The sequence below is a fragment of the Streptomyces sp. 35G-GA-8 genome (assembly GCF_023534745.1).
Taxonomy (GTDB): domain Bacteria; phylum Actinomycetota; class Actinomycetes; order Streptomycetales; family Streptomycetaceae; genus Streptomyces.
Genome location: NZ_JAMHJQ010000015.1, coordinates 57672 through 115342, shown reverse-complemented (window position 1 = coordinate 115342; position 57671 = coordinate 57672). Strand labels below are relative to the sequence as shown.

The following is a 57671-nucleotide window of genomic DNA, read 5'->3' as shown; positions in this document are numbered from 1 at the left end:
GCGAGTGGCTGGACCGGCTCGGTACGGTCGCCGGCCGCGCCGACGAGCTGTGCAGGTTCGCCGTGCTCTTCGGCGACCCGCAGCTGGCGCTGACCGCGGTGACCCGCGTGCTGGACGTCACCGCCGAAGAGGTACGCGCCGTCGCCGCGGCGCGACTGCGCCCCGACAACCGCGCGGTGCTGGTCTACGAGCCGGTCACCGCCGAGGGCGACGACGCCTCCGCCGATGAAGACGAGACCGACGAGCACGAGGGGGCGGACCAGTGACCGACGCTGCCGTGACCATGGACTTCCACCCGCGCCCGACGGCGGGCGAGGCTCGCCCCTGGGCCTTCCCCGCCCCCGGGCGCGGCACTCTCGACAATGGCCTGACGGTGCTGCGCTGCGACCGCCCAGGGCAGCAGGTGGTGGCGGTCGAGATCAATCTCGACGCCCCGCTGGACGCCGAGCCCGATGGGCTCGACGGCATCGCCACGATCATGGCGCGGGCGTTCTCCGAGGGCACCGACAAGCACAGCGCCGAGGAGTTCGCCGCCGAGCTGGAGCGCTGCGGCGCCACGCTCGACGCGCACGCCGACCACCCGGGCGTCCGGCTCTCCCTGGAGGTCCCGGTCTCCCGGCTGCCCAAGGCGCTCGGCCTGCTCGCCGAGGCGCTTCGCGCCCCCGCCTTCGCGGACAGCGAGATCGAGCGGCTTGTGCGCAACCGCCTCGACGAGATCCCGCACGAGACCGCCAACCCGGCCCGCCGCGCCGCCAAGCAGCTCGCCAAGGAGCTGTTCCCGGCCTCCTCGCGCATGTCACGGCCGCGCCAGGGCACCGAGGAGACGGTGGAGCGCATCGACTCCGCGGGCGTGCGCGCCTTCTACGAGGCGCATGTACGCCCCGCCACCGCCACCGCCGTGATCGTCGGTGATCTCACCGGAGTCGATCTGGACGAGGTGCTCGCCGACACCCTGGGCACCTGGACGGGCGACACCGTCGCACCCCGTCCCGTACCGCCCGTGACCGCCGACGACACGGGCCGCGTGGTGATCGTGGACCGGCCGGGCGCCGTGCAGACCCAGCTGCTGATCGGCCGCATCGGCGCCGACCGGCACGACCGGGTCTGGCCCGCCCAGGTCCTCGGCACGTACTGCCTGGGCGGCACGCTCACCTCCCGGCTCGACCGCGTGCTGCGCGAGGAGAAGGGCTACACCTACGGTGTCCGGGCCTTCGGCCAGGTGCTGCGCTCCTCGGCACCCGACGCGCCGGGCGGTGCGACCGGCGCGGCGATGCTCGCCATCAGCGGCTCCGTCGACACCGCCTCCACCGGCCCCGCGCTGGACGACCTCTGGACGGTGCTGCGCACCCTCGCGGCCGAGGGGCTGACCGACGCCGAGCGCGATGTGGCCGTCCAGAACCTGGTGGGGGTGGCCCCGCTGAAGTACGAGACGGCGGCCTCCGTGGCGGGCACGCTGGCCGACCAGGTCGAGCAGTTCCTCCCGGACGACTTCCAGGCGCGGCTGTACGCGCGGCTGGCCGAGACCGGCACGGTCGAGGCGACGGCCGCGGCCGTCAACGCCTTCCCGGTGGACCGGCTCGTCACCGTGCTCGTCGGTGACGCCGCCCAGATCAAGGAGCCGGTGACGGCTCTCGGGATCGGTGAGGTGACGGTCGTCACCGGCTGATCCGGCCCCTCCATGGAACCCCGGCGGCTTCGGCCGCCGGGGTTTCCCTTTATGTCCGTCTTTGTTGGTGAGAATGACTGTCTGCCCTGTGGTGTGTGCAACAAAGGGGCCTGTCTGTTTGGTGATTGAAAGACGACCCGCTTAACGTCGGTCCGGCTGTTCGCCAGTTACGCCGCGTCCGCGGCATCGGACAGTCATCGCCGAGTCCCCGTCAGGCGCGAGCCCGGGGAGCCGGGGACCCATGAAGTCCCTGGGGTGAATCGGACGGCCTTCGCGGCTCGGTCGCGCGGAGGGGTCCGTAGGAGACCTTCCTGCTCCGAACCCGTCAGCTAACCCGGTAGGCGAGAAGGAAGGAAAGGACCAGCCACTCCATGGCGTTCACCCGTGCCACCGGGAAGCATCGTGCCCGCGGCCGTACGATCCGCAGGAGCGCGCATGTCGCGGGCGCCGCGACTCTCACCGCCACCGGCGTCATCAGCACCCTCGCCGCTTCCCCGGCGCTCGCCGCCGACACCGACGTGGCCGCCGCCCGGCAGATCGGTCTGACCCAGGCCCTGGTCATCAACGACTCCCTCGCCGGCGCCATCGACGCCCAGGCCGACGCGCAGGCCCGGGCCGCCGCCGAGGCCGAGGCGGAAGCCGCGGCGAAGGCGAAGGCGGCGCGCGAGGCGGAGGCCCGCGCCGAGGAGATCCGTGCCGAGAAGGAGCGCGCGGCGCGGGCCGCGGAGCGCGAACGCCTCAACGCCTTCCAGCTCCCCATCGCCGGCTCGTATGTCACCACCGGATACCGGGCGGGCGGCTCGCTCTGGTCCTCCGGCAGCCACTCGGGCGTCGACTTCCGCGCGGCCTCCGGCACGTCCGTCGTCGCCGTGGGGACGGGCACCGTGGTCGAGGCGGGCTGGGGCGGCTCCTACGGCAACAACATCGTGCTGCGGATGAGCGACGGCACGTACACCCAGTACGGCCACCTCTCGTCGATCGCTGTCGCCGTCGGCCAGAGCGTCACCCCGGGCCAGCGGATCGGCCTCTCCGGCGCGACCGGCAACGCCACCGGGCCGCACCTCCACTTCGAGGCAAGGACGGGCCCCGACTACGGCTCGGACATCGACCCCGTCGCGTATCTGCGCGCGCACGGCGTGAACGTCTGACCACTTCGCCACCCGAAGGCCCCGGCGCACGCCGGGGCCTTCGGTGTTCCACCCCCCGTCCGCCGCGGTCCGCTGGCCAAAAGATATCCATGGATTACGGGCACCCATCGGAAATTCTCGATGATTGCAATAGAGTCACGGAACAGGCGTCGATCGGCTGCGTTTCGCGCGTATTAAGGCGGAGGTTCGGACATGCGCATTCCCGCGCACTCGGTATGCACGGCGATTCGCGACGACATCGTCTCCGGCGTATTCGAACGTGGCGGCCGGCTCACGGAGGAGCAGCTGGCGCGACGCTACGGCGTCTCCCGCGTCCCCGTGCGCGAGGCCCTGCGCACGCTGGAGTCCGAGGGCTTCGTGACCACCCGCCGCCATGTCGGCGCCTGTGTGGCCGAGCCCACGGAGCAGGAGGCGGCGGACCTTCTTGAGGTGCGGCTTCTGCTGGAGCCGCTGGGCGCCGCGCGCGCCGCCCAGCGCCGTACGGAGGCCCATCTCAAGGTGCTGCGCGGCCTGGTCAGACTGGGGCAGGAGCGGGCCCGCAGAGGCCAGGGCGAGGATCTGCGCTCGCTCGGCGGCTGGTTCCACGAGACGCTCGCCCAGGCGTCGGGCAGTCCGGCGCTCACCGCCCCGCTCACCCAGCTCCGGCACAAGATCGCCTGGATGTATGTGGTCGACCGGCCCGCCAGCCCCGTGGAGTCCTGGGCGGAGCACGGCGCGATCGTGGACGCGGTGGCGCGCGGCGACGCGGAGCGGGCGCGGGCACTGACGGCGCTGCACGCGGAGCGCACCGCGGCGGTCCACCGCTTGAAGCGGCCGGAGCGCGGCCGGGAAAAGGTGAGGGCTTCGCAACATACCGTAAACACCGCGGGTGTCCGCGATTAACATTCACGCCGTATACAAAGAAGAGAAAAGGCGGGGCGCCTTTCCGGTGCCCGCACGGAAAACGGAGCCGCGGTCCGCTGAATTCAGCGAACCGCGGCTCCGTCGTGGAAATAGGCTCCGGCGTCCGGGACGTCGGGGACCGTCCCTGGAAGTGCTCGGACCGTCCGGGGAAGTGCTCAGACCGTCTCGGGCAGCTCGTCGAGACCTTCGGCGACCAGCTTCGCCAGCCGGTCCAGCGCGGCGTCGGCGCCCTCCGCCTCGGAAGCGAGCACGACCTCCTCGCCACCCTGCGCGCCCAGACCGAGCACGGCGAGCATCGACGCGGCGTTGACGGGGTTGCCGTCGGCCTTCGCGATCGTCAGCGGGACGCCGGCGGCCGTGGCGGCGCGGACGAAGATGGAGGCGGGACGGGCGTGCAGGCCCTCGGCCCAGCCGACATTGACGCGGCGCTCAGCCATGGTGTTGCCCTTCAAGTCTCAAAAACGATGTCTAGACCAGCGTCTCATGTGCCACGAATTGCTCCGGTGCCGACCCCGGACGGACCCCGCGCGGACCGCGGATCCGCCCCCGTCACCGCCCCGGGACCCCGGGCCGTGGAGCGGCCCGCACCGTAGGCTTTGCCCATGGAGACGCCGTCGGACCACGCGTACCCCGATCACTGGGAAGCGGATGTGGTGCTGCGCGACGGAGGCACCGCGCGGATCAGGCCCATCACCACCGCGGACGCGGAACGGCTGGTCAGCTTCTACGAACAGGTCTCCGACGAGTCGAAGTACTACCGGTTCTTCGCCCCCTACCCACGCCTCTCCGACCGGGACGTGCACCGCTTCACCCACCACGACTACGTGGACCGGGTGGGGCTCGCCGTGACGGTGGGCGGCGAGTTCATCGCGACCGTACGGTACGACCGCATCGACGAGCGGGGGCTCCCGGCCACCGCGCCCGCCGACGAGGCCGAGGTCGCCTTCCTCGTCCAGGACGCGCATCAGGGGCGCGGTGTCGCCTCGGCCCTGCTGGAACACATCGCGGCGGTCGCCCGCGAACGGGGCATCCGGCGCTTCGCCGCGGAGGTGCTGCCCGCCAACAACAAGATGATCAAGGTGTTCCGGGACGCCGGATACACGCAGAAGCGCAGCTTCGAGGACGGCTCCGTACGCCTCACCCTGGACCTCGAACCCACCGCCGAATCCCTCGCCGTGCAGCGCGGCCGCGAGCAGCGCGCCGAGGCGCGCTCGGTGCAGCGCCTGCTCACCCCGGGCTCGGTCGCCGTCGTCGGCACGGGGCGCGCGCCCGGCGGTGTCGGCCGTACCGTCCTGCGCAATCTGCTCGCAGCGGGCTTCACCGGACGCGCCTACGCGGTGAACCACGCCTTCGCCGAGGACCTGCGCGAGCTGGACGGCGCCCCCGCCTTCCGGTCCGTCGCGGCGATCGGCGACCCGGTCGACCTCGCGGTCCTCGCCGTACCGGCGGAGCGGGTGCCGGAAGCGGTCGCCGACTGCGGCCGGCACGGCGTCCGGGGCCTGGTGGTCCTCTCCGCCGGTTACGCGGAGAGCGGCGCCGAGGGCCTGGAGCGCCAGCGCGAACTGGTGCGGCACGCCCGCTCGTACGGGATGCGCATCATCGGCCCCAACGCGTTCGGGATCATCAACACCGCCGGTGCCGTCCGGCTGAACGCCTCACTCGCGCCCGAGCCGCCCCAGCGGGGCCGAATCGGACTGTTCACCCAGTCGGGAGCCATCGGCATCGCCCTGCTCTCCGGGCTCCACCGGCGCGGCGCGGGCCTGTCGTCCTTCATCTCCGCGGGCAATCGCGCGGATGTCTCCGGCAACGACATCCTCCAGTACTGGTACGAGGACCCGGACACCGATGTCGCCCTCCTCTACCTCGAATCGATCGGCAATCCGCGGAAGTTCACCCGGCTCGCCCGGCGTACGGCGGCGCTGAAGCCGGTCGTGGTCGTCAAGGGCGCGCGCCACAGCGGCAGCGCGCCCCCCGGACACGCGGTCCCGGTCACCCGTATCCCGGACGCGACGGTCTCGGCGCTGCTGAGGCAGGCCGGGGTGATCCGGGTCGACACGGTCACCGAACTGGTCGACGCCGGACTCCTGCTCGCCTCCCAGCCCCTGCCGGCCGGACCGCGCGTCGCGATCCTCGGCAACTCCGAATCCCTCGGCCTGCTCACGTACGACGCCTGTCTGACGGAGGGCCTGCGCCCCTCGCCGCCACGCGACCTCACCACCGCCGCGACCCCGGAGGACTTCCGCACCGCCCTCACGACGGCCCTGTCGGACCCGGCCTTCGACGCGGTCGTGGTGACCGCGATCCCGCACGTGGGGGAGACCGGCACGGCGGATCCCGCCAACGGCGGCGCCCTGGGCACCGCGCTGCGCGAGGCCGTGGCGAGCGCGCCGGGGAAGCCCGTCGCGGTGGTCCATGTGGAGATCGGCGGCCTGGCGGAGGCGCTGGCGGCGGTGGAGGGCAGCGCGCGAGGCCCGGCCGCCGACACCCCCGGGACGGCGATCCCCACCGCGCGACCGGCGGACGAAGCCGGCGAAGCCGCCGCACCCGCGGGACCACCCGCCCCGACACCCGCGGGACCACCCGCCCCCACGCCCGCTGCCGCCGCACCCGCCGGGCCGTCCGCCCCCGCACCCACCGCCTCCGGTCGGATCCCCGCCTACCCCGCCGCGGAACGCGCCGTCCGCGCGCTCGCCGAAGCCGTCCGCTACGCGCAATGGCGACGGCAGAGCGCCGAGCCAGGCAAGGTGCCGGAATCCCTCGACGACACCATCGACCAGAGCGCGGCCGCCCTGCTCATCGAGCGGCTGCTCGGTGAGACCCCCGACCGCCACGGCGTATCGCTCGACGCCGCCGGCACACGGGAACTGCTCGGGCTGTACGGCATCCCCGTACGCCCCACCCTCCCCGCGCCCGGCCCCGACGACGCCGTCGCCGCGGCGAACAGGCTCGGCTACCCCGTCGCGCTGAAGACCACCGCACCCCATCTGCGCCACCGCTCCGACCTCGGGGGCGTACGGCTCGACCTCGCCGACGAGGCACAACTGCGCCTCGCCCACCGCGAGCTGACCGAGACGCTGGGCGGCCCCGCCGAGCTGCGGCCCGTCGTCCAGGCCATGGCCCCGCGCGGCGTGGACACCGTCGTACGGGCCGCCATCGACGCCGCCGCCGGAGCCGTGCTCTCCTTCGGACTCGCCGGAGCGCCCTCCGAACTGCTCGGCGATCTCGCCCACCGGCTCGTACCGGCCACCGACCGCGATGTCGCCGAACAGATCAGATCCATCCGCTCGGCGCCCCTCCTGTTCGGCTGGCGCGGCTCCACACCGGTCGACACCCCGGCCCTGGAAGAGCTGCTTCTGAGGGTCTCCCGGCTGGTCGACGACCACCCCGAGATCGTCTCCGTCACCCTGGAGCCCGTGGTCGTCGCCACCCGAGGACTCACCGTCCTCGGCGCGAACGTCCGGCTCGCACCCCCGCCCGCCCGCGACGACCTCGGCCCGCGCCGGCTTCCCAGCTACTGATCGGCCGCGCATCGAAACCCGGAGGTTCCGGCCGGATGAGGCCGGTACGGAGCGTCTCCGGCAGCCATCCGGCCACCGTAGGATGGAGCCCATGGCGAAGACCGGTACGACGACCCAGGGGCTGCGCACGGCGATCGAGCGCAGCGGCTACTACCCGGCTCTCGTGGCCGAGGCGGTGGAGGCCGCCGTCGGTGGCGAGCCGATCGCGTCGTACGTGGTCCATCAGGAGACCACCTTCGACGCCAATGAGGTACGCAGGCATGTCACCGTCCTCGTCCTGACCGCCCACCGCTTCATCGTGAGCCACACCGACGAGCAGACCGCCGACGCCGGCTCCCCGACCCCGTACGCCACCACCTCCACCGAGTCGGTCAAGCTCGACCGCATCTCGTCGGTCGTGGTCAGCCGCGTCGTCGCCAACCCGGAGTCGTACACCCCCGGCACCCCGCCGCGTGAAGTGGTCCTCACCATCGGCTGGGGCGCCGTCTCCCGGATCGATCTGGAGCCCGCCGCCTGCGGCGACCCCAACTGCGAGGCGGACCACGGCTACACGGGCAGCTCCACCGCCGACGATCTGAGCCTGCGCGTCAGCGAGGCCGGTGACGGCCCGGACACCGTCCGCCAGACGCTCGCGTTCGCCCAGGCCCTCTCCGAAGCCACCGCCGCCGGCACGGCGCCCGGCCGCTGATGGCCGCCGAAGCCCTCTGGCAGGACCCCGTTCCGCTCGCGCTCGACTCCGCGCCGCTGCCCGAGTACGGCAGCGGCTCGCTCGCCGATCTGCTGCCCACGCTCGCGGCCGGCCAGGGCGTCCCGAACCTGACCGCGGCCATCTCCGAACTGACCCCCGCCGACCGGAACTGCGTCTTTCTGATCGACGGCCTCGGCTGGGAACAGATCACGGCACACCCGGACGAAGCGCCCTATCTGACCTCGCTGCTCGGCAGCTCGCGCGGCAACACGGGACGCCCGCTCACCGCGGGCTTCCCGGCCACCACCGCGACCTCTCTCGCCTCCGTCGGTACGGGACTGCCGCCCGCCGTCCACGGCCTGCCCGGCTACACGGTCCGCGACCCCGCGACCGGCGCGCTGATGAACCAGCTCCGCTGGAAGCCCTGGACCGATCCGTACGTCTGGCAGCCGTACCCCACCGTCTTCCAGCTCGCCGACGCCGCCGGCGTCCACACCGCCCAGGTCTCGTCGCCCACCTTCGCCCACACCCCGCTCACCAAGGTCGCGCTCAGCGGCGGGACCTTCCTCGGCCGGCTCTCCGCCGAGGAGCGGATGGATCTGGCCGCCGAGCAACTCGGCGCGGGGGACCGGTCGCTGGTCTACACGTACTACAGCGAGGTCGACGGCAAGGGGCATCGCTTCGGCGTCGACTCCGACGCCTGGCGCGGCCAGTTGATGTATGTCGACCGGCTCGTCCAGCGCCTCGCCGAGCAGTTGCCGCCCCGGGCCGCCCTCTATGTGACCGCCGACCACGGCATGATCGACATCCCCTTCGACGAGGAGTCGCGCATCGACTTCGACGAGGACTGGGAGCTGCGCGCCGGGGTCGCGCTGCTCGGCGGCGAGGGCCGGGCCCGCCATGTCTACGCCGTACCGGGCGCCGAGACCGATGTGCTCACCGTCTGGCGCGAAGTGCTCGGCGAGCGCTTCTGGGTGGCGAGCCGGGACGAGGCGATCGCGGCGGGCTGGTTCGGACCGCCCGGCGCGATGGATGAGCGGGTGTACGGCCGGATCGGCGATGTCGTCGCGGCGGCCCACGACGATGTGGTGATCACCGCCTCCGTACAGGAGCCGCACGAGTCGGCGATGGTCGGGATGCACGGTTCCATGACCCCCGTCGAGCAGCTCGTCCCGCTGCTGGAAGTACGCTCTTAGGACAGGCCCAAGCGCCTGAAGGACCGCTCCTCGTCGCTTCCGGGCCCTCCTCCTGTCACCGAAAGGCCGTCAACCCCTCATGCCAGAGCTGGTGTTCTTCTCCGGAACGATGGACTGCGGAAAGAGCACCCTCGCTCTTCAGATCGAGCACAACCGTTCCGCGCGCGGGCTCCAGGGCATGATCTTCACCCGCGACGACCGCGCGGGCGAGGGCAAGCTCTCCTCCCGGCTGGGCCTGGTGACCGACGCCGTCGAGGCCGCCGAGGGCTTCGACTTCTACGCGTATCTGGTGGACCGGCTCTCCAGGGGCGGCCGGTGCGACTATGTCATCGCCGACGAGGCCCAGTTCCTCGCCCCCGAGCAGGTCGACCAGCTCGCGCGCGTGGTGGACGATCTGGAACTGGACGTCTTCGCCTTCGGCATCACCACCGACTTCCGCTCCAAGCTCTTCCCCGGATCGCAGCGGCTGGTGGAGCTGGCCGACCGGGTCGAAGTCCTTCAGGTCGAGGCGCTCTGCTGGTGCGGCGCGCGGGCCACGCACAACGCGCGGACGGTCGGTGGCGCCATGGTCGTCGAGGGAGCGCAGGTGGTGGTCGGGGATGTCCACCAGAACGGGAACGAGGTGGGGTACGAGGTGCTGTGCCGGCGCCATCACCGCCGCCGGATGACCGCGGCCACCGCGCGGGCGGCCACCCTCTCCCCGGACGTACTCCCGGTCTGACCCCGGACGTACTCCGGTCTGCGCCGCCGCTTCCCGGCCCGGCCGCTCACATCATCGGGAGCCGCCGGTACGCCATGGATCAGCGCGTGGCCGACCGTACGATCGTGAACACCGCGCCCTCCGGGTCCGCGACCGTCGCGAGCCGGCCGTACTCGCTCTCGTGCGGTGGCGTGATCACCCGCCCGCCCAGCTCGGTCACCAGCCCCGCCGCGGCGTCCGCGTCGTCCACCTCGAAGTACGTCATCCAGTGCGAGCCCAGATCGCGGCTGAGCGACCGGCCGACGCCGTGCAGCGAGGCGACGGGCCGGCCCTCCAGACGCAGCGTCAGGAAGTCGAAGTCGGGCGAGACGACCGACTCCACGTCATAAGCGAAGAGCGCTTCGTAGAACTTGCCGACCGTGGATGTCTCACGCGTGATCAGTTCGTTCCAGATCGGTGTGCCATGGGCCCCGGCCACGGCCGTGCCGATATGCGCCGCCGCCTGCCAGATCCCGAAGACCGCCCCCGACGGGTCCGCGGCTATGGCCATCCGGCCGGCCTCGGCCGCGTCCAGCGGTCCGACACCGACGGTGCCGCCGCAGCTCCTGATCGACTCGGCCGTCAGATCCGCGTCGTCCGTGGCCAGATAGGTCATCCAGGCGATGGGCAGCTGCCGGTCCGGCGGAAGCTGGCCGATGCCCGCGATCTCCTTGCCGTCGAGCAGTCCGCGGACATACGGTCCGAGCTGCTGCGGTCCCGGCTGGAACTCCCAGCCGAACAGCGCTCCGTAGAACTCCTCGGTCGCGGCAAGGCCGTGCACCATCAGACTCACCCAGCAGGGCGTGCCGGGTGTGCGCCGGATCGCTGCCTCGGTCATCGTCACTCTCTCCTCGGACCTTCGTGGTGGCGGCCCCGTGCCGAACGCGAGCCGCCGTGTCATGGCCGTACGGCCGTGGAGATGCTGTCACCCACCCGCATCGCGCGCCGGATGGCCGCGCCGCATTTGGCGGGATCTCGATTCGCTGTTTACCCCCCGTTTCTGCACCGTTACGAGCGGCCCGAATCGTGCGGGAGGATGGCGCCCATGACAGCCATCATCACCGCAGCAGAACTCGCCTGCGAGTCGGCCGGGCCGCGCCCGCCCGTCCTGCTCGACGCCCGCTGGCAGCTCGGCGGTCCGCCCGGCCGCGCGCAGTACGAGGCCGGCCATCTGCCGGGCGCCGTCTACGTCGACCTCGACCAGGAGCTGGCCGGCCCGCCCGGCGCGGCCGGCCGGCACCCACTGCCCGAGGTGGCGGACTTCGGCGCGGCGATGCGCCGGGCCGGAGTCTCGCAGGACAGACCGGTCGTGGTGTACGACGGCGGGCAGTCCTGGGCGGCGGCCCGCGCCTGGTGGCTGCTGCGCTGGGCGGGCCACCCGGACGTCCGCGTCCTGGACGGCGGACTGGCCGGCTGGACCGGTCCCGTGACCACCGAGATCCCCGCACCGGAGGAGGGCGACTTCATCCCGGCGCCCGGCGCGCTCGGGCTGCTGGACGCGGACGGCGCGGCGGCCCTGGCCCGTGAGGGGCTGCTGCTGGACGCGCGGGCGGCCGAGCGCTACCGCGGCGACGTCGAGCCGATCGACCCCGTCGGCGGCCATATCCCCGGCGCGCTGTCGGCGCCGACCACAGAGAATGTGGCTGAAAACGGTGGGTTCCTCCCCGCCGAGGACCTCGCGGCGCGCTTCGCGGCGCTGGGGGTCACCGGCGATTCGAAGGTAGGTGTCTACTGCGGCTCGGGTGTTTCGGCCGCCCATGAGGTGCTGGCCCTGGAGATCGCGGGTATCCCCGCGGCGCTGTACGCGGGTTCCTGGTCCGAGTGGTCCACCGACGCGGCGCGTCCGGTCGCCAAGGGGCCGGATCCCCAGTAGCCGGGATCCCCGGTAGACCCCGGTAGCTCCGGAGCGCGCCGAAGGGGTCGGTGCTCACCAGCCGTGGTGAGCACCGACCCCTTCCGCCTCGTATGTACGTCTGCGCTAGTCCTGCTTCTTGCGGCGTGTACCGAACACGATCTCGTCCCAGCTCGGCACCGCGGCACGGCGGCCCGGACGTACGCCGTCCGCCTCCGCCTGGCGGTCCGTCGTACCCGTGAGCCGGTCCCGGTGACCGGCCACCGAACGGGGCATCAGCACATCCGCGTACGCCGATCCGGCACCGGCGGAGGCGGCGGGCGCCACCGGCTCCTCGGCGTCCGGCTCTTCCTCCTGGTCGGCGGCCGGGCCCGTGGGCTGCTCGGGCACCACCATGTCGCCCCGGAAGCTCGGCACCGCCTCCAGCAGGCTGGTCAGCGAGTCGCGCTCACTCGTGTCGTCCGGCTCCGGCGCGACCGGCCGCTCCAGCTGCCGGTCGAGGGAACGATCCAGCGGCCGGTCGCGCGGCAGCCGCGCGATCCGGGGCACGAACGGGAAGCTCGGCTCCTTCGCGGCGACCGTGTCGTCGGTGTCACCGATCAGCGCCCGGGCCTCGTCGTCCACGGCCTGTACGAGCCGCCGGGGCGGGTCGTACGTCCAGCTCGCGGAGTGCGGCTCGCCCGCGACCAGATAGACCAGCAGGACTTCCCAGGTGCCGTCGTCGCGGCGCCAGGAGTCCCACTGCACGGTCTCCTTGTCGGCGCCGCGCAGCGTCAGCCGCTCCTGCACGGCCTCACCGAGCTGGGGCCCGGTGTTCTCGCCGGGCCGGCGCACGGCCGTCTTCCTGGCCCGCTCCGCCATGAAGGCGCGCTCGGCGAGCACCGGTCCCTCGAAGCGGCGGACCCGGTCCACCGGGATCCCGGCGTGCTGTGCGACCTCCTCGGCGGAGGCACCGGCTCGTATCCGCGCCTGGATGTCACGCGGTCTGAGGTGGCTCTCCACCTCGATCTCGATCTGGCCGAGACGGGCGCGGTCATTGCGCACGGCGGCGCGTAGCCGCTCGTCGATCGGAAGCGTGTATTCCGTGCTGTCGGCAGCTTTGAGCACCAGTCGTGTGCCGTCGTTGGAGACGGCCACGACACGCAGTTCGGGCATGGGGACCTCCCGGGTGGTGCCTGCCGACGTCACGTGCGTCGCTGCTTCCGCTAGTCGAGTGTGGCCTGCCCGGGTGCAGCCTGCCACAACCTTTCCGTGCTGCTGCCCGGCGTGTCGGGCATGGGTCCTGGATCGCCGATGGCACGGTTACCTGTTTGCGACGCAGAGTGACGAACTGGGTCACTCTCTGCAGCAGGTGCCCGTACGGTGCCAAGGCTCCGCCGGTTCGAGTGCCACCTTCGGCCCCCTTCCCGTAGGTCCCGGACGCCCATGAGGGAGTCCGGCCCCAGGGCTCGCCACAGTACTCCATTCGGGCCACGGGGGTGGACCGGCGCGCCGCCCAAGTTCTCCCAGGGTAGGGGAGTTGGGTCCCGGTGACGATCCCGAACGGGTGTCCTGCTTCACAGAATCCCCAAAATCGGAACTATCCGTTTCGCTCAGTTGTCCTTTCCTGGTGCAAGGTGGGACAGATGGGCGATCAGGGACGGTAGATGGATCAGCGGTCGGGCAGCGGTACGCGACAGGACGAGAGCGAGGTATCCGGGAACGGGCGGGAACAGCGGCTCGATCTGAGCGTCGCGCAGGTCGCCGGAAGCACGCTCGCGACGGTCGCGGCGGCCGTGCTCGCCTCCCGGCTCGGCGTGTACGGGACGATCGTCGGCGCCGGTGTGGTCAGCCTGATCGCCACCTGCGGCGGCCCGGTCTTCCAGCATCTGTTCCGGCGCACCGGCGAGCAGCTGCGCGAGGTCACCGTCCAGGCGAAGCCGGGGGGCCGGCAGGTGCCGCTGCGGGACGATTCCGGCAATCCGCCTGTGCCGGACGGGGAGTTCGGGGAGGCCACGACCCATGGCACCCGGGTACGGGGCTGGAAGCGCCCGCTCCGCGCGGCCGTTGTCGTCTTCGTGGTGGCGATGGTCGGCATCACCGGGTTCGAACTCGCCGCCGGGCGGGATCTGAACGGAGGCAAGGGGACGACCGTCGGATACGTCGTACGCGGCGGTGGCGGCGACTCCACCCCGTCGAAGGACCCCGCCAACTCGCCCGGCCCCGGCGGGGATCCGAGCGGGACACCGGACGGGCGGTCGTCGGGCGGCACCGGAGGGACGGACCCGAGCGGCTCGCCCGGCACCGGACCGAGCGCGGGTTCGGGTACGGGTACGGGCACCGGAGGGGGCGGCAGTACGGATCCGTCGCCCACCCCGTCCACCACGCCCTCCACCACTCCCTCCGGTTCCGGCGGCTCCGGTCCGGCGCCGACACCCACCAACGGCACCGGCGGCACCGGAACGAGTGACACCGGAACAGCCGGCTCCAACGCCTCGCCGGACACGCTCTAGTCCCCGAGAACCCGCCGCAGATAGTCGTTGCCGAACAGCCGGTCCGGATCCAGCCGGTCCCGTACCGCCGTGAACTCACCGAAGCGCGGATAGACCCCGGACAGATAGGCCGCGTCCCTGGTGTGGATCTTCCCCCAGTGCGGCCGGCCGCCGTGCGCGGTCATGATCCGTTCCACCGCGGTGAAGTAGGAGCGGTACGGCGTGCCCCGGTACAGATGCACCGCGATGTACGCGCTCTCCCGGCCCGACGCCGTCGAGAGCGTGATGTCGTCCGCCGGAGCCGTCCGTATCTCCACCGGGAAACTCACCCGCAGCGGGGAACGCTCGATCATCGCCTTGACCTCGCGCAGCGCTCCGATCGCGGCCTCGCGCGGCAGCGCGTACTCCATCTCCACGAAGCGCACCCGGCGCGGGGAAGTGAAGACCTTGTAAGGGATGTCCGTGTACGTACGGGCGGAGAGAGCGCGGCTGGAGATCTTGGCGAGGGCGGGGATGGTCGCGGGAACCGCGCGGCCGAGCGAACAGGCCACCTGGAACGCCCCGTTGGAGAGGAGTTCGTCGTCGATCCAGCCGCCGAGCCGGCCGGGCGGCGCCGCGTGACCCGCGCTCCGGTTGTTGCGCTTGGTGTTGCAGTTGCCGGTGTGCGGGAACCAATAGAACTCGAAGTGCTCGTTCTCCGCGACATGCTGGTCGAACTCGGCCGTGACCCGGTCGAAGGTCATCGGCTCCTCACGGGCCGTCAGCAGGAAGACCGGCTCCACCGCCAGGGTGACCGCGGTGACCACGCCCAGCGCGCCGAGCCCGATCCGGGCGGCGGCGAAGACCTCCGGGTTCTCGTCGGCCGAGCAGCGCAGCGGCGAGCCGTCGGCCGTGACGAGTTCCAGGGCCCGGATCTGGGTGGCTATGGAGGCCGAGTCGCGGCCGGTGCCATGGGTGCCGGTGGAGGTGGCGCCCGCGACGGTCTGCTCCATGATGTCGCCCATATTGGTGAGCGACAGTCCCTCCCTGGCCAGCGCCGTGTTGAGCCGTTTCAGCGGGGTGCCCGCCGCCACGGTGACGGTGCCCGCCGTCCGGTCGATCTCCCGGATGCCGGTGAGCAGGTCGGGGCGGATCAGCACGCCGTCGGTGGCGGCGGCCGAGGTGAAGGAGTGGCCCGTACCGACGGCCTTGACCCTGAGCCCTTCCGCCGCCGCCCGGCGTACGGCCCCTCTCAGCTCCTCGACGGAGGCCGGGGACACCACGCGGGCGGGACGGGCCGTAACGGTCCCCGCCCAGTTACGCCACACTCTTGTGGCCGTCGTACGGTTCCTGGTCATCCGCCCCGTGCCCTCCCCGACTCGGCACCGGCCCGCGCAGCCGGCGATACCCCAGGAACGCCACCACGGCCGCGGCCGCGCCCGCCGCGACGGGCACCCCGTACCCCGCCTCGGCCCCGGCCGCGTCGACCACCCAGCCGGCGGCCGACGAGCCGAGCGCCACGCCGACGGCGAGCCCGGTGCTGGTCCAGGTCATGCCCTCGGTCAGTTTGGCGCGCGGTACGTGCGCTTCGACGAGGGCCATGGTCGTCACCATCGTCGGTGCGACGGAGAGGCCCGCGACAAAGAGCGCCACGGCCAGGAACGGCAGGTTCCCGGCCAGTTGGAGGGGGATCATACTCACGGCCATCACACAGATACCCACCAGCCACCTCCGCGCGGGGGGACCGGTGAGATGCAGCAGCCCGAACACCACCCCGGCGAGGCAGGATCCGAGCGCGTACACGGCCAGCACCAGACTCGCGGCCGCCTTGTGGCCCCGCTCCTCCGCGAAGGCGACCGTCACCACATCGACCGCGCCGAAGATCGCGCCGGTCGCGACGAAGGTCGCCACCAGGACGCGCAGTCCGGGGGAGCGGAGCGCCGAACCCCCGGTGTGCTGCTCGCGCGGCCCGGGTACGGGCTCGGTGGCGCGCTGCGCGGTCAGCCAGACGACACCGACGACCAGGAAGACGGCCGCGAGCAGCGGGCCCGCCTCCGGGAACCAGGCGGTGGAGAGCCCGATGGAGACGATCGGGCCGAAGATGAAGCAGACCTCGTCGATGATCGACTCCCACGCGTACGCGGTGTGCAGCTCGCGCGGTGAGCCCCGGTAGATCGCGGCCCAGCGCGCCCGCACCATCGCGCCGAGGCTCGGCACACACCCCGCGCCCGCGGCGAAGACGAACAAGGTCCAGTCGGGGGCGGACTGCTGGGCGCAGACGAGCAGCCCCGCCACGGATGTCACCGCGACCAGCGTCGCGGGGCGCAGGATCCGCCCCTGGCCGTGCCGGTCGACGAGCCGGGAGATCTGGGGACCGAGCAGCGCGGCGGACATCGCCAGCGTCGCGGAGAGCGCCCCGGCCAGTCCGTAACGCCCCGTGAGCTGGGAGACCATCGTCACGATGCCGATGCCCATCATGGCCAGCGGCATTCTGCCGATCAGCCCGGCCGCACTGAATCCCTTGGTACCGGGAGCGGCGAATATCGCATGGTAGGAACTGGGCAACGGACGCTCCGGTAAGCAATGAATCTGGCGATACAGCTTACGGTCGCGGGCGCGTCGTACGCGCCCCGATTTTCGGACCGGGCGATACGGGGCGCCATCGGCCGACACCGGGCGGGGCGCGGTTGCCGGGCCCGGAGAGCCGGGTGGGAGGATCGGACCCATGCCAGAACAGCTCGCGACTTCCCCCTACGACGCTTTGCTTCTGCTGTCCTTCGGTGGTCCCGAGGGCCCGGACGATGTGGTTCCGTTCCTGGCGAACGTGACCCGGGGCCGTGGCATCCCCGAGGAACGGCTGAAGGAAGTGGGCAAGCACTACTTCCTGTTCGGCGGGGTCAGCCCGATCAATGAACAGAACCGCGCCCTGCTGGACGCCCTGCGCAAGGACTTCGCCGAGCACGGCGTGAACGTGCCGGTCTACTGGGGCAACCGCAACTGGGCGCCGTATCTGACCGACACCCTGCGCGAGATGGTCGCGGACGGCCGGCGCCGTATCGCCGTCCTCGCCACGAGCGCGTACGCCTCGTACTCGGGCTGCCGCCAGTACCGCGAGAACCTCGCGGACGCGCTCGCCACCCTGGCCGACGAGGGGCTCGCGGTGCCCCGGGTGGACAAACTCCGCCACTACTTCAACCACCCCGGCTTCGTACGCCCCATGGTCGACGGCGTGCTCGCCTCGCTCGCGGACCTGCCCGAGGACGTACGCGCGGGCGCGCATCTCGCCTTCACCACCCACTCCATCCCCGACGCCGCCGCCGACACCTCGGGGCCCGTCGAGGCACACGGGGAGGGCGGCGCCTATGTGGCGGAGCATCTCGATGTCGCCCGGCTGATCGTGGACGCGGTCCGCGAGGAGACCGGTGTCGAGCACCCCTGGCGGCTCGTCTACCAGTCGCGCAGCGGCGCCCCGCACATCCCGTGGCTGGAGCCGGACATCTGCGACCACCTGGAGACCCTGCGCGGCGAGGGCGTCCCGGCCGTCGTGATGGCCCCCATCGGCTTCGTCTCCGACCACATGGAGGTCCTGTACGACCTCGACACCGAGGCCACCGCCAAGGCCGCCGAGCTGGGCCTTCCGGTACGCCGCTCGGCGACGGTGGGGGCGGATCCGCGCTTCGCCGCGGCGGTACGTGATCTCCTCCTGGAGCGCGCGGCCGCCGAGCGGGGACGCGCGGTGGAACGCTGCTCCCTGGGCGCGCTCGGCCCGAGCCATGACCTCTGCCCGGTCGGCTGCTGCCCCGCCCGTGCCCCCAGGCCCGCCGCCGCGGGCGCCGACAGCCCTTACGCCTGAAGGAGCCCGCTGTGACCGACGCCCCGAACGAGGACGCCCCGAACGAGGAAGCCCTGAGCGGGGAACTGCTCGCACTCGCCCTGGAGGCGGCGAGCCGGGCCGGTGCGCTGCTGCGTGACGGCCGCCCCGACGATCTGGCCGTCGCCGCGACCAAGTCCAGCCCCATCGACGTGGTCACCGAGATGGACATCGCGGCCGAGAAACTGATCACCGGCTATCTCTCCGAACACCGCCCCGACGACGGCTTCCTCGGCGAGGAGGGCGCCAGCTCGGCGGGCACCAGCGGGGTCCGCTGGGTCATCGATCCGCTGGACGGCACGGTCAACTACCTTTACGGGCTGCCCACCTGGGCCGTCTCCATCGCCGCCGAACGCGACGGCGAGACACTGGCCGGAGTCGTCGCGATCCCACTGCGCCGCGAGATCTTCCGCGCCGTGCGCGGCGGCGGAGCGTTCCTCAATGACCGCCCGATCGGCTGCCGTCCCGCTCCGCCGTTGGAGCGTGCCCTGGTGTCGACCGGCTTCAACTACGTCACCGCCGTCCGCGCCCATCAGGCGGAGATCGCCCAGCGGCTGATCCCCCGGTTGCGCGACATCCGCCGGGGCGGCTCGGCGGCGTCCGACCTCTGCGATGTCGCGGCGGGGCGGCTCGACGGCTACTACGAGCGCGGACTGCACCCCTGGGACCTGGCGGCCGGCGACCTCATCGCCCGCGAGGCGGGCGCGCTCACGGGCGGCCGTCCCGGCACCCGGCCTGGCTTCGACCTGACGGTGGCCGCCGCCCCGGGGGTCTTCGAGCCCCTTCAGGCGCTGCTCGACGAGTACGGCGCCTGGCACGACTAGTGCCCCGCCCGTAGTGCCCCTCCCGGCAATAGGACGGGCCCTTGGCCCGAGCCTGGACAGCGGGCACACGGAAGGGCCCCGGCACCGTTCCCCTCGGCGCCGGGGCCCTTCTCTGTAGGTATCTACGGCTCTGTAAGTGTCGTGAATCTGTATGTCTGTACGGCTATGGCTGTACGACCGGTGTCTGTGTGACCGCGGTGCAGGTCAGACGCCACTGGGGGCGCCGACCTCCACATCCACGCCGTGCTCGGCGGCAAGCCGGCGAAGGTCGTCCAGCTCTTCCTGTTCGACATCCGCGAGGAAGTCGTCGCCCGTTTCACGGGCATGGGTGAGATCCGTTTCCGTGGCCCTTATACGCTGCAGAAGCCCGGCGGTGAACGCGTCCATTGCGCCCCCTCGTCGTGGGTCAGTGGCACGGGGGTGTGCCGACGTCGTGGTCGGTGGCACGGGGGTGTGCCGACGGCGGGAAGATCACGCACCCACTGCCTCTGGATGACAGATAAGGGTGTGGCATGCCACAAACAGGGCGTGATCTCGGGTGTGAAATCGTCTTCCCCACGGTCCGCCGCCGAGAAACCTCAACGCATCAACGAATCCCGTCCATTCCCGGATGTGCCAGGTCATCCGGCATCGTCTTACCGCCGGTTTATGGCCGTTAAAGGCAGGATGGGCCCGCACAGCCAGTGATACAACCTGCCCTGATCACGGGTGACGGGCCCAGAGGAAGGAACAGCGACGTGCGCGTACTCGTCGTCGAGGACGAGCAACTGCTCGCCGATGCGGTGGCCACCGGACTGCGCCGGGAGGCCATGGCCGTCGACGTCGTGTACGACGGAGCGGCGGCCCTGGAGCGCATCGGGGTGAACGACTACGACGTGGTGGTGCTCGACCGCGACCTGCCGGTCGTCCACGGCGACGACGTGTGCCGCAAGATCGTCGAGCTGGGGATGCCCACCCGCGTCCTCATGCTCACGGCCTCGGGCGATGTCAGCGACCGGGTCGAGGGGCTGGAGCTGGGCGCGGACGACTATCTGCCCAAGCCCTTCGCGTTCAGCGAGCTGACCGCGCGGGTACGGGCCCTCGGCCGCCGTACGACCGTACCGCTGCCGCCCGTGCTGGAGCGCTCCGGGATCAAGCTCGACCCCAACCGCCGCGAGGTCTTCCGCGACGGCAGGGAGATCCAGCTCGCCCCCAAGGAATTCGCGGTGCTCGAAGTCCTCATGCGCAGCGAGGGCGCGGTCGTCTCGGCCGAACAGCTGCTGGAGAAGGCGTGGGACGAGAACACCGACCCGTTCACCAATGTCGTGCGCGTGACCGTCATGACGCTGCGCCGCAAGCTCGGTGAGCCGCCCGTGATCGTCACGGTGCCCGGCTCCGGTTACCGGATCTGATGTCCGTGACGAGCACACCCGCGCCCTCCGCGCCGCCCCCGGCGCCCCCGAAACCGACCTGGGACCCCAGACGCCCGGAGCAGTCCCTGCCCTGGGTGCGCCCGACCATCCGGATACGGCTCACGCTGCTCTACGGCGGAATGTTCCTGATCGCCGGCATCCTGCTGCTCTCGATCATCTATCTGCTGGCCGCACAGGCCCTGCATGTGGGCAGCGAGCTGCCGTTCAAGATCGTGTCGGGCAAGGTGAGCAGCGACGTCTGCAACTTCCCGGACCAGGCGCCCCCGGAGGAGTTCAACGCGGCGATGAACAGCTGCGTCAACCACCAGCGCCAGCAGGCGCTGGACGATCTGCTCAGCCGCTCGCTCTTCGCGCTGGTCGGCCTCAGCGTCATCGCGTTCGCCTTCGGATACGCGATGGCCGGCCGGGTCCTCTCGCCGCTGGGCAGGATCACCCGTACCGCGCGTCGCGTGGTCGGCTCCGACCTGTCCCGGCGCATCGAGCTGGACGGTCCCGACGACGAGCTCAAGGAGCTGGCCGACACCTTCGACGAGATGCTGGACCGGCTGGAGCGGGCGTTCAGCGCGCAGCAGCGGTTCGTCGCGAACGCCTCGCACGAGCTGCGCACACCGCTCGCGATCAACCGCACCCTGCTGGAGGTCCATCTCTCCGATCCGGGGGCGCCCGTGGAGCTCCAGCAGCTCGGCAGAACCCTGCTGGCCACCAACGAGCGCAGCGAGCAGCTGGTGGAGGGGCTGTTGCTGCTCGCCCGCAGCGACAACGAGATCGTGGAGCGAAAACCGGTCGATCTTGGTGAGGTCGCGACCCGTGCGGTGGATCAGACGCTCTCCGAGGCGGAGACGAAGGGGGTGGAGATCCGTGGCGAGCGTGTACCCGCCGTCGTGCAGGGCAACGGTGTGCTGCTCGAAAGGATCGCGCTGAATCTGGTGCAGAACGCCGTCCGGTACAACATCCCGCAGGACGGCTGGGTGGAGGTCACCACCGGGGTCGAGCAGGGCCAGGCGGTCCTGGTGGTATCGAACACCGGTCCCGTGGTTCCCGCGTACGAGATCGATAATCTCTTCGAACCATTCCGGCGGCTGCGGACGGAGCGCACCGGCAGCGACAAGGGCGTTGGCCTCGGTCTTTCGATCGCGAGATCCGTCGCGCGCGCTCATGGCGGACGAATTCACGCCGAACCTCGCGAAGGCGGTGGGCTCGTGATGCGTGTCACTCTCCCGGTCTGAGAGACTGCGCGGAGTGTTCGGGCAGAAGATTGCTTTGTTCGCTTTGCGCGGAATTCTCGGCGTCAGTTCTCGGCGGACCCATGTGTGATCGATCACAGGGTCGAATTCCCGCCCATCCACTCTGCGTGATCAAGCCTTCAATGGAAAGCCGGTAAAGTCCGGGTTTCCAGGGGTCGGGATCACGGGAAGTACACGGGGTGGCGCCCGTGAAGTACGACATTGGGACCGTGTACGGTCCCCTTCGCACCCGAAGCCGATCACTCCACGTGAGTCCGGTTGGGTGTCGATTGAGTAACAGACCTTGATGTGAGGCAAAATCTCCGCCTCAGGTCGGGCACAAGTCCGGCCTCTCACGCGTTACCCGCGCTGAGACACCACAGACACCCAGAGGGGGAGAGCGACATGGCAACGGATTACGACACCCCACGCAAGACCGATGACGACGTCGATCAGGACAGCCTTGAAGAGCTGAAGGCCCGTCGGAACGACAAGTCCACGTCAGCGGTCGACGTCGACGAGTTCGAGCAGGCCGAGGGCCTGGAACTGCCCGGCGCGGATCTCTCCAACGAGGAGCTGTCCGTCCGGGTGCTGCCCAGGCAGGCGGATGAGTTCACCTGCATGAGCTGCTTCCTGGTGCACCACCGCTCCCAGCTCGCCAGGGAGAAGAACGGTCAGCCCATCTGCCGCGACTGCGACTGAGGTCAGGCCGGCCGTGGCAGGCGACACACCGTTCCGGAAACGGCGCTTCCGGCGTAAGGGTTCACCTGAGGTGTACGAGGGCGGCACAGGCCCGGCAGAAGGCGTTCAGCCCGCTGCCGAGCACTCCGCCCTCTCGCTCCGTTCCGGCGCGGGTGACGACGAGCGAGGCCTGCCGGCCTCGCTCGAAGCGGACCGGGAAGACCACGGCGGCCCCAAGACCAGGGGCCGGCGCCTGGACACCGTCAAACGGGGTGTACGAAGGGGCGGCGACAGCGCCAAGGCGGCGCTGGCCCATCTCGCCGACCGGATCATCGAGAACGCTCCTCGGGTCCCGGTCCGCGATCTCGCCACCCTCCGCCGGCAGTTCCCGGGCCTGGGCCCGGAGGAGCTGGCGGACAAGCTGGTCGCGGGCGCCGCGAACAGCACCTCCACGGTCGGCGCGGGTATCGGCGCGGCCGCGATGCTGCCCGTACCGCCCGCGATGCCGGCCGAGCTGGCAGCCGAGATCACCGCCGTCGCCGCGATCGAGCTGAAGCTCATCGCGGAGCTGCACGAGGTCTACGGACTGCGCCCGCCCGGCACGCTCAGAGAGCGCAGCGCCGCCTATCTGACGTCCTGGACGGAGGAGCGCGGGGTCGACATCACCAGACCGTCGACCTTCAACGGCGCGCTGAGCGGCCGGATGAAGCGCGAGCTGCGGCAGCAGATCATGAAGCGCACGGTCCGCAGCTTGCCGAATCTCGTTCCGTTCATGATCGGAGCGGCCGTCGGCGCGATGATGAACCGGCGCGACACCAAGAAGGTCGCCGAGCGCATCCGCAAGGACCTGCGGGCCCGCCGGATCCCCTGGGACACGCTGCCCGCGCTGCCCCCGCTGGAGCGGCCCGTGGAGCTTCCCGTCGAGCTGCCGAAGGAACTGGACCGCTAAGGGCTCTTCCGGCCCCCAGCGGGCTCTCAGACGGTCCGTACCGCCTTCAACGCCGCCGCCAGCGCCTTCGGGTCCCGCGTCGACACATAGACGTACGGCGTCGGGTCCTCCGGGTCCGTGATCTCCACACGCAGCGCCGTGGGCACATAACTGCGCAGCAGCATGAAGGCGCGCGGGTCGGCCTTGTGCAGCCGCCAGGCCCGCGCCTCCTCGGCGTCCAGCACCTGCGCGTCGCCGAGCGCCGCGACCGGGATCCTCGCCGTGCCGGCGACCAGCGAGTCCGCCACCACCCGGATCCGCGCCGAGCCGTACGAACTCACCCCCGCCGCCGCCAGCGCGCCCGCGCCGATCACCCCGCCGAGCATCGGCAGCACCCCCATCGGCAGCGTGATCAGACCGCCCGCGACGGCGATCAGGGCGGTGATCCCCCACCAGGACGGGGGGGCGGTCAGGCGTTCGTCGTAGCGCGCGGCGGAAGGCTCCATGGAGCCAAGCTTGGCACGGTGCGGTTCCCGGGCGACCGCGCGGGTAAGGTCTGCGCCTGTGAGTAACGTGCCATCCCGGGGAACGCCCCCCGGATCCCCCGCGGGGCCGGGGCCCCTGACACCGCCGGCCGATGCCGTACCGCCGGTACGGCACCCCGACGCCCCCGCTCCCGGTGAGCCGCTGGGGGCGCACTACGAACACTGTTTCGGTTGCGGCGAGGCACAGCCCCACGGACTTCAGCTGCTGGCGCGTGCCGGTGAGGGCGTCCGCGTCATCGCCGAGTTCACGGTCAAGCCCGCCCACCAGGGCGCCCCGGGGCTCGCGCACGGCGGTGTGCTGGCCACCGCGCTGGACGAGACGCTCGGCTCGCTGAACTGGCTGCTGCGCGTGGTCGCCGTGACCGGCCGGCTCCAGACCGAGTTCCTGCGGCCCGTACCGGTGGGTACGTCGCTGTATCTGGAGGCCGAGACCACGGCCGTCCACGGGCGGAAGATCTACTGCACCGCCACCGGCAGGCTCGGCGGCCCCGAGGGGCCCGTCGCCGTCCGTGCCGACGCCCTTTTCATCGAGGTCAAGATCGACCATTTCATCGACAACGGCCGCCAGGAGGAGATCCGGGCGGCCATGGCCGATCCCGACCAGATCAAGCGCGCCCGCGCCTTCGAGGTGAACCCATGAGCCCTGCCCCCGCCGGCCCCCTTGACGTGCTGATCCGCCGCGTCGATCCGGAGGCTCCGCTTCCGGCGTATGCGCACCCGGGCGACGCGGGAGTCGATCTGGTCACCACCGAGGCCGCCGAGCTCGCCCCCGGTGAGCGGACGGTCCTGCCGACGGGGGTGGCCATCGCCCTGCCCGACGGCTACGCGGCCTTCGTGCACCCCCGCTCCGGGCTCGCCGCCCGTTGCGGTGTCGCTCTGGTGAATGCCCCCGGGACGGTGGATGCCGGGTACCGTGGAGAGATCAAGGTGATCGTGGTCAATCTGGACCCGCGCGAGAGCGTTCGGTTCGAGCGGTTCGACCGGATTGCCCAACTGATCGTCCAGCGGGTCGAGAAGGTGCGCTTCCACGAGGTGGCGGAACTTCCCGGCTCCGCGCGGGCCGAGGGGGGCTTCGGCTCCACCGGTGGTCATTCCGCTGTGGGCGGGGTACAGGGTGGGAATCGATACGCTTCGGTCGTATCCGACCGGGAAGGACAGTGACGTGTTCGGACGTCGCAAGAAGAGTGGTTCCGCAGAGGGCACGGCGGACGCAGCGGGCGAGGCCGGGCAGTTCACCGACGGCGCCGGCACGGACGCCGATGACAGCGAGACGGCGGACGCACCCCGCCGGGCGAACCTTCCGCCAGCGCCCAGGCCCGACGGTCCCTGGGACATCTCCGAGGTCTCCAAGCCCGAAGAGGGCCGGGTGGATCTGGGGGGCGTCTACGTCCCCGCGGTCGACGGCATGGAGCTTCGGGTAGAGGTCGCCGGTGACGCGATCGTCGCCGCCACCGTCGTCGTGCGCGACAGCGCCGTACAGCTCCAGGCCTTCGCGGCGCCCAAGAAGGAAGGTATCTGGGGCGAGGTCCGCGAGGAGATCGCCTCCGGCATCACCCAGCAGGGCGGCATCATCGACGAGGTCGAGGGTCCGCTGGGCTGGGAGCTGCGCGCCCAGGTCCCCGTACAGCTGCCGGACGGCACCGGAGGCGTACAGCTCGTGCGCTTCATCGGGATCGACGGACCGCGCTGGTTCCTGCGCGGTGTGATCTCCGGGCAGGGCGCGGTACAGCCCGAGGCCGCCGGGCTGCTTGAGCAGATCTTCCGGGACACCGTCGTCGTGCGCGGCGAGGGTCCGATGGCGCCCCGCGACCCCATCGTCCTCAAGCTGCCGGACGACGCGCAGATGGTCGCCGAGGGCGTCCAGCAGGAGGAGCAGGAGGGATCCCGCTTCTCCGGCGGTATGGGACAGCTCCAGCGTGGTCCGGAGATCACCGAAGTGCGCTGACACCTGATCGGAAATAGCGTGGGCCGCACCCCTGCATGGGGTGCGGCCCACTGTTGTTTCCACCAGCCTTTTCACAGGTCACGGCCATGACCGTAGGAAGTTCGTCAAGCGGGGGCCCTCATCCGTATGAGACCCGTCAACGGACGCGGAGCGTGCCGGATCAGCGGGTTTCCTCAGGGGGTCAGATCTTCCGCACTCATTCAGGAGCACCCGATGGCCGACCTGGCCTTCGTCGTCACCACGATCGCGGTCTTCGCGCTGGTGGCCCTCGTCGCCAAGGGGGTGACGAAGCTATGACCGCGGAGAACATCGTCGGCCTGGTCGTGGCCGTCGCCCTGCTGGGCTATCTCGTCCTCGCCCTCCTCTTCCCGGAGAGGTTCTGAGTGATGAGCCCCGTCCTCGCCGGTGTGCTCCAGCTGCTCGCCCTGATGGTCGCGCTCGCTCTGGCGTACCGCCCGCTCGGTGACTACATGGCCCGTGTCTACTCCTCGCCCAGGCATCTGCGGGCCGAGAAGTGGATCTACCGCGCCATCGGCGCCAATCCCGCCACCGAGATGCGCTGGCCCGCCTATCTGCGCGGCGTCCTCGCCTTCTCCGCGGTCAGTGTCCTGTTTCTGTATCTGCTCCAGCGGGTCCAGGGCGGTCTGCCGGGCTCGCTCGGCTTCGCGTCGATCGACCCCGACCAGGCGTTCAACACCGCCGCGTCCTTCGTCTCCAACACCAACTGGCAGTCGTACTACGGCGAACAGGCCATGGGCCATGTCGTACAGACCGGCGGACTGGCGGTGCAGAACTTCCTGTCGGCTGCCGTCGGCATGGCCGTCGCGGTGGCGCTGGTGCGCGGTTTCGCCCGCTCCCGCACCGGTGAGCTGGGCAACTTCTGGTCGGACCTGGTGCGCGGCACCGTCCGGATCCTGCTGCCGATCGCCGTCATCGGCGCGATCGTCCTGGTCGCCTGCGGCGCCATCCAGAACTTCGCGGGCATCCACGAGGTCGGCCAGTTCATGGGCGGCTCGCAGCAGTGGAACGGCGGCGCCGTCGCCTCCCAGGAGGTCATCAAGGAGCTGGGCACCAACGGTGGCGGTTACTTCAACGCCAACTCCGCCCACCCCTTCGAGAACCCCAACCCGGTCTCGAACCTCTTCGAGATCTTCCTGATCCTGCTCATCCCGTTCGCGATGACCCGCACCTTCGGCCGGATGGTGGGCAGCCTCCGGCAGGGGTACGCGATCCTCGTCGCGATGCTGGTGATCTGGCTCGGCTTCACCGCGCTGATGATGTGGACCGAGTTCCACCACGGCGGCCCGGCGCTCCAGATCGCCGGCGGCGCCCTGGAGGGCAAGGAGACCCGCTTCGGGGTCGGCGGCTCGTCGATCTTCGCGGTGGCCACCACCCTCACCTCGACCGGTGCGGTCAACTCCTTCCTCTCCTCGTTCACCGGGTACGGCGGCGGTATCGCGATGCTGGGCATGCAGCTCGGTGAGATCGCGCCCGGCGGGGTCGGCTCGGGTCTCTACGGCATGCTGATCATGGCCGTCATCGCGGTGTTCATCGCCGGGCTGATGGTCGGACGCACGCCCGAGTATCTGGGCAAGAAGATCGGCACCCGCCAGATCAAGTTCGCCGCCTGCTACATCCTGATCACCCCGGCGCTGGTGCTCTGCTTCACCGCCGTGGCCATGGCACTGCCCACCCCGACCAACTCCCTGACCAACTCAGGGCCGCACGGCTTCTCCGAGATCCTGTACGCGTACACCTCGGGTGCCAACAACAACGGTTCGGCCTTCGCCGGGCTCAACGCGGACACCCAGTGGTTCAACACCACCATCGGGCTGGCGATGCTGCTCGGCCGCTTCGTGCCGATGGTGTTCGTTCTCGCGCTGGCGGGATCGCTTGCCGAGCAGAGCCCCGTACCCAAGACCGCGGGCACGCTCCGCACGGAGAAACCGCTGTTCAGCGGGGTGCTTGTGGGCACGATCGTGATCGTCGCCGGGCTCACCTACTTCCCGGCGCTGGCGCTGGGGCCGCTGGCCGAGGGGCTGGCGTCATGAACACCCTTTCGAAGCAAGAGGACGAGATGTCCAGTACCACTCCGACCCGTGCGCCGCACAGCGATGTCCCGACCGGTCACAAACCCGATGACGGACGCGTCGGCGGGGGCCTGTTCGACCCCAAGCAGTTGCTGCGCTCCTTCCCGGACGCGCTGAGGAAGCTCGACCCGCGGTCGATGGTGAAGTCGCCCGTGATGTTCGTCGTGCTCATCGGTTCCGTCATGAGTACGGTCTTCGCCGCGCTGAGTCCGGGCGACTGGTTCGGCTGGGCCGTGGCCGCCTGGCTCTGGCTGACCACCGTCTTCGCCAATCTGGCCGAGGCGGTCGCCGAGGGGCGCGGCAAGGCGCAGGCGGACACCCTGCGCAGGGCCAAGACCGACACCGTCGCCCGGCGGGTCATCGGCGCCCACGAGGAGCGGGTGCCCGGTACGGAGCTGCACGTCGGCGATCTGGTCGTCTGTGAGGCCGGCGACATCATCCCCGGCGACGGCGATGTGGTCGAAGGCGTCGCCTCCGTCGACGAGTCGGCCATCACCGGTGAATCGGCGCCCGTCATCCGGGAGTCGGGCGGCGACCGCTCCGCCGTCACCGGCGGTACGAAGGTCCTCTCCGACCGAATCGTCATCAAGATCACCACCAAGCCCGGCGAGACCTTCATCGACCGGATGATCGCGCTGGTGGAGGGCGCGGCCCGGCAGAAGACCCCCAACGAGATCGCGCTGAACATCCTGCTCGCCTCGTTGACGATCGTCTTCCTGCTCGCGGTCGTCACGCTCCAGCCGTTCGCCGTCTACGCGGGTCAGCGCCAGCCGGTGATCGTGCTGATCGCGCTGCTGGTCTGTCTGATCCCGACCACCATCGGCGCGCTGCTCTCCGCGATCGGTATCGCGGGCATGGACCGGCTCGTACAGCGGAATGTGCTCGCCATGTCGGGGCGCGCGGTCGAGGCCGCGGGCGATGTCTCGACCCTGCTGCTCGACAAGACCGGCACGATCACCCTCGGCAACCGGCAGGCCGCCGAGTTCGTTCCGGTCAGAGGCGTGACGGAGGCCGAGCTCGCCGACGCGGCGCAGCTCTCCTCCCTCGCCGACGAGACCCCCGAGGGCCGCTCCATCGTGGTGCTGGCCAAGGAGAAGTACGGACTGCGCGAGCGTCACCAGGGCGAGCTGGCCGGTGCCGAGTGGGCCGCGTTCACCGCCCAGACCCGGATGTCCGGTGTCGACCTCGATGAGAACGGCGCCCGGCGCAAGGTCCGCAAGGGAGCGGCCGGTTCGGTCGCCGCCTGGGTCCGGGAGCGCGGCGGCCAGGTGGCCGAGGACACCCGGGGACTCACCGAGGCGATCTCGGAGGCCGGGGGTACGCCACTGCTGGTCGCCCTGGAGGACGCCAACGGGGCTCGGGTGCTCGGCGTCATCCACCTCAAGGACGTGGTCAAGGAGGGGATGCGGGAGCGGTTCGACGAACTGCGCCGTATGGGCATCAAGACGATCATGATCACCGGTGACAACCCGCTGACCGCACGGGCGATCGCGGAGGAGGCGGGCGTGGACGACTTCCTCGCCGAGGCCACCCCCGAGGACAAGATGGCCCTGATCCGCGGTGAGCAGGCGGGCGGCAAGCTCGTCGCGATGACCGGCGACGGGACGAACGACGCCCCGGCGCTGGCGCAGGCGGATGTCGGCGTGGCCATGAACACCGGTACGTCGGCCGCCAAGGAGGCCGGGAACATGGTGGATCTGGACTCCAACCCGACCAAGCTCATCGAGATCGTCGGCATCGGCAAGCAACTGCTCATCACCCGTGGCGCGCTGACGACCTTCTCCATCGCCAACGACGTCGCGAAGTACTTCGCGATCATCCCCGCGATGTTCGCGGTCGTCTATCCCAGCCTGGACAAGCTCAACATCATGCGGCTGTCCTCGCCGGAGTCCGCGATCCTCTCCGCGGTCATCTTCAACGCGCTGATCATCGTCGCGCTCGTACCGCTCGCGCTCAGAGGCGTGCGGTACCGGCCGATGAGCGCGGACCGGATGCTCCGCAGGAATCTGGGCATCTACGGCCTCGGCGGACTGATCGCCCCCTTCATCGGCATCAAGATCATCGATCTGCTCCTCTCCCTCATCCCCGGCATCGGGTGAACGGCATGACATCCATGAACAGCTCGGCACGCAACACCGCACGGCTCCTCGGGGCCGGGGCGCGCGCTCTCCTCGTCCTCACCCTCCTGTGCGGGGTGCTCTACCCGCTGGCCGTCACCGGCGTGGCCCAGGGCCTCTTCCCCCACCAGGCGAACGGGTCCGAGGTCAAGGAGGCCGGCAAGGTCGTCGGCTCCTCGCTCATCGGCCAGCGCTACGACCTGCCGCTGAAGAAGGGCCAGGAGACACCGGAGCCCGACCTCAAGTGGTTCCAGCCGCGCCCGTCCAACGGTCTGGGCAGCAACAGCGTCAACACCCAGTACAAGCTGATCCTCTCCGGCGCGACCAACCGGGCGGCCGACAACGAAGAGCTGATCAAGTGGGTCAAGGACGCCAAGGCCGCGGTCATCAAGGACAACTCGACCCCCGGTTACCGGGTCCCGGCCTCCGCCGTGCCGCCGGACGCCGTGACCTCCTCGGGCTCCGGCCTCGACCCGGACATCTCGCCGGCGTACGCGCGGCTCCAGGTCCACCGGGTGGCCGAGCGGAACCAGCTCTCCGTCCAGCAGGTGGAGAAGCTGGTCGAGGAACACACTCAGCAGCGCGTTCTCGGCTTCGTCGGGGAACCCCGGGTGAATGTCCTCGCGCTGAACGTCGCACTGCGGGAGTTGATCGGCTGACCATCAGAATCGTGTCAAGACCGACTCACGAGACCGGTGCCGCCCCTTTTGTCCGCATCCCTGGCTGTAGTTTCGACTCGGCCGGCGCGTCGGGCGCGGTGGCTCTTCTGGAAGACAATGGGGCCATGGGACGCGGCAAGCTTCGTATCTATCTGGGCGCGGCACCGGGCGTCGGCAAGACATACGCGATGCTCTCCGAGGCGCATCGCCGGGTGGAGCGCGGCACGGACTGTGTCGTGGCGTTCGTCGAGCATCATGACCGGCCGCGTACGGAAGTGATGCTGCACGGGCTCGAAGCGGTCCGGCGGCGCGAGCTGGAGTACCGCGGGACGGTCTTCACGGAGATGGACATCGACGCGGTGCTGGAGCGCCGTCCGACCGTCGCCCTGGTCGACGAACTGGCACACACCAATGTGCCGGGCTCCCGCAACGCCAAGCGCTGGCAGGACGTCGAGGAGCTTCTCAAGGCCGGGATCGAGGTCGTGTCCACGGTCAATATCCAGCACCTGGAGTCGCTCGGCGATGTCGTCGAGTCGATAACGGGCGTACGGCAGCAGGAGACCGTCCCCGACGAGATGGTGCGCCGCGCCGACCAGATCGAGCTGGTCGACATGTCGCCCCAGGCGCTGCGGCGGCGCATGGCGCACGGCAATGTCTACAAGCCCGACAAGGTCGACGCGGCGCTCTCGCACTACTTCCGCCCCGGCAACCTCACCGCGCTGCGTGAGCTGGCGCTGCTCTGGGTCGCCGACCGGGTGGACGAATACCTCCAGCAGTACCGCGGTGAGCACAACATCCGCTCCACCTGGCAGGCCAGGGAGCGCATCGTCGTCGGCCTCACCGGCGGCCCGGAGGGGCGCACGCTCATCCGCCGCGCCGCCCGGATGGCCGCGAAGGGGTCCGGCAGCGAGATCCTGGCCGTCTACATAGCCAGGAGCGACGGCCTGACCGCCGCCTCGCCCAAGGAACTGACGGTCCAGCGCACGCTGGTGGAGGACCTGGGCGGCACCTTCCACCATGTCATCGGCGACGACATCCCCTCCGCGCTGCTCGAATTCGCGCGCGGGGTCAACGCCACCCAGATCGTGCTGGGCTCCAGCCGGCGCAAGACCTGGCAGTACATCTTCGGGCCCGGGGTCGGCGCCACCGTCGCCCGGGAGTCCGGGCCCGATCTGGACGTCCATATCGTCACGCACGAGGAGGCCGCCAAGGGGCGCGGGCTGCCGGTGGCGCGCGGGGCCAGGCTCGGCCGCTCCCGGATCGTCTGGGGCTGGCTGGCCGGGGTCGCCGCGCCCGTACTGCTCTCGCTGCTGCTGACGGCGCTGAACAACACGCCGGGGCTGGCCAACGATGTTCTGCTGTTTCTCTTCCTGACCGTGCTGGCCGCGCTGCTCGGCGGGCTGCGGCCCGCGCTCGCGTCGGCCGCCGTGGGCTCGATGCTGCTCAACTTCTACTTCACGCCGCCCACCCACACGCTGACCGTGTCGGACCCCAAGAACCTGGTCGCCATCGTGATCTTCTTCGCGGTGGCCGTGTCGGTGGCGTCCGTGGTGGATCTGGCGGCCCGCCGCACCCACCAGGCGTCCCGACTGCGCGCGGAGTCGGAGATCCTCTCCTTCCTGGCCGGCAGTGTGCTGCGCGGGGAGACCACGCTGGACGCGCTGCTCGAACGAGTACGGGAGACGTTCGCCATGGAGTCCGTGGCGCTGCTCGAACGTACGAGCGATGTCGAGCCCTGGACCTGTGCGGGCAGCGTCGGACCGCACCCCGTCGACCGCCCCGAGTCCGCCGATGTGGACATGCCGGTCGGCGACCATATGGCGCTGGCGCTCTCCGGCCGCGTGCTGCCCGCCGAGGACCGGCGGGTGCTCGCCGCCTTCGCCGCCCAGGCCGCCGTCGTGCTCGACCGGCAGCGCCTGGTGGGCGAGGCGGAACAGGCCCGCGCGCTCGCCGAGGGCAACCGCATCCGTACGGCGCTGCTCGCCGCCGTCAGCCACGATCTGCGGACCCCGCTGGCCAGCATCAAGGCCTCGGTCACCTCACTGCGCTCGGACGATGTCGAGTGGTCCGAGGAGGACCAGGCCGAACTGCTGGAAGGCATCGAGCAGGGCGCCGACCGGCTGGATCATCTGGTCGGAAATCTGCTCGACATGTCCCGGCTCCAGACCGGTACCGTCACCCCGCTGATGCGTGAGATCGATCTCGATGAGGTGGTCCCGTGGGCGCTCGGCGGCGTACCGGAGAACAGCGTGGAGCTGGACATACCCGAATCGCTGCCCATGGTGGCCGTGGATCCCGGTCTGCTGGAGCGCGCGGTCGCCAATATCGTCGAGAACGCCGTCAAGTACAGCCCCGAGGGACGGCTCGTCACCGTCGCGGCCAGCGCGCTGGGCGCGCGGGTCGAGGTACGGGTCGTGGACCGGGGCCCCGGCGTCCCCGACGATGCCAAGGACCGGATCTTCGAACCCTTCCAGCGCCACGGCGACGCGCCGCGCGGGGCCGGAGTCGGCCTCGGACTCGCCGTCGCCCGTGGCTTCGTGGACGCGATGGGTGGCACGCTGGCCGCCGAGGACACCCCCGGCGGCGGTCTGACCATGGTCCTCACCCTCTCAGCGGCGTCCGGACGAGAGCCGGTACGTCCCGAACCACCCGCCCGGTTCCTCACATGACCGGGACAGCAGAAAGGCAGGCCCCTATGACCCGGGTGCTCGTGGTCGACGACGAGCCGCAGATCGTACGCGCGCTGGTGATCAATCTGAGAGCGCGCAAGTACGAGGTGGACGCGGCGTCCGACGGCGCGAGCGCCCTGGAACTGGCCGCGGCCCGCCATCCCGATGTCGTCGTGCTCGACCTCGGCCTCCCGGACATGGACGGCGTCGAGGTCATCAAGGGCCTGCGCGGCTGGACCCGCGTACCGATCCTGGTGCTCTCCGCGCGCCACACCTCCGACGAGAAGGTCGAGGCGCTGGACGCGGGCGCCGACGACTATGTCACCAAGCCCTTCGGCATGGACGAACTGCTGGCCAGGCTGCGCGCCGCGGTACGGCGGGCCGAGCCGGTCGGCGGCGACGGCGACGAGACCGTCTCGGTCGTGGAGACCGAGGGGTTCACCGTCGATCTGGCCGCCAAGAAGGTCCACCGCGAGGGCAGGGACGTACGGCTCACCCCGACCGAGTGGCATCTGCTGGAGGTGCTGGTACGGAACACCGGCCGGCTGGTCAGCCAGAAACAGCTCCTCCAGGAGGTCTGGGGCCCGTCGTACGGCACCGAGACCAACTATCTGCGGGTGTACATGGCCCAACTGCGCCGCAAACTGGAGGCGGATCCCTCGCACCCCAGGCACTTCGTCACCGAACCGGGTATGGGCTATCGGTTCGAGCGTTGATCCGGGGCCCCCATACCCCGGTACGCTTTGTCCATGAGTGCTGAGAAGCCGACCGGCCGCTTCCGCCGGATGCTCGACCGGCTCTCCAGCTCCCAGGAGGATCTGGAGTCCGAGGAACTGCAGGAGGACGCGCAGGCTTCGGGCTGTACGCGGATCTCCGACTGCAACGACCGCCAGATCGTACGGGTGACTGGTACGTTGCGGACGGTCACCTTGCGTCCACGGGCCGGAGTGCCCGCGCTGGAGGCGGAGCTGTTCGACGGCACCGCGCCGCTGGACGTGGTGTGGCTGGGCCGGCGCTCGATCGTGGGCATAGAGCCGGGCCGCAAGCTGATCGCCTCCGGCCGTATCTCCCTGAGCCACGGCCGGCGGGTGCTGTTCAATCCCAAATACGAACTCCGACCACTCGGACAGGAGTAGCCGGTGACGTCACCCGACAAGCCCGCCGCCTCGCACGCTTCCCCCACCGCCTCATCCTCCACATCGGCCTCCTCCGACACCTCGGCCGCTCCGGACGGTGATGCGAAAGCCGTCACCGAGGCGGCTCTTTTCGAGGCATTCGGCGGACTGCGCGGCATGGTGGAGACGGTCCTCCCCGGCCTGCTCTTCGTCACGATCTTCACGGTCAACAAGGATCTGCACGCGTCGGCGATCGCCGCGCTGGCCGTCTCGCTGCTGCTCGTCGTGGTCCGGCTGATCCGCCGGGACACCGTCAAGCACGCCTTCAGCGGGGTCTTCGGTGTCGCGTTCGGTGTCGTCTTCGCGATGATGACCGGCGACGCCAAGGACTTCTATCTGCCCGGCATGATCTACACGCTGGGGCTGGCGGTCGCGTACATCGTCACGACGCTCGCGGGTGTGCCGCTGATCGGGCTGATCCTCGGCCCGATCTTCAAGGAGAACCTGTCCTGGCGCACCCGTAACCCGGGCCGCAAGAAGGCGTACGCCAAGGCCAGCTGGGCCTGGGGGCTGATCCTGCTCGCCAAGTGCGCGATCCTCTTCCCGCTCTACTGGTGGGCGGACACCACCCAGCTCGGCTGGGTCCTGATCTCGCTCAAGATCCCGCCGTTCCTGCTGGCGGTCTATCTGACCTGGGTCTTCCTGGCGAAGGCGCCGCCGCCGATCGATGTGTTCGCCGAGATGGAGGCGGAGGAGCGGGCCGAGAAGGAGCGCGCGGCCGCCGTCGCCGCCACGGCCGGGGACGGGGCGGGGCCGCGGCACCGCCGGTAGGCGATGGTTGTCGGCCGAACCTTCTCGCAGTGGCCGACCTTTCTCGGAGTGCTGGAGCGGTCCCGGGCGTTGAACCGCTGCTGGGCGCCGGACAGGCCGTACGGGCAGGCTTTCCCGTACGGCCTGTCCGGCGTCAGGGCGTCAGCCGGCCGCGTCCTCGCGGCGTACCGACAGCAGATCCTCCAGCTGCTCCTCGCGGGCCTGGGCCGCCACGAACAGCAGCTCGTCGCCTGCCTCCAGCGTCTCCTCCGGGTTCGGGGTGAGGACGCGCGTGCCGCGGATGATCGTGACCAGCGAGGTGTCCTCGGGCCAGCTCACATCACCGACCTGCGTGCCCGTCACGGCCGACTCCGGCGGCAGCGTCAGCTCGACCAGGTTCGCGTCCCCGTGGCTGAAGCGCAGCAGCCGTACGAGATCGCCGACGCTCACCGCCTCCTCGACCAGCGCGGACATCAGACGCGGCGTCGAGACCGCGACATCCACGCCCCATGACTCGTTGAAGAGCCATTCGTTCTTCGGGTTGTTGACCCGGGCCACCACTCGCGGAACGCCGTACTCGGTCTTGGCGAGCAGCGAGACGACCAGATTGACCTTGTCGTCGCCCGTCGCGGCGATCACGACATGACAGCGCTGGAGCGCCGCCTCGTCCAGTGAGGTGATCTCACAGGCGTCGGCCAGCAGCCATTCCGCCAGCGGCACCCGCTCCACCGAGATGGCGGACGGTGCCTTGTCGATCAGCAGGACCTCGTGTCCGTTCTCCAGCAGCTCACCCGCGATGGAACGGCCCACCGCGCCTGCCCCGGCAATCGCGACACGCATCAGTGACCGCCTCCGTCCGGGCCCTCGGCGAACGCCGCCTCGACCTTCTCGATGTCGTCCGTACGCATCATCACGTGGACGAGATCGCCCTCCTGCAGGACCGTCTGGGACGTCGGCAGCATCGCCTCGCCCAGCCGGGTCAGAAACGCGACACGGACGCCCGTCTCCTCCTGGAGCGTGCTGATCTTGTGACCGATCCAGCTCTCCGCGGTGTGCACCTCGGCGAGCTGCACGCCACCGCTCGGATCGCGCCACAGCGGCTCCGCGCCGGACGGCAGCAGCCGGCGCATCATCTGGTCGGCGGTCCAGCGGACCGTGGCCACGGTCGGGATGCCCAGCCGCTGGTAGACCTCGGCGCGCTTCGGGTCGTAGATACGGGCGGCCACGTTCTCGATGCCGAACATCTCGCGGGCCACCCGGGCGGCGATGATGTTGGAGTTGTCGCCGCTGCTCACCGCGGCGAAGGCACCGGCGTCCTCGATACCGGCGTCCCGCAGGGTGTCCTGGTCGAACCCGACGCCGCTGACGCGACGGCCGCCGAAACCGGAGCCGAGCCGCCGGAACGCGGTGGGGTCCTGGTCGATGACGGCGACGGTGTGCCCCTGCTGCTCCAGGTTCTGCGCGAGTGCGGCACCCACCCGGCCACAGCCCATGATGACAATATGCACGGCCCTACCCCGCACTCCTCATACCCCACCTGAACTGCGTATACATCCTGCTCATGTCTCTTCTCTCGGCTCGCCGGGCAACACGTTGCGGGCACTTGACGGCCCGCGGGGCACCACGCGCCGACGGCAGCCGGTCATGGGCCCGAGCGGTGCCGGGGATGTCGCCCTCGTCCGCGCTCACGCCCACCGTATCGGCAACCAGGAACGGGAGATCAGGCGTGTGCCCCGTCTACCCGCCGCCGGAGGGGGTACGGATCACCGGCGGCGGGTAGACGGGGCATCCGTACCGTGGCGGCGACACCTCATCACTTCCAGGCATGTGGGGACGCGGAGCATGGACCAGGAACAGGACCGTAACTACGACCCGCGCGTCGCGGAGTTGCTGGCCCGGATGACGGACGCGGAGAAGCTGGGCCAGCTCCAGCAGCTGGCCTGGACCGGGGACACCGGCCCCGGCGGCGGGCAGAACCATCTCATCGAGACCGCGGCCCGCGAGGGGGTGCTCGGCTCCGTACTCAATCTGTACGGCGCCGCGCACACCAACACCCTCCAGCGCATCGCCGTCGAGGAGTCACGGCTCGGCATCCCGCTGCTCTTCGGTTTCGATGTGATCCACGGCTTCTGGACCACCTTCCCGATCCCGCTCGCGCAGGCGGCGAGCTTCGATCCGGCGGTCGCCGAGCGGGACGGCGAGGTGGCGGCACGCGAGAGCCGGTCCAACGGGGTGCACTGGACGTTCGCGCCGATGATGGACGTCACCCGCGATCCGCGCTGGGGACGGATCGCGGAGAGCTGCGGCGAGGACCCGTATCTGACGGCCGCGTTCGCGGCGGCCAAGGTCCGCGGCCACCAGGGCGGCGACCTCCGCGATCCGCACCGGATCGCCGCCTGCGCCAAGCACTTCGCCGCGTACGGAGGCGCCGAGGGCGGCCGTGACTACAACACCGTCGATGTCTCCGAGCAGCGCCTGCGCAATCTCTATCTGCCGCCGTTCAAGGCCGCCGTGGAAGCGGGCGCGGCGACGGTGATGGCCGCCTTCAACACCGTCAGCGGTGTCCCGGCCCACGCCCACCCGCATCTGCTCTCCGACATCCTCAAAGGGGAGTGGGGATTCGACGGCGTCGTGGTGAGCGACTGGACCGGGGTCCATGAGCTGATGGCGCACGGCTTCGCCGAGGACGCCGGGACCGCCGCCGGGCTCGCGTTCGAGGCGGGCCTCGACATGGAGATGGTCAGCACGGATCTCGCCGACCACGGACGGGAGTTGCTGAGCGGCGGGGCGCTCTCGGCCGGGCGTCTCGACGACGCCGTGGCGCGGGTGCTGCGGCTGAAGTTCCGCCTCGGGCTGTTCGAGCGGCCGTACGTGGACGAGGACGCCGCGCTGACCGGGCCGACCGAGGAGAGCCGGGCGGCGGCCCGGGAGACCGCGGGCCGGTGCGTGGTGCTGCTCAAGAACGAGGGGTCGACGCTGCCGCTGAGCCGGGGGCTCTCGTCGGTCGCCGTGGTCGGCCCGTTCGCGGACTCCACCGATCTGCACGGCACCTGGTCGGGGCCGGGCGCGACCCGCTTCCCCGCGGTCACCGTCCTCGACGGCGTACGGGCGGCCCTCCCGGACACCGCCGTCGTCCGGCACGCGCGGGACCGCGAGGCGGCCGTGGCGGCGGCGCGCTCCGCCGATCTGACCGTGGTGGTGGCCGGCGAGCCCACCGAGCTGAGCGGAGAGGCGTCGTCGCGCAGCGACATTTCGCTGCCCGCCGGCCAGGAGGAGCTGATCCGGGCGATCGCGGCGACGGGCCGGCCGTTCGTCGTCGTACTCGTCGGCGGGCGTCCGCTGACCGTCGACGGCTGGATCGATCTGGCGCCCGCCGTGCTGGCCTCCTGGCATCTGGGCATCGAGGCCGGTCACGCGCTCGCCGATGTGCTGTTCGGCGAGGTCAACCCGGGAGCCAAGCTGCCGGTGAGCTTTCCGCGCTCGGTGGGGCAGATCCCCGTCTACCACAACCACGAGAACACCGGCCGCCCGTCCGAACCGGACGGCCCGGGAGCGCCGTTCACCTCGTCCTATCTGGATGTCGGGCGCGGACCGCGGTTCCCGTTCGGGTTCGGCCTCAGCTATACGGACTTCGAGATCGGTGAGCCGCGGCCGAGCCGCGATGACATCGGCGTCGGGGAGCTGTCGAGCGGCGCCGAGGTGGAGGTGACGGTCGCCGTACGGAACACCGGGCAGCGCGCGGGCGATGAGGTCGTACAGCTCTATGTGCGGGACCGGGCGGCATCGGTCGTCCAGCCGGTGCGGCGCCTTCGCGGCTTTCGGCGCGTCACGCTCGGCGCGGGGGAAAGCACCGTGGTGCGGTTCCGGCTCGGCGCCGATGACCTCGGGTTCTGGACGAACGACCCGGCGGGCCGCTTCCTCGTGGAGCCCGGACGCATCGACCTGTACGCGGGGAACAGCTCGGGAGCGAGCGCGCGGCGCACCCTCATCCTCACCCCGTGACAGCACCCGCCGGCGGCCCGTCGACATGCCGGGCCGCAGGTGGGGGGTGGTGCCCGCACACTGTCTTGTTCGAACGCATACGATCCCTTCGTGTCCAAACTGACCGACGTGCCCAAACGGATCCTGATCGGGCGGGCGCTGCGTAGCGACAGGCTTGGGGAGACCCTTCTCCCCAAGCGCATCGCCCTGCCCGTCTTCGCCTCCGACCCGCTGTCCTCGGTGGCGTACGCGCCGGGAGAAGTCCTCCTCGTCCTGTCCATCGCGGGTGTGTCGGCCTACCACTTCAGCCCGTGGATCGCGCTGGCCGTCGTGGTCCTGATGTTCACGGTCGTCGCGTCGTACCGGCAGAACGTGCACGCCTACCCGAGCGGCGGCGGCGACTACGAGGTCGCCAACACCAACCTCGGCCCCAAGGCCGGCCTCACCGTCGCCAGCGCGCTGCTCGTCGACTACGTACTGACCGTGGCGGTGTCGATCTCCTCCGGTGTGGAGAACCTCGGGTCCGCGATCCCCTTCGTGGTGGAGAACAAGGTTCTCTGCGCCATCGGGATAATCGTGCTGCTCACGCTGATGAATCTGCGCGGGGTACGGGAGTCGGGCAAGCTCTTCGCGATCCCGACGTATGTCTTCGTCGGCGGGGTCTTCCTCATGATCATCTGGGGCGCGTTCCGGGGACTCGTGCTCAACGAAACCATGCGCGCCCCGACCTCCGGCTTCGAGATCAAGGCCGAGCATCAGGGCCTGGCGGGCTTCGCGCTGGTCTTCCTGCTGCTGCGCGCCTTCTCCTCCGGCTGCGCCGCGCTGACCGGTGTCGAGGCGATCAGCAATGGCGTCCCGGCCTTCCGCAAGCCGAAGAGCAGGAACGCGGCGACGACCCTCGCCCTGATGGGCGGCCTCGCCGTCACGATGTTCTGCGGCATCATCGCCCTGGCCATGGCCACCGATGTGAAGATGGCGGAGTCGCCCGGCACGGACCTGCTCCGCGACGGAGTCCCGGTCGGCTCGGGCTATGTGCAGAACCCGGTCATCTCGCAGGTCGCCGCCGCCGTCTTCGGCAGCGGCACGTTCCTGTTCGTCCTGCTCGCCGCGGCCACCGCGCTGGTCCTCTTCCTGGCCGCCAACACCGCGTACAACGGCTTCCCGGTGCTCGGCTCGATCCTTGCCCAGGACCGCTATCTGCCGCGCCAGCTGCTCACCCGCGGTGACCGGCTGGCCTTCTCCAACGGCATCGTGGTGCTGGCCGGCGCCGCCGCGCTGCTCGTCGGTCTCTACGGCGCGGACTCCACCCGGCTGATCCAGCTCTATATCGTCGGTGTGTTCGTCTCCTTCACACTCAGCCAGACCGGCATGGTCCGGCACTGGAACCGCCATCTGCGGACCGAGCGGGACCCGGCCAAGCGCCGCCATATGATCCGGTCCCGCGCGATCAACACCTTCGGCGCCTTCTTCACCGGTCTGGTGCTGGTGGTCGTGCTGGCGACCAAGTTCACCCATGGCGCCTGGGTCGCGCTCCTCGGCATGGTGATCTTCTACGGGACGATGACCGCGATCCGTAAGCACTACGACCGGGTCTCGGCGGAGATCGCCGCCGCCGAGGGACCGTCCGACGACAGCGTCCGGCCGTCCCGGGTGCATTCGATCGTGCTGGTCTCCAAGGTCCACAAGCCCACGCTGCGCGCCCTCGGTTACGCCAAGCTGATGCGCTCGGACACCCTGGAGGCGCTCAGCATCAATGTCGACCCGGCGGAGACGAAGCAGCTCAGAGAGGAGTGGGAGCGGCGCGGCATCAACGTACCGCTGAAGATCCTCGACTCCCCGTACCGCGAGATCACCCGGCCGGTGATCGAGTACGTACGCGGTCTGCGCTCGGAGAATCCGCGCGACGCGGTGAGCGTCTATATCCCGGAGTATGTGGTCGGCCGCTGGTACGAGCATCTGCTGCACAACCAGAGCGCGCTGCGGCTCAAGGGGCGGCTGCTCTTCACCCCGGGGGTGATGGTGACGTCGGTGCCGTACCAGCTGGAGTCCTCGGAGCTGGCGAAGAAGCGGGCGAAGAGGCGCGCGGCGTATGTGGCGCCGGGCGCGGTCAGGCGCGGTCCGGTGGATTCGCGGCCGAAGGAGCCGGACGGGAAGGGCACGTAGACTGGTGGGCTGTCGCGGCCCTACCCACCGCTGCCACCCACCCCTGCCACGCACCCCTTGTACCCACCCCTTGTACCCACCCTTTCCTCTTCACCTCTGATCTTTTGGAGCCACCTCCCATGTCAACAGAACCGAAGGCTTCGCTGATCGGGGAGGAGTACGAGGTTGAGGTGGGCCCCGTCGCCCATGGCGGCCACTGCATCGCCCGTACCGCCGGGGGCCGTGTGCTCTTCGTACGGCACGCACTGCCCGGCGAGAAGATCGTCGCGCGGGTGACGGAGGGGGAGGAGGACTCCCGCTATCTCCGCGCCGACGCGGTGAAGATCATCGAGCCGTCGAAGGACCGGGTCGAGGCCCCGTGCCCGTACGCGGGCCCCGGCCGGTGCGGCGGCTGCGACTGGCAGCACGCGAAGCCGGGCGCGCAACGGCGTTTCAAGGGCGAGGTCATCGCCGAACAGCTCCAGCGGCTCGCGGGCCTCACCCCGGAGGAGGCGGGCTGGGACGGTACGGTCATGCCCGCCCCCGGCGACAAGCTGCCCGCGGGCGAGGTGCCTGCCTGGCGCTCGCGCGTGCAGTACGCGATCGACAAGGACGGTCGCGCGGGGCTGCGCAAGCACCGGTCGCACGAGGTGGAGCCGGTCGAGCACTGCATGATCGCCACGGAAGGCGTCAGCGAACTGGGCGTGGAGCGGCGCGAGTGGCCGCAGATCGCCACGGTCGAGGCGATCGCGGCCTCGGGCTCCGGCGACCGACAGGTGATCCTCACCCCGCGCGAGGGCGGCCGGCTGCCACTGGTGGAGCTGGACAAGCCGGTGTCCGTCCTGCGAGTGGACGAGCGCGACGGGGGAGTGCACCGGGTCCACGGCCGCGCCTTCGTCCGCGAGCGCGCGGACGGCCGTACGTACCGCGTCGGCATGGGCGGCTTCTGGCAGGTCCACCCGCAGGCGCCGCAGCTGCTGGTGGAGGCCGTGATGCAGGGCCTGATGCCGAGGAAGGGCGAGACGGCGCTCGATCTCTACTGCGGGGTGGGCCTGTTCGCCGGGGCGATCGCGGAGCGCGTCGGTGAGACCGGCGCGGTGCTCGGCATCGAATCCGGCAAACGCGCGGTCGAGGACGCCAGGCACAACCTCCAGGACCTGCCCCGGGTCCGCATCGAACAGGGCAAGGTCGACCAGGTCCTGCCGCGCACCCGAATCACCGAAACGGACCTCATCGTCCTGGACCCACCCCGCGCGGGCGCGGGCAAGCAGACGGTCACACACCTCTCGGACCTGGGCGCCCGCCGCATCGCCTACGTGGCCTGCGACCCGGCAGCCCTCGCCCGTGACCTGGCGTACTTCCGAGAGGGCGGCTACCGCCCGCGCACGCTGCGGGCGTTCGACTTCTTCCCGATGACGCACCACGTGGAGTGCGTGGCGATCCTGGAGCCTGCTGCAAAAGGCAACTGACGTGCGGCTTCGTCGGCCCGAGTAGTTCCCTCGGCAACACCGTGGCGGGCGCCCCCCCCCACGGACTCGAACGGTACCCGCCTGTCCGCTCGTCCACGTCGTGACGCCGACGTGCGCCCCCGCTTCGCGGCATGGGCCGTTGGTCAATCCAGTCGGTGCATACCCATTGACCCGTCGGCGTTTTCATATCTAGTCTCCGTCTCTATACGTAGACGTTGTCTTTATATGGAGACCTCGTTCGTCGGAGGGGACACGTGGGGGGTGAGGGAGACAGCACGGGCACGCGGGCGCGCAGTTGAGAGCACAGTTCAAAGGGGAACTGATCCATGCCACTTGTCGTAGTCGGCATCAGCGTTTTGGTCCTGCTCTTCCTCATGACGAAGCTCAGACTGAACGGCTTCGCCGCCCTCCTCCTCGTGGCCGTCTGCGTCGCGCTGGTGCGGGGGATTCCCGTGGCGGAGATACCGGATGTCCTCTCCGAGGGCATCGGTGGGCAGATCGGCGACACGATGCTCACCATCGGGCTCGGTGCCATGGTCGGCCGGGTGATGGGGGACTCCGGTGCCGCCCAGCGCATCGCGTCCAAGCTGCTCGCCGTCTGCGGGCCGCGTGGGGTGCAGGTGGCCATGGTGCTGACGGCCATGCTCATCGGCGTCACGATGTTCTACGAGGTCGCCTTCGTCATCATCGTGCCCGTCGCCTTCACGCTCGTGCGGGTCACCCGGTCGAATCTGCTGTGGGTCGGGCTGCCGATGTCCATCGCCCTCTCCACGATGCACAGCTTCCTGCCGCCGCATCCCGGCCCGACGGCGGTGGCCTCGGCCTTTCACGCCTCCGTCGGACTGACCCTGTTCTACGGCCTGTTCATCGCGGTCCCCATCGGCGCGCTCATCGCGCTGGTGTGGCCGAGGCTGCCGTTCGTCCGGGCGATGAACCCCTCCGTGCCCAAGGGCCTGGTGAGCGAGCGGGTCTTCGAGGACGAGGAGATGCCGGGCACCGGCTGGTCGCTGGCGGTCGCGCTGCTGCCCGTGGTGCTGATCGCGGGGGCCGCCGTGACCGACATGGTCACCTCGGCGAGGACTCCCGTCGTGCATGTCGTCGAGTTCGTCGGTTCGGCGCCGGTCGCGCTGCTGCTGACACTGCTCGTCGCGGTCTGGGCCTTCGGGCCCCGGATCGGCCGGAGCCTGGACGAGGTCGCCGCCTCCTGTCGTGGGGCCGCGCAGGCGATGGCGATGATCCTGCTGGTGATCGGGGCCGGCGGCGCCTTCAAGCAGGTCCTCGTCGACGGCGGGATATCGGACTACATCAAGGATGTGACCGAGGGCTGGTCCATCTCGCCGATCATCCTCGCCTGGCTCGTCGCCGTGATCCTCCGGGTGGCCCTGGGGTCGGCGACGGTCGCCGTCGTCACGGCATCCGGTGTCGTACTGCCACTGGTCGCGGGCAGCGGGATCGCTCCCGAGATCATGGTGCTCGCCGTCTCCTGTGGCTCGATCGCCTTCTCGCACGTCAACGACCCGGGCTTCTGGATGTTCAAGGAGTACTTCAACCTGTCGGTCATCGAGGCGATCAAGGTACGCACCTCCTATACGACCGTGCTCGCCGTCCTCGGCCTCGGGGGCGTCCTGGTCCTGGAACGCGTCCTGAACGCCCTCAACCTCTGAACGAAGGATTCATGTCATGAGCCAACCCGTCGTCACTCGCTTCTCCGTGTATCCGGTGGCGGGCCGTGACTCCATGCTGCTCAACCTCTCCGGCGCGCACGCCCCGTACTTCACCCGCAACGTCCTGGTCGTCGAGGACTCCCAGGGCCGGACCGGGCTGGGCGAGGTGCCGGGGGGCGAGGAGATCACCCGCACCCTGCGCGAGGCGGAATCCCTCGTCGTCGGTGCGCGGGTGGGCGACTACAAGCGCGTCCTGCGTGCCATGGGGGAGCGGTTCGGCGGCCGTGACGACCACGGGCGGGGCGAGCAGACCTTCGACCTGCGTACCGCGGTGCACGCCGTCACGGCCGTCGAATCCGGACTGCTCGATCTGCTGGGCCAGCATCTGGACGTACCCGTCGCCGCACTGCTCGGCGATGGCAAGCAGCGCGATTCCGTGCGGGTGCTCGGCTATCTGTTCTACGTGGGCGACCCCGGCAGGACCGACCTGGAGTACGTCCGCGAGCCCGACTCCGCCGTGGAGTGGTACCGGATCCGCCGCGAGGAGGCGCTGACCCCGGAAGCGATCGTCCGCCAGGCGGAGGCCACGTACGCGCGCTACGGCTTTCGCGACTTCAAGCTCAAGGGCGGTGTGCTGGCGGGTGCGGAGGAGGTCAAGGCGGTACGGGCGCTCAAGGAACGCTTCCCGGAGGCGCGGATCACCCTCGATCCCAACGGTGCCTGGTCGCTGCGGGAAGCCGTCGAGCTGTGCCGGCCCCTGGTCGGCACGCTCGCCTACGCCGAGGACCCCTGCGGAGCCGAGAGCGGCTACTCGGGCCGGGAGATCCTCGCGGAGTTCCGCCGCGCCACCGCGCTGCCCACCGCCACCAACATGATCGCGACCGACTGGCGCCAGCTCAGCCACGCGCTGGCGCTGCGGTCCGTCGACATCCCGCTCGCTGACCCGCACTTCTGGACCATGCAGGGGTCGGTGCGGGTGGCCCAGCTGTGCGACGCGACGGGGCTGACATGGGGGTGCCATTCCAACAACCACTTCGACATCTCCCTCGCCATGATGGCCCACTGCGGAGCCGCGGCCCCCGGTGATTACAACGCGCTGGACACGCACTGGATCTGGCAGGAGGGCCTGGAACGCCTGACCGTCGAAGCCCCGCGGATCGCCGACGGCGCGGTCGCGGTCGACGACACCCCGGGACTCGGTGTCCGCCTCGACATGGACCGGCTGCTCGCGGCCCATGAGCTCTACCTGGCGAAGGGGCTCTCGGGACGTGACGACGCCGTCGGGATGCGCTACCTGGTGAGCGACTGGACCTTCGACAGCAAGCGTCCCTGTCTGGCGCGCTGACCCGAGTCGGTGAGCCGAGTCCGTGACGCTGCGGACGCGACGCTGCGGACGCGAGACGATCGGCTGCCGCCGGGTCGCCTACTCGGGCCTCGCGTTCCCGCCTTCCTGGCGCTCGTCCGTCTCGACCAGCCGGGCGAGATTCGCCAAGGCCATGCGGGTGCCCAGCTCGTTGTCGGCGGCGGGCACATCGTCGGGAATTCCCTCGTGCACGATCAGAACATCCGTCGCGCCGTCCGCGTCCGCGTCGGTGAGTGTGGTCGTCATCGTCATCGTGCCGCCGAGGCGGGTCTCCGCCGTCTCGAACGCGAACACCTCGGTCACCTGCTCGTCGGGCACGAGCCGCGCGAAGTGACCGTGGTACGTGTCGGTGCCCGCGCCCGACTTGCCGCTCCCGGTGGGCTCGTCGTAGGTGAGTGAGACACGGAACGTGCCGCCCTCGCGGGGGTCGAACGTGTGTACGCGGCTGGTCATGCCATCAGGCACCCGCCATCGCGCGATCGCGTCCGCGTCGAGCAGTGCCCGGTAGACGGCGGCGCGGGGCGCGTTCACGCGCCGGGAGACTCGCGTCGAGTACATGGCCCCCAATGTAGGGGATGGATATATCAATCATTTTGATTTATCGTCTGTCGGACAGCACTCGCACGGCACCACTGCCTGCCGTACCGGGACGGAAGGAACCACCATGTCGGGCGACATCTTGGTCAGCGCCCTCGCGAACGCCCCCGCGACCCCGCTGCCCCACTTCTGGAGCCGCGTGGTCGGCGCGGGACGCGCCAACGAGGGGCTGCGCGCCGACTGGCAGCGCCAGCTCCGCGAGGCCCACGACGCGTGCGGCTTCGAGTACATCCGCTTCCACGGGCTCTTCCATGACGACATGTTCGTGTACACGGAGCGTGCGGACGGCACCGCCGTATACAACTTCCAGTACGTCGACGCGCTCTTCGACTTCCTCCTCGACCTCGGGGTCCGGCCGTTCGTGGAGTTCGGTTTCAGCCCGCGTGCCCTCGCCCGGGAGACCAGCACCGTCTTCTGGTGGGGAGCGCACGGCGCCCCGCCCGTGGACCTCGACAAGTGGGCCGCGCTGATCGACGCCATCACCCGCCACTGGATCACCCGGTACGGGATCGAGGAAGTGCGCCGGTGGTACTTCGAGGTATGGAACGAGGCCAACCTCTGGGGCTTCTTCCACGGCACCCGCTCCGAGTACTTCGAGCTGTACAAGGTCACGGCGGGCGCGGTGAAGAATGTCGACCAGCGGCTGCGCGTCGGCGGCCCCGCCACCTCCAACTTCGTCCCCGACGAGCGCTTCGGCGGGGAGTCCGAGGATGTCTCCCGGCGCATCATCGCGGGCCGCGACGACATCGACGACCTGGAATGGCGCCCGGTGTGGATGGCGGCCTTCCTGGACTACTGCGCCGAGGAGGGGCTGCCCGTCGACTTCGTCTCCACCCACCCGTACCCCACGGACTGGGCGCTGGACGAGCACGGACAGGGCGAGAAGCTCACCCGCGGCAAGGACGCCACCCCGGTCGACCTGGCCCTGCTGCGCGATCTGATCGCCAAGAGCCCGTATCCGGACGCCGAGATCCATCTCACCGAGTGGTCCTCGTCCTCCTCGCCCCGTGACCACACCCATGACACGCTGCCGGCCGCCACCTACGTCACGCGCTCCGTCCTGCACTCGCTCGGTACGGTCGACTCGCTCGCGTACTGGACGTTCACGGACGTCTTCGAGGAGGGCGGGGCCGGCGACGAGCTGTTCCACGGCGGCTTCGGCATGATCACGCTGCCCGGCATCCCGAAGCCGACATTCCACGCGTACCGCATGCTGCACGCCCTCGGCGACGAGCTGATCGAACGCGGCGAGGACCATGTCGTGACCCGCTCGGCCGCCACCGGCCGGATCACCGCACTCGTCCACCACTACCCGGAGGAGGAGCCCAAGTCCGTACCGGCCTCCTTTGACGACCGGTCCACGGCCGAGGCCACCCTGGCCAAGGGCCGGCCCCGGCGGCTGACGCTGGAGATCGGCGCGCTCGCGCCCGGCGCGCCCTTCCGTGTCGAGGTGCTGGACTCCGCGCACGGCGACGCCATCGGGGCCTGGCGGGCCCTCGGCTCACCGGCCGCGCCCACCCGCGAACAGCTCGCCCATCTCGACCGGCTGGCCCGTGCCACCGAGGTACGGACCGCCGCCGCCGGCGCGGACGGGGTGCTGCGGCTCGATACGGCCGTCAGTCCCTGGTCGCTCGTCCTCATCGAGCAGTTGGGCTGACACCGGCGCGGGCGGGCTTCGCCGACACGGCAACCACCCCAGCCGGTACGATTCCATCGATTTGACGCACCCAGGGATCGGCGGCATCTGGCCGTCGTCCCTTTCCGGGGCCGGGAGACGGACTTTGACGAGCAAGAAGGCGAGCGCCGGGAAGGCGTCGATCAGACGTGGCACCAACCTGCCTCGCATGGGTGACTTCAACGAATCCGTCGTCCTGGACGCGATCCGGCGCCACTCCGCGGGCCTGAGCCGGGTGGAGCTCGCCCAGGCCACCGGACTGTCGGCGCAGACCGTCTCCAACATCACCCGCAGGCTGCTCGACCAGGGCGTGGCCCGCGAGTCCGGGAAGCAGAGCACCGGCAGTGGCAAACCCCGTACGCTCCTGCGGATCGCTCCCGGGGCCCGGTACGCCGTGGGTGTGCATCTCGACCCGGCCGTCATCACGTACGTACTGCTCGACCTGCTCGGTACGGTCGTCGCCCAGCGCAGCGAGCGGACTCCGCGCGGCGGCGACACCGACGAGGTCGTGGCGGGCATGGCCGCCTCGGTGACCGCGCTGGTGGCCGAGTCGGGGGTGGACAAGGACCGCGTACTGGGCCTGGGGATCGCGGCGCCAGGACCGATCGACGCGGCGGCCGGGCTGGTCGTGGACCCGCCCGAACTGCCCGGCTGGGGCAGCGTTCCGCTGCGCGACCAGCTCAGCGAGGCGACCGGCTATCCGGCGCTGCTGGACAAGGACGTGATCGCCGCCGTCGTCGCGGAGCGCTGGTCAGGGGCGGCCACCGAGAGCCGTAACTTCCTCTTCTTCTACCTCGGTACGGGCTCCGGCATGGGGCTGGTCATCGACGACACCGTGCTGCGCGGCGTCTCGGGCAACGTCGGCGAGGTGGGCGGTCTCGGCGCGGCCTGCTCGACCCGGGTCCTGGTCGACGAGGCCATCGCGCTCGGCGCTCTCGGCGGGGAGTTCACCCCCATGGATCCCGGGGACGCCCAGCGCGGCCTTGAGCAGCTGGCCGCCCTCGCCGCGCGCGGCGACGAGCGGGCCGGCAGCATCATCGACCGCTGGGGCATTCGGATCGGCCGGGGTGTCTGCGCGGCGGCGACGCTCCTGGACGTGGACACCATCGTCTTCGGCGGGCCGATATGGCACCTTCTCGCCGACCGGCTCCTCGCCCTCATCGAGCCGATGGTCGCGCAGTCCCTGTTCGTGAAGCCGATCCATCCCACGCTGGTCATCACGACCGCCGTCGGCGAGAACGTCGCGGCCGTGGGAGCGGCGTCGCTGGTCCTGGACCGGACGCTCTCCGCGCAGCCGAAATCCCTGCTGCTGGGGTGAGCCGCGGGCAGGGAGTGGGCCGCGGATACGAGTGAGGCCCCGCCGGCCGGCGGGGCCTCACTCGCGTACGTCAACGGTCAGGGCCGCTGCACACTCCCGTCCGTGTTGCGCAGCAGCGCCCAGCGGTCGTGCTCCAGGGGCTCGGTCACCGGATACCTGCGTACGGCCGACTCGTCGAAGTCGACTCCCAGGCCGGGCTGTTCGGAGGGGTACAGCCGCCCCTCGCGCGGCACGGGCGCACCGGGGAAGACCTCCAGGGTCGCTTCCTTGAAGGCGGCGGCCTCCTGGACCCCGAACGCGGGCGAGCTGATGTCCAGGGCCACGTTGGCGGCCATGCCGACGGGGCTGACATCGCCGGGGCCGTGCGGCGCCGTCCGTACGCCGAACAGTTCGCAAGCCGCGACGAGCTTGCGGGTGGGCGTCAGGCCGCCCAGCGTGGGGATACGGATCCGGGCGAAGTCGATGACCCGCTGCTCCAGCAGCGGCAGGTACATCGTGATGTCGTGGTACAGCTCGCCCACCGCGAGCGGGACCGAACCGGCCGCCCGCAGCTGACCGAAGTGGGCCGCGTCCTCGGGGGCGAGGGCGTCCTCCAGGAAGAACAGCCGCGCGTCCTCCACCTCGTGCACCAGCTCACGGGCCTGCGAGGGCGTCAGCCGCTCGTGCACGTCGTGCAGCAGCTCCACTCCCGTGCCGACCCGCTCACGGATCTCGCGCAGCACGGGCGGGACATGACGCAGATAGCTCAGGGAGTCCCAGCTCCCGGCCCGCAGCCGGCGCCGGCGGGCTTCGGCCTCGTCGCGCGGGGCCGTGCCGTAGGTGTCCGTTCCGGGGACCGCGACCTGGACGCGGACATGGCGGTAGCCGCGCTCGGCGGCGGCGAGCACCCGCTCGGCGATCTCGCCCGCCTCGTGGCCGTCCACGTGCGTGTACGCCTCCGCGGCCTCCCGGGCCCGGCCGCCCAGCAGCTGGTGCACCGGCAGACCCGCCGCCTTGCCCTTGATGTCCCAGAGCGCCACGTCGACGCCCGCCAGGGCGTTCTGCGCGATCGAACCGCCCCGCCAGTAGCCGCTGTTGAGCAGCAGCCGGTGCAGGTCCTCGATGTCGTGGGGGTCGCGGCCCAGCAGCATCGGACCGAAATAGTCGTCGACGACCGATCGGATCGCCAGGGTGCGCTGCGGGTCGCTGGCGCAGCCGAGCCCGTACAGACCGGGCTGGTTCGTCTCCACGCGCACGATCACATACGGGCAGCCCTGGGGGGCGCACAGGAAGGTACGGACCGCCGTCACCCGCAGGGAGTCGGAGCCGGATCGCGCCCAGGGAGCCGGGGCCAGCACCTCCGCCGCCCCCGTACCGTCCGCCGCCGTCGCACCCTCCGCCGTCTCCGCGCTCTCCGTCGTACCCCGTGTCTTCGCTGCCGTCATGGGTTCCCTCCGAGGTGATGGCACGTCCGTGTTTTCCGGGTGTTACAACTGTTGACACCGTACATCAAGTCGATTTAGATTCGCTGCGTCATAGAGGAGCTGGACGAACAGCCCCGAAGAAAGGCGCTGGGAACGTGATACGACTTCTCCCAGCCGCGCGTCGTACCTCGATACTCGCTTCGGTCGCCGCCATGGGTGTGCTGATCGCGGGGTGCGGTTCGAACGGCGGAAACGGTTCCGGACGCGACGAACTCTCCATGTGGACCTTCAAGCAGTCCCATGTGGCCGCCTTGCGGGCGGCAGCGGAAAAATTCACCGCCGAGACCGGAACAAAGGTGAACATCCAGGCGGTGACGCCGGATGATGCCTTTCTGACCAAGGTTCAGGCCGCGGCCCGCACCAACGATCTGCCCGATGTGCTCGAAGTGCACGCCAACGGCGACGACCTCGCGTTCGGCGGGGCGGGGCTGCTGGAAGACCTCTCCAAGGACGTCGACCAGAAATGGCTGGACCAGTACCTCCCCCAGGTCCTCAAGGACGGCACGATCACGCCCGAGGTCTACAAGGCGTCGCTCACCGAGGGCTCCAAGACCCAGGGTGTCCAGCTCGGGCAGCGATTCAGTGTGCCGCTCACCGTCGGCACCCAGGGCGTTGTCTATATGAACAAGAGCCGCGCGGCGAAGGCCGGGGTCACCCGGGCGCCGGCCACCTGGGAGGAATTCATCGATGCCCTCGACAAGGTGAAGAAGGCATACCCCGACACCGGTGGTGTGACCGTCGGGGTGAAGCAGCCCTCCACGGCCCTGGAATGGCTGATGCAGCCGATGGCGTTCGGGATGCTCGGAAAGCAGAAGTTCGAGGCGCTCTTCGGCCCGGACCCCGCTCAGGGCTGGTCGTCACCGAACGGCCAGAAGGTGCTGAACACCTACAACCAGGTGACCCCGTACTGGATGCCCGGCACCCAGTCCAAGGGGATCGACGAGGCGGATCTCGCCTTCGCCCAGGGCAAGGCGTCCTTCGACATCGGCGGCACCTACACCCTGGCGTTTCTCGCCGAGAACGGCTACGACGCGGACAATCTCATGACGTTCCCCGTGCCGCCGCCGAAGGACGCCGCCATCCCCGGCCTCCAGCTCTCGCCCTTCTCCCTCACGGGTCTCTCCATCACCCGGAAATCGGAGAAGAAGGACGAGGCCCTGCAGTGGCTGAAGTTCCTGTCCAGGGACGATGTCGCGGCCGACTTCGGAAAGCAGGCGCTCGACGTGCCGCCGAATCAGCTCGACAAGAACCAGAGCGCCGCGCTCGGCCCCGTCCTGAATTCCATGGAAGCGGCCTTCGGCTCCGGCAAGAATTCCTACAACGCCGGCTATACCGCCTACCGTCCCAGCCTGTACGACCCCGGAAAGGTCGGAGCCGTACTGGCCCAGTTCACCCCGCTGAAGTCACGCAGCGCGGAAAGTACGGGTGCCCAGATGAGTTCCATGATCAAGTCCTACTGGGCGGAGCAGGACAAATGACCGCCGGAACCGGTACGGCGACGGCCGCCGGCACCGGGAAGGGCGCGCTCTCCTCCTCCGCCGGAGAGCGGGGCGGCGGCGCGTCTCGCCGCGGCCCCCTCGGCGGACCGCGCGAGAAGCGCAAGCAGGCCGCCTGGGGCTATCTCTTCGTCGCGCCCGCGATCGCCCTGTTCGCCGTCATGGGCGTCTACACGATCGTCTACGGATTCTCGCTGAGCTTCGCCCAGTGGAACGGCTTCTGGCCCGAGTGGAACTGGCGCGGCTTCCGGAACTACACGGATCTGCTCGGCGGCAGCCCGACGTACTGGCCGATCGTGAAGAAGGCCGCGGTCAACACCCTGTGGGTCGTTATCGCGGTCCCGCTGCTCACCGTGCTCGTCGCGTTCCCCCTCGCCCTCGTACTGAACCAGGTCAAGCGCTTCCAGGGCGTCCTGCGCTCCGTCTACTTCGTGCCGTACGTGACGACCGGGATCGCCGTCTACTTCGCCTGGAACTACATCCTGGAGCCCAACGGCGCCATCAACCTGCTGCTGAAGTCCCTCGGCCTCGGCTCGCTCCAGCAGCCGCAGGGCTGGCTCGGCAACCCGGACACCGCCCTCGCCACGATGATCGTCGTCATGGTCTGGTCGGCCGTGCCGGTGGCGATGCTGCTCTATCTGACCGGGCTCCAGTCGCTGGACAGCTCCCTGCTGGAGGCGGCGCAGATCGACGGCGCCGGCTGGCTGCGCTCGACCACAATGGTCGTATGGCCGCTCATGAAGCCCATCACCGTCGTCGTGCTCCTGCTCAATGTGCGTGACTCCCTCCAGGGCTTCCAGTCCTTCCTGATCATGACCAACGGCGGTCCGGGCGACTCCACGAGCGTCCTGGGTCTGGAGACCTATCGGCTCGCCTTCCTCTCCGAGCTGTCCCCGACGCTGGGTCTCGCCAGTGCCCTGGGCTGGCTCCTGTTCCTGGCGGCCCTCGTCGTCGCCTTCATCAACCAGCGGGTGATGAGGAGGATGGGATGAGCGGCGAAACCCTCTCCCCACCGCGACGGGCGGGCATCCGCGCCCACGACCGGACCGTGCCGCGCACCGGCGGTCGGCGGCCCGTCGGCAGGACCGTCGTCCGTACCGTCGTCGGGATCGTGCTCGCCGCCTACGCGGCGGTCAGCGTCTATCCGTTCCTGTGGATGGTCTCGGCGGCCTTCAAGACCAACAAGGAGGTGCAGGAGGGCGGTCATCTCATACCGCACGACCCGACCCTCCGTACCTTCGCCGACACCTGGAGCAAGCTCGACTTCTTCGACTACTTCCTCAACAGCGTCAAGGTCACCGTCCTGACGACCGTGCTGGTCGTGGTGGTCTACTCGGCCGCCTCCTACGCCTTCTCCGTGCTGGCGTTCCCCGGCAAGAAGTGGCTGTACCGGCTCTTCCTGGTACTGCTCTTCGTCCCCGGAGTGGTGACGCTGCTGCCGATCGTGCTGCTGGAGAGCAAGCTCGACATCCTCGGCACCCACTGGGGCCTGATCCTGCCGTTCGTCAACGGCAGCGCCCCACTGGCGATCCTGCTGCTGACCAACGCCTTCAGTTCGGTGCCGGCGGAGCTGCGCGAGGCGGCTCGGATGGACGGCGCGGGCGAGCTGCGGATCTTCAGCCGGATCTATCTGCCGCTGGCCCGGCCCGCGGTCATCACCATCGCGCTGCTCACGGCCATCCCGACCTGGAACGAGTACCAGCTCACCCGGATCTCGCTGAACGACCCGCACACGTACACGCTGCCGATCGCGCTCCAGGCGATGCAGTCGCAGAGTGTCGTGCAGTACAACTCGCTGATGGCGGCGGCTCTGATCATGGTGGTCCCGGTGATCGTCCTGTTCCTGTGCGCCCAGCGCTATTTCGTCAACGGATTGATGGGAGCGGTCAAGGGATGAGCGGGCGGACGGTACGGGAGAGCCCCCGGACGGTACTGGTGACCGGGGCGGCCGGCGGGATCGGCCGGGCCGTCGTGGCGGACCTCATCGGCGCGGGCTTCCGCGTCGTGGGCGCCGACCTGGAACGGGGTGACGCCGAGGACGGCTGTGTCCGGTTCGTCACCGGCGATCTGAGCGAGGCGAAGACGGTCACGGAGTGCTTCGCCGCCGCACGGGAGGCGGCGGCGGAGAAGGACGGTGTGTTCGCCGGGGTCGTCCATCTCGCGGCGTACCCGGCGCCCGGCATCGTGTCGGAGGACGAGACCCTGCGCGCCAACGTCCTCGCCGCCTATCTGGTGTTCCAGGAGGCCGGCCGGCTCGGCGTGCCGCGTGTCGTCGGCGCCTCCAGCGCGGCGGCCGTCGGCATCGCGTGGGCCGACCGGGATCTGCATCCGGTGTACGTCCCCGTCGACGAGGACCACCCCGATCTCACCGTCGACTCCTACGGCCTGTCGAAGGTCATGTCGGAGAAGGCCGCGGAGTTCACGACCCGGCGCCATGGCACGGTCACCGTCATGCTGCGGTTCCCGTTCGTCGGCGCGGGCCCCCGGCTGCGGGAACGGCTGGCGGAGGTGCACGCGGATCCCGCGTCCAACCGCCGTGAGCTGTGGGGGTGGCTGCACACCCCGGACGCCGCCCGTGCCGTACGGGCCGCCCTCACGGCGGACCTCACGGGCCACCATGTCGTCAATGTGGCCGCGCCCGACAGCGCGGCCCTGGAACCCACCAGGGAACTGCTGGAGACGCACCACCCCACCAGTGAGATCCGGGGCGCGCTCGACGGTCACGCGTCGCTGTTCGACACCACCCGCAGCCGCGAACTCCTCGGGTTCACCGCGGCGGGGCGGGAGGAGATCACGGAAGCGGACTGAGCTTCGCGCCGCCGCCCGTGAAGCGGGCGGCCGGGCGCCGGGCCACCGACGGGTGGTGGCGCTGCCGGAGGGCGACTCCGGCAGCGCCACCACCCGTCTTTTGTTTCCCGGGCGCTGCGATGAACGGGCCGAAGAAATCCCGAGTTGGCTCATCGTCAGCAAATGCGGGTGGGTATCACTTCCGGGCATCACTTCCTCTTCCGCCGCGAACTGCCCTTTGCTGAAAGGGCATTCGACGAATTCGATCCGCTCTTCGATGAAAGACGGCCGGAGGATCGCCATATGGCCCCGGTTGTTCGAATGTGAGAGGGCGTCAGCGGCGCGTACCGATCCGAAGAATGAGCGAGGGAAAGGGCCTGTCGGGGCCCTTGCGGGGTCGGGTCGACGGGTCGGATCCGATGCCATGCCTCTGTCCCTTTATGGGCGATTTACCTCGATTCTCCCCGAAGTCCTTTTCTTTATCGTTCGCTCTGCTTTCCACTCTCTGCACCCCGTTGTGACCTGGACATTTCCGTCATGCGCGTGATGTGTGTCACGTAAGTGCCCGGTCGACCACCCGCCCCCGCCGGTCATCTCGCCTGCGGGAAGGGCGAGTTGAGCTCCCCGATATCGGGCCGATAACGAGATCATTTCGGGCCGGATTCGTGAATTGGATTCCGTTGTGAATTCAGGGCTTGTTTCGTTCGGGCGCCCTCGCTTACGTTCTCGTTACTCCGGACGGAACGCCGAATCCTGCCGCCGCCCGGAAACACACACCCACCCACGCCCGGCAGGAGCGGGGGACCCAGGTAAGTCGCCGATCCGTACCACGGACCGGCTTGGGGTTAAGCCGCATTCACAGTGCGGCCGGGCATCTCCGGTCCGAACCCGACAGCTCACCTCGCAGGCGCAGGAGAGGAATTCGTCATGGCCTCAAAGGCAAAGCACCGTCGTCCCAAGAACAGCCCTGTCGCCAGAGGTCTCGTCACCGCGGGCACGGGCGGTGCCGTACTCGCCTTCCCCCTGCTGGCCGCCACCACCGCCGAGGCGGCCCCGGCAGCGCACACCGCCGCCACCGCCAAGGTGACCCTGACCCCGGCCGCCGTCGTCCAGGCGGACACTCCGACGACCTACTCCGTCGTCTGGGGCGACTCGCTGTCCAAGATCGCGGACGAGTTCTCCCTGAGCGGCGGCTGGCAGCAGCTCTACGAGGACAACCGCGATGCCATCGGCGGCGACCCGTGCCTGATCCTCCCCGGCCTCACGCTGACGCTCGGAACGTCGTCCGCGTCGGAGGCCCCCGCCGACTCCGCCGCTGACTCCACCGCCTCCACCGCCGACGAGGAGGCCGCGCCGGCGGCCGAGCAGAGCACCGACGACAGCGCCTCGGCCGACACAGGCGCCTCGGCCGCCGAGACCGCCACGACGACGTACGCCGACAACCTGGACGGCTGGATCCGGGAGTCGCTGGACGTCATGGCGGCGAACGGCATCCCCGGCTCGTACGAGGGCATCCACCGCAACATCATGCGCGAGTCCTCGGGCAACCCGTGGGCCATCAACAACTGGGACTCCAACGCCGCCGCCGGCACCCCGTCCAAGGGGCTCCTCCAGGTCATCGACCCCACATTCGAGGCCTACCACGTGCCCGGTACGTCCACGGACAGCTACGACCCGGTCGCCAACATCACCGCCGCGTCCAACTACGCGGCCGACCGCTACGGTTCGATCGACAACGTGAACGGCCCCTACTGACAGGCCCGCACACCACACACCGCACGCCGCTCGCGGCAGGCCGGACAGCCCTCAGGGTTGGTCCGGCCCTGCCGCGTTCCGGACTCCTTCGGACGGCCGGCGGCCCGTCCGCCGGGAGGACGCCCGGCGGAGCGACGGGCCGCCGGAAAGGTCAGCGCACGCGGCCGACCGCGGCGTAGATGCCGCTGTCGTATCCGCCGCTCTCCTCCTCCGTCGGCGCGACCGTGTCCCTGTACCAGTGCGGGGCCGTGACCAGTCCCGGCTCGGCGAGGTCCATGCCGTCGAAGAACCGCGCCACCCCCTCGCGGGTACGGAAGCCCAGCGTGATGCCACCCCGCTTGTACTGCGCGACCACCTGCTCCACGAGGTCGGGGTAGAGATCGGACGCCGCGTGCGAGAGCACCAGATGGCTGCCCGTGGGAAGGGCTTCCACCAGGGTGCCGACGATGTCGTACGGCTTCTGTTCCTCCGGGATGAAGTGCATCAGGGCGATGAGGGAGAGCGCGACCGGGCGGCTGAAATCCAGGAAGCCCTGGGCGTGGTCCAGGATCGCTCCCGGTTCGCGGACATCCGCCTGGATGTAGTCGGTGGCGCCTTCGGGCGAGCTGATCAGCAGGGCCTCGGCATGCCGCAGGACGATGGGGTCGTTGTCGGTGTAGACGACCCGGGCCTTCGGGTTGATCCGCTGGACGATCTGGTGCAGGTTCGGCTCGGTCGGGATGCCGGTGCCTATGTCGAGGAACTGGTCGATCCCGCTGTGCGCCAGCCAGGCGGTCGCGCGGCGCATGAAGGCACGGTTCTGCCGCGCGGCGGCCCTCGCCTCGACCGGCAGCTTCGCCCCCACCGCCTGGTCGACGGCGTAGTTGTCCTTGCCGCCGAGGAGATAGTCGTAGACACGTGCGGGATGGGGCT

52 protein-coding genes and 2 riboswitches (2 of these 54 cut by a window edge) are annotated in these 57671 nt (G+C 70.2%); of the genes, 40 read left to right on the top strand and 12 right to left on the bottom strand.

Features of this window, described 5'->3' with window-relative positions; all coding sequences use genetic code 11:
* From M1203_RS30365 to M1203_RS30350, 4 genes are all read left to right on the top strand, one after another.
* Positions 1-266: the end of a pitrilysin family protein gene (locus M1203_RS30365; RefSeq protein WP_249953111.1), read on the top strand. The gene continues 1102 nt to the left of window position 1, outside the view; only the last 266 of its 1368 coding nucleotides appear in the window; the start codon falls outside the window, past its left edge; it ends in the stop codon at positions 264-266.
* Positions 267-283: 17 nt separating this feature from the next.
* Positions 284-1666 carry a pitrilysin family protein gene (locus tag M1203_RS30360; RefSeq protein ID WP_249953110.1) on the top strand — a complete coding sequence of 461 codons (1383 nt, stop codon included), beginning with the start codon at positions 284-286 and terminating at the stop codon, positions 1664-1666.
* Positions 1667-1854: 188 nt separating this feature from the next.
* A riboswitch (cyclic di-AMP (ydaO/yuaA leader) is annotated at positions 1855-2024 on the top strand.
* 13 nt (positions 2025-2037) lie between these two features.
* Positions 2038-2814: a M23 family metallopeptidase gene (locus M1203_RS30355; protein WP_249953029.1), complete on the top strand. Its 777-nt coding sequence runs from the start codon at positions 2038-2040 to the stop codon at positions 2812-2814.
* Positions 2815-3006: 192 nt separating this feature from the next.
* Positions 3007-3696, top strand: a complete 690-nt coding sequence (locus tag M1203_RS30350) for a GntR family transcriptional regulator (RefSeq protein ID WP_249953028.1) — start codon at positions 3007-3009, stop codon at positions 3694-3696.
* Positions 3697-3872: 176 nt separating this feature from the next.
* Here M1203_RS30350 and M1203_RS30345 read toward each other — a convergent pair whose 3' ends face one another.
* Positions 3873-4154, bottom strand: coding sequence for an HPr family phosphocarrier protein (locus M1203_RS30345; protein WP_249953027.1), 282 nt, complete (start codon positions 4152-4154; stop codon positions 3873-3875).
* A 165-nt stretch (positions 4155-4319) separates the two neighbouring features.
* Between M1203_RS30345 and M1203_RS30340 the strand changes: the two genes are divergently transcribed.
* The 4 genes from M1203_RS30340 to M1203_RS30325 all read left to right on the top strand — a co-directional run bounded on the left by M1203_RS30340 (position 4320) and on the right by M1203_RS30325 (position 9840).
* Complete coding sequence (locus tag M1203_RS30340) at positions 4320-7235, top strand: bifunctional GNAT family N-acetyltransferase/acetate--CoA ligase family protein (protein ID WP_249953026.1); 2916 nt, start codon at positions 4320-4322, stop codon at positions 7233-7235.
* 91 nt (positions 7236-7326) lie between these two features.
* Positions 7327-7923 (top strand): DUF5998 family protein, encoded by a 597-nt coding sequence (locus tag M1203_RS30335; protein WP_249953025.1) that lies wholly within the window; start codon positions 7327-7329, stop codon positions 7921-7923.
* On the top strand, positions 7923-9119 hold the full coding sequence (locus M1203_RS30330) for an alkaline phosphatase family protein (RefSeq protein WP_249953024.1): 1197 nt from the start codon (positions 7923-7925) through the stop codon (positions 9117-9119). The genes M1203_RS30335 and M1203_RS30330 overlap by 1 nt, the downstream gene beginning before the upstream one ends.
* A 79-nt stretch (positions 9120-9198) precedes the next feature.
* Complete coding sequence (locus tag M1203_RS30325) at positions 9199-9840, top strand: thymidine kinase (protein WP_249953023.1); 642 nt, start codon at positions 9199-9201, stop codon at positions 9838-9840.
* Between the two features lie 79 nt (positions 9841-9919).
* Here M1203_RS30325 and M1203_RS30320 read toward each other — a convergent pair whose 3' ends face one another.
* Positions 9920-10696 carry a VOC family protein gene (locus M1203_RS30320; protein ID WP_249953022.1) on the bottom strand — a complete coding sequence of 259 codons (777 nt, stop codon included), beginning with the start codon at positions 10694-10696 and terminating at the stop codon, positions 9920-9922.
* A gap of 207 nt (positions 10697-10903) precedes the next feature.
* On the opposite strand from M1203_RS30320, the gene M1203_RS30315 reads away from it, so the two are divergent.
* A complete protein-coding gene (locus M1203_RS30315; RefSeq protein ID WP_249953021.1) occupies positions 10904-11731 on the top strand; it encodes a sulfurtransferase in 828 nt (275 codons plus the stop codon).
* A gap of 105 nt (positions 11732-11836) precedes the next feature.
* Here M1203_RS30315 and sepH read toward each other — a convergent pair whose 3' ends face one another.
* Positions 11837-12898 carry a septation protein SepH gene (sepH, locus tag M1203_RS30310; RefSeq protein WP_078490468.1) on the bottom strand — a complete coding sequence of 354 codons (1062 nt, stop codon included), beginning with the start codon at positions 12896-12898 and terminating at the stop codon, positions 11837-11839.
* A 458-nt stretch (positions 12899-13356) separates the two neighbouring features.
* Between sepH and M1203_RS30305 the strand changes: the two genes are divergently transcribed.
* Positions 13357-14202 (top strand): hypothetical protein, encoded by an 846-nt coding sequence (locus tag M1203_RS30305; protein ID WP_249953020.1) that lies wholly within the window; start codon positions 13357-13359, stop codon positions 14200-14202.
* Here M1203_RS30305 and M1203_RS30300 read toward each other — a convergent pair.
* Together M1203_RS30300 and M1203_RS30295 are read right to left on the bottom strand one after the other, a co-directional pair.
* A complete protein-coding gene (locus M1203_RS30300) occupies positions 14199-15518 on the bottom strand; it encodes a D-arabinono-1,4-lactone oxidase (protein WP_249953019.1) in 1320 nt (439 codons plus the stop codon). The two genes, M1203_RS30305 and M1203_RS30300, sit on opposite strands and share 4 nt — an antisense overlap.
* Positions 15478-16725: an MFS transporter gene (locus M1203_RS30295; RefSeq protein WP_249953018.1), complete on the bottom strand. Its 1248-nt coding sequence runs from the start codon at positions 16723-16725 to the stop codon at positions 15478-15480. Before M1203_RS30295 ends, M1203_RS30300 begins: the two co-directional genes overlap by 41 nt.
* A gap of 160 nt (positions 16726-16885) precedes the next feature.
* Between M1203_RS30295 and M1203_RS30290 the strand changes: the two genes are divergently transcribed.
* Both M1203_RS30290 and M1203_RS30285 read left to right on the top strand, forming a co-directional pair.
* Entirely contained in the window at positions 16886-18013 is a 1128-nt protein-coding gene (locus M1203_RS30290; RefSeq protein WP_249953017.1) for a ferrochelatase, read from the top strand.
* Positions 18014-18024: 11 nt separating this feature from the next.
* Positions 18025-18855, top strand: coding sequence for an inositol monophosphatase family protein (locus tag M1203_RS30285; RefSeq protein ID WP_249953016.1), 831 nt, complete (start codon positions 18025-18027; stop codon positions 18853-18855).
* 204 nt (positions 18856-19059) lie between these two features.
* Here the strand turns inward: M1203_RS30285 and M1203_RS30280 are convergent, their stop codons facing one another.
* Positions 19060-19242 carry a hypothetical protein gene (locus tag M1203_RS30280; RefSeq protein ID WP_249953015.1) on the bottom strand — a complete coding sequence of 61 codons (183 nt, stop codon included), beginning with the start codon at positions 19240-19242 and terminating at the stop codon, positions 19060-19062.
* Positions 19243-19592: 350 nt separating this feature from the next.
* Between M1203_RS30280 and M1203_RS30275 the strand changes: the two genes are divergently transcribed.
* From M1203_RS30275 to M1203_RS30260, 4 genes are all read left to right on the top strand, one after another.
* Positions 19593-20246 carry a response regulator transcription factor gene (locus tag M1203_RS30275; RefSeq protein ID WP_030350181.1) on the top strand — a complete coding sequence of 218 codons (654 nt, stop codon included), beginning with the start codon at positions 19593-19595 and terminating at the stop codon, positions 20244-20246.
* 5 nt (positions 20247-20251) lie between these two features.
* Complete coding sequence (locus M1203_RS30270) at positions 20252-21493, top strand: sensor histidine kinase (protein ID WP_374404361.1); 1242 nt, start codon at positions 20252-20254, stop codon at positions 21491-21493.
* Between the two features lie 402 nt (positions 21494-21895).
* A complete protein-coding gene (locus M1203_RS30265; RefSeq protein WP_030350183.1) occupies positions 21896-22192 on the top strand; it encodes a DUF4193 domain-containing protein in 297 nt (98 codons plus the stop codon).
* A gap of 13 nt (positions 22193-22205) precedes the next feature.
* On the top strand, positions 22206-23120 hold the full coding sequence (locus M1203_RS30260; RefSeq protein WP_249953013.1) for an EcsC family protein: 915 nt from the start codon (positions 22206-22208) through the stop codon (positions 23118-23120).
* A 26-nt stretch (positions 23121-23146) separates the two neighbouring features.
* Here the strand turns inward: M1203_RS30260 and M1203_RS30255 are convergent, their stop codons facing one another.
* Positions 23147-23605 carry a DUF3093 domain-containing protein gene (locus tag M1203_RS30255; RefSeq protein ID WP_249953012.1) on the bottom strand — a complete coding sequence of 153 codons (459 nt, stop codon included), beginning with the start codon at positions 23603-23605 and terminating at the stop codon, positions 23147-23149.
* A 58-nt stretch (positions 23606-23663) separates the two neighbouring features.
* Here M1203_RS30255 and M1203_RS30250 point away from each other — a divergent pair, with 58 nt between their 5' ends.
* From M1203_RS30250 to M1203_RS30195, 12 genes are all read left to right on the top strand, one after another.
* Positions 23664-24284 carry a PaaI family thioesterase gene (locus M1203_RS30250; protein ID WP_249953011.1) on the top strand — a complete coding sequence of 207 codons (621 nt, stop codon included), beginning with the start codon at positions 23664-23666 and terminating at the stop codon, positions 24282-24284.
* The gene (gene dut / locus M1203_RS30245) at positions 24281-24805 is read left to right on the top strand and encodes a dUTP diphosphatase (RefSeq protein WP_249953010.1); all 525 of its coding nucleotides are present in this window, start codon (positions 24281-24283) and stop codon (positions 24803-24805) included. Before M1203_RS30250 ends, dut begins: the two co-directional genes overlap by 4 nt.
* A 1-nt stretch (position 24806) precedes the next feature.
* Complete coding sequence (locus M1203_RS30240; protein ID WP_249953009.1) at positions 24807-25589, top strand: DUF3710 domain-containing protein; 783 nt, start codon at positions 24807-24809, stop codon at positions 25587-25589.
* A 126-nt stretch (positions 25590-25715) separates the two neighbouring features.
* Positions 25716-25886 (top strand): hypothetical protein, encoded by a 171-nt coding sequence (locus tag M1203_RS30235; protein WP_249953008.1) that lies wholly within the window; start codon positions 25716-25718, stop codon positions 25884-25886.
* The gene (gene kdpF, locus M1203_RS30230) at positions 25883-25972 is read left to right on the top strand and encodes a K(+)-transporting ATPase subunit F (protein WP_037727062.1); all 90 of its coding nucleotides are present in this window, start codon (positions 25883-25885) and stop codon (positions 25970-25972) included. Before M1203_RS30235 ends, kdpF begins: the two co-directional genes overlap by 4 nt.
* Positions 25973-25975: 3 nt before the next feature.
* Positions 25976-27640 carry a potassium-transporting ATPase subunit KdpA gene (kdpA, locus tag M1203_RS30225; RefSeq protein ID WP_249953007.1) on the top strand — a complete coding sequence of 555 codons (1665 nt, stop codon included), beginning with the start codon at positions 25976-25978 and terminating at the stop codon, positions 27638-27640.
* Positions 27641-27666: 26 nt separating this feature from the next.
* A complete protein-coding gene (kdpB, locus tag M1203_RS30220) occupies positions 27667-29778 on the top strand; it encodes a potassium-transporting ATPase subunit KdpB (protein ID WP_374404401.1) in 2112 nt (703 codons plus the stop codon).
* Between the two features lie 14 nt (positions 29779-29792).
* Positions 29793-30455, top strand: coding sequence for a potassium-transporting ATPase subunit C (locus tag M1203_RS30215; protein WP_249953109.1), 663 nt, complete (start codon positions 29793-29795; stop codon positions 30453-30455).
* Positions 30456-30580: 125 nt separating this feature from the next.
* Complete coding sequence (locus M1203_RS30210) at positions 30581-33124, top strand: sensor histidine kinase KdpD (protein WP_249953005.1); 2544 nt, start codon at positions 30581-30583, stop codon at positions 33122-33124.
* 26 nt (positions 33125-33150) lie between these two features.
* The gene (locus tag M1203_RS30205; RefSeq protein ID WP_249953004.1) at positions 33151-33840 is read left to right on the top strand and encodes a response regulator; all 690 of its coding nucleotides are present in this window, start codon (positions 33151-33153) and stop codon (positions 33838-33840) included.
* Positions 33841-33873: 33 nt separating this feature from the next.
* Positions 33874-34260 (top strand): OB-fold nucleic acid binding domain-containing protein, encoded by a 387-nt coding sequence (locus M1203_RS30200; protein WP_165372066.1) that lies wholly within the window; start codon positions 33874-33876, stop codon positions 34258-34260.
* Between the two features lie 3 nt (positions 34261-34263).
* Positions 34264-35070, top strand: a complete 807-nt coding sequence (locus M1203_RS30195) for a DUF3159 domain-containing protein (RefSeq protein ID WP_249953003.1) — start codon at positions 34264-34266, stop codon at positions 35068-35070.
* A gap of 141 nt (positions 35071-35211) precedes the next feature.
* Here M1203_RS30195 and M1203_RS30190 read toward each other — a convergent pair whose 3' ends face one another.
* Positions 35212-35889, bottom strand: coding sequence for a TrkA family potassium uptake protein (locus M1203_RS30190; RefSeq protein WP_249953002.1), 678 nt, complete (start codon positions 35887-35889; stop codon positions 35212-35214).
* Entirely contained in the window at positions 35889-36557 is a 669-nt protein-coding gene (locus M1203_RS30185) for a TrkA family potassium uptake protein (RefSeq protein WP_249953001.1), read from the bottom strand. The genes M1203_RS30190 and M1203_RS30185 overlap by 1 nt, the downstream gene beginning before the upstream one ends.
* Before the next feature lie 334 nt (positions 36558-36891).
* On the opposite strand from M1203_RS30185, the gene M1203_RS30180 reads away from it, so the two are divergent.
* The 5 genes from M1203_RS30180 to M1203_RS30160 all read left to right on the top strand — a co-directional run bounded on the left by M1203_RS30180 (position 36892) and on the right by M1203_RS30160 (position 45650).
* Positions 36892-39051, top strand: a complete 2160-nt coding sequence (locus M1203_RS30180; protein ID WP_249953000.1) for a glycoside hydrolase family 3 N-terminal domain-containing protein — start codon at positions 36892-36894, stop codon at positions 39049-39051.
* Between the two features lie 90 nt (positions 39052-39141).
* Positions 39142-41193 (top strand): APC family permease, encoded by a 2052-nt coding sequence (locus M1203_RS30175; protein ID WP_249952999.1) that lies wholly within the window; start codon positions 39142-39144, stop codon positions 41191-41193.
* 119 nt (positions 41194-41312) lie between these two features.
* Positions 41313-42641: a class I SAM-dependent RNA methyltransferase gene (locus tag M1203_RS30170; RefSeq protein WP_249952998.1), complete on the top strand. Its 1329-nt coding sequence runs from the start codon at positions 41313-41315 to the stop codon at positions 42639-42641.
* Between the two features lie 326 nt (positions 42642-42967).
* Positions 42968-44305 carry a gluconate:H+ symporter gene (locus tag M1203_RS30165; protein WP_249952997.1) on the top strand — a complete coding sequence of 446 codons (1338 nt, stop codon included), beginning with the start codon at positions 42968-42970 and terminating at the stop codon, positions 44303-44305.
* A 16-nt stretch (positions 44306-44321) separates the two neighbouring features.
* Positions 44322-45650 carry an enolase C-terminal domain-like protein gene (locus M1203_RS30160; RefSeq protein WP_249952996.1) on the top strand — a complete coding sequence of 443 codons (1329 nt, stop codon included), beginning with the start codon at positions 44322-44324 and terminating at the stop codon, positions 45648-45650.
* A 78-nt stretch (positions 45651-45728) separates the two neighbouring features.
* Here the strand turns inward: M1203_RS30160 and M1203_RS30155 are convergent, their stop codons facing one another.
* Positions 45729-46226: an SRPBCC domain-containing protein gene (locus M1203_RS30155; RefSeq protein WP_249952995.1), complete on the bottom strand. Its 498-nt coding sequence runs from the start codon at positions 46224-46226 to the stop codon at positions 45729-45731.
* A gap of 106 nt (positions 46227-46332) precedes the next feature.
* On the opposite strand from M1203_RS30155, the gene M1203_RS30150 reads away from it, so the two are divergent.
* Both M1203_RS30150 and M1203_RS30145 read left to right on the top strand, forming a co-directional pair.
* The gene (locus tag M1203_RS30150) at positions 46333-47922 is read left to right on the top strand and encodes a beta-xylosidase (protein ID WP_249952994.1); all 1590 of its coding nucleotides are present in this window, start codon (positions 46333-46335) and stop codon (positions 47920-47922) included.
* Between the two features lie 124 nt (positions 47923-48046).
* Complete coding sequence (locus M1203_RS30145) at positions 48047-49258, top strand: ROK family protein (protein WP_308404930.1); 1212 nt, start codon at positions 48047-48049, stop codon at positions 49256-49258.
* Between the two features lie 77 nt (positions 49259-49335).
* Here the strand turns inward: M1203_RS30145 and M1203_RS30140 are convergent, their stop codons facing one another.
* Complete coding sequence (locus tag M1203_RS30140) at positions 49336-50682, bottom strand: enolase C-terminal domain-like protein (RefSeq protein ID WP_249952992.1); 1347 nt, start codon at positions 50680-50682, stop codon at positions 49336-49338.
* A 134-nt stretch (positions 50683-50816) separates the two neighbouring features.
* Here M1203_RS30140 and M1203_RS30135 point away from each other — a divergent pair, with 134 nt between their 5' ends.
* From M1203_RS30135 to M1203_RS30115, 5 genes are all read left to right on the top strand, one after another.
* Positions 50817-52199 (top strand): extracellular solute-binding protein, encoded by a 1383-nt coding sequence (locus M1203_RS30135; RefSeq protein WP_249952991.1) that lies wholly within the window; start codon positions 50817-50819, stop codon positions 52197-52199.
* The gene (locus tag M1203_RS30130) at positions 52196-53209 is read left to right on the top strand and encodes a carbohydrate ABC transporter permease (protein ID WP_249952990.1); all 1014 of its coding nucleotides are present in this window, start codon (positions 52196-52198) and stop codon (positions 53207-53209) included. The genes M1203_RS30135 and M1203_RS30130 overlap by 4 nt, the downstream gene beginning before the upstream one ends.
* Entirely contained in the window at positions 53206-54114 is a 909-nt protein-coding gene (locus M1203_RS30125) for a carbohydrate ABC transporter permease (RefSeq protein WP_249952989.1), read from the top strand. The genes M1203_RS30130 and M1203_RS30125 overlap by 4 nt, the downstream gene beginning before the upstream one ends.
* The gene (locus tag M1203_RS30120; protein ID WP_249952988.1) at positions 54111-55025 is read left to right on the top strand and encodes an NAD(P)-dependent oxidoreductase; all 915 of its coding nucleotides are present in this window, start codon (positions 54111-54113) and stop codon (positions 55023-55025) included. The genes M1203_RS30125 and M1203_RS30120 overlap by 4 nt, the downstream gene beginning before the upstream one ends.
* A 747-nt stretch (positions 55026-55772) precedes the next feature.
* A riboswitch (cyclic di-AMP (ydaO/yuaA leader) is annotated at positions 55773-55927 on the top strand.
* Between the two features lie 4 nt (positions 55928-55931).
* Positions 55932-56759, top strand: a complete 828-nt coding sequence (locus tag M1203_RS30115) for a LysM peptidoglycan-binding domain-containing protein (protein ID WP_249952987.1) — start codon at positions 55932-55934, stop codon at positions 56757-56759.
* A gap of 151 nt (positions 56760-56910) precedes the next feature.
* On the opposite strand, the gene M1203_RS30110 is transcribed toward M1203_RS30115, so the two are convergent.
* Positions 56911-57671: the 3' portion of an SAM-dependent methyltransferase gene (locus M1203_RS30110; RefSeq protein WP_249952986.1), read on the bottom strand. 40 nt of this gene lie beyond the right edge of the window; the window shows 761 of its 801 coding nt (coding positions 41-801); its start codon lies off the right edge, out of view — the gene reads right to left on this strand; its stop codon occupies positions 56911-56913.

Coding starts and splice junctions, on each gene's coding strand:
- M1203_RS30360 (WP_249953110.1), top strand. CDS start 284: ATGGACTTCCACCCGCGCCCGACGGCGGGCGAGGCTCGCCCCTGGGCC.
- M1203_RS30355 (WP_249953029.1), top strand. CDS start 2,038: ATGGCGTTCACCCGTGCCACCGGGAAGCATCGTGCCCGCGGCCGTACG.
- M1203_RS30350 (WP_249953028.1), top strand. CDS start 3,007: ATGCGCATTCCCGCGCACTCGGTATGCACGGCGATTCGCGACGACATC.
- M1203_RS30345 (WP_249953027.1), bottom strand. CDS start 4,154: ATGGCTGAGCGCCGCGTCAATGTCGGCTGGGCCGAGGGCCTGCACGCC.
- M1203_RS30340 (WP_249953026.1), top strand. CDS start 4,320: ATGGAGACGCCGTCGGACCACGCGTACCCCGATCACTGGGAAGCGGAT.
- M1203_RS30335 (WP_249953025.1), top strand. CDS start 7,327: ATGGCGAAGACCGGTACGACGACCCAGGGGCTGCGCACGGCGATCGAG.
- M1203_RS30330 (WP_249953024.1), top strand. CDS start 7,923: ATGGCCGCCGAAGCCCTCTGGCAGGACCCCGTTCCGCTCGCGCTCGAC.
- M1203_RS30325 (WP_249953023.1), top strand. CDS start 9,199: ATGCCAGAGCTGGTGTTCTTCTCCGGAACGATGGACTGCGGAAAGAGC.
- M1203_RS30320 (WP_249953022.1), bottom strand. CDS start 10,696: ATGACCGAGGCAGCGATCCGGCGCACACCCGGCACGCCCTGCTGGGTG.
- M1203_RS30315 (WP_249953021.1), top strand. CDS start 10,904: ATGACAGCCATCATCACCGCAGCAGAACTCGCCTGCGAGTCGGCCGGG.
- M1203_RS30305 (WP_249953020.1), top strand. CDS start 13,357: ATGGATCAGCGGTCGGGCAGCGGTACGCGACAGGACGAGAGCGAGGTA.
- M1203_RS30300 (WP_249953019.1), bottom strand. CDS start 15,518: ATGACCAGGAACCGTACGACGGCCACAAGAGTGTGGCGTAACTGGGCG.
- M1203_RS30290 (WP_249953017.1), top strand. CDS start 16,886: ATGCCAGAACAGCTCGCGACTTCCCCCTACGACGCTTTGCTTCTGCTG.
- M1203_RS30280 (WP_249953015.1), bottom strand. CDS start 19,242: ATGGACGCGTTCACCGCCGGGCTTCTGCAGCGTATAAGGGCCACGGAA.
- M1203_RS30265 (WP_030350183.1), top strand. CDS start 21,896: ATGGCAACGGATTACGACACCCCACGCAAGACCGATGACGACGTCGAT.
- M1203_RS30255 (WP_249953012.1), bottom strand. CDS start 23,605: ATGGAGCCTTCCGCCGCGCGCTACGACGAACGCCTGACCGCCCCCCCG.
- dut (WP_249953010.1), top strand. CDS start 24,281: ATGAGCCCTGCCCCCGCCGGCCCCCTTGACGTGCTGATCCGCCGCGTC.
- M1203_RS30235 (WP_249953008.1), top strand. CDS start 25,716: ATGAGACCCGTCAACGGACGCGGAGCGTGCCGGATCAGCGGGTTTCCT.
- kdpF (WP_037727062.1), top strand. CDS start 25,883: ATGACCGCGGAGAACATCGTCGGCCTGGTCGTGGCCGTCGCCCTGCTG.
- kdpA (WP_249953007.1), top strand. CDS start 25,976: ATGAGCCCCGTCCTCGCCGGTGTGCTCCAGCTGCTCGCCCTGATGGTC.
- kdpB (WP_374404401.1), top strand. CDS start 27,667: ATGTCCAGTACCACTCCGACCCGTGCGCCGCACAGCGATGTCCCGACC.
- M1203_RS30215 (WP_249953109.1), top strand. CDS start 29,793: ATGAACAGCTCGGCACGCAACACCGCACGGCTCCTCGGGGCCGGGGCG.
- M1203_RS30210 (WP_249953005.1), top strand. CDS start 30,581: ATGGGACGCGGCAAGCTTCGTATCTATCTGGGCGCGGCACCGGGCGTC.
- M1203_RS30205 (WP_249953004.1), top strand. CDS start 33,151: ATGACCCGGGTGCTCGTGGTCGACGACGAGCCGCAGATCGTACGCGCG.
- M1203_RS30200 (WP_165372066.1), top strand. CDS start 33,874: ATGAGTGCTGAGAAGCCGACCGGCCGCTTCCGCCGGATGCTCGACCGG.
- M1203_RS30190 (WP_249953002.1), bottom strand. CDS start 35,889: ATGCGTGTCGCGATTGCCGGGGCAGGCGCGGTGGGCCGTTCCATCGCG.
- M1203_RS30180 (WP_249953000.1), top strand. CDS start 36,892: ATGGACCAGGAACAGGACCGTAACTACGACCCGCGCGTCGCGGAGTTG.
- M1203_RS30170 (WP_249952998.1), top strand. CDS start 41,313: ATGTCAACAGAACCGAAGGCTTCGCTGATCGGGGAGGAGTACGAGGTT.
- M1203_RS30165 (WP_249952997.1), top strand. CDS start 42,968: ATGCCACTTGTCGTAGTCGGCATCAGCGTTTTGGTCCTGCTCTTCCTC.
- M1203_RS30160 (WP_249952996.1), top strand. CDS start 44,322: ATGAGCCAACCCGTCGTCACTCGCTTCTCCGTGTATCCGGTGGCGGGC.
- M1203_RS30155 (WP_249952995.1), bottom strand. CDS start 46,226: ATGTACTCGACGCGAGTCTCCCGGCGCGTGAACGCGCCCCGCGCCGCC.
- M1203_RS30150 (WP_249952994.1), top strand. CDS start 46,333: ATGTCGGGCGACATCTTGGTCAGCGCCCTCGCGAACGCCCCCGCGACC.
- M1203_RS30140 (WP_249952992.1), bottom strand. CDS start 50,682: ATGACGGCAGCGAAGACACGGGGTACGACGGAGAGCGCGGAGACGGCG.
- M1203_RS30130 (WP_249952990.1), top strand. CDS start 52,196: ATGACCGCCGGAACCGGTACGGCGACGGCCGCCGGCACCGGGAAGGGC.
- M1203_RS30125 (WP_249952989.1), top strand. CDS start 53,206: ATGAGCGGCGAAACCCTCTCCCCACCGCGACGGGCGGGCATCCGCGCC.
- M1203_RS30120 (WP_249952988.1), top strand. CDS start 54,111: ATGAGCGGGCGGACGGTACGGGAGAGCCCCCGGACGGTACTGGTGACC.
- M1203_RS30115 (WP_249952987.1), top strand. CDS start 55,932: ATGGCCTCAAAGGCAAAGCACCGTCGTCCCAAGAACAGCCCTGTCGCC.